Here is a 43,783-nt window from a genome sequence, read left to right as displayed (position 1 = left end):
TCGCCGGCAAGCCGGGTTCCTACAGGGGATTGTGTTGATAAATCAGCGCGGGACCAGGTCCAGGCACACCGAGTTGATGCAGTAACGCAGGCCGGTCGGCGGCGGGCCGTCCGGGAACACGTGACCCAGGTGGGCGTCGCATTTGGCGCAGGTCACTTCGGTGCGGATCATGCCGTGGCTGACGTCACGAATCTCGATCATGGCGCTCTCGGCAATCGGCTCGTAGAAGCTGGGCCAGCCGCAACCTGCATCGAACTTGGTCCTGGAGTCGAACAGTGGCTCGTTGCAGCAAATGCAGTGGTAAACGCCATCGGTGGTGGTGGCATTGTATTTGCCGGAGAACGGGCGCTCGGTGCCTTTGAGGCGACACACCTGGTACTGCGCCGGGTCGAGCATTTCCCGCCATTCTTCGAGCGTTTTTTCCAACTTATCCATCGGTACACCTCGGCAACTGAAAAACCCTGATCTGTGTCTTTTCCATGGATCGGGCGGCACGTATGATTGCGCCTCTTCAAAACGCCAGTCTGGCACCCGCGCTACCGGCATTCAAACGTATTTATGGGTGCAGACCTCGCAGGATTCGCAGTACGGTCGTGCCCACACCGTCTGGATCGTTCATTTTCAGGATCACATCGCCATGCAGGTCAGCAAATCGAACAAGCTCGCCAACGTCTGCTATGACATTCGCGGCCCGGTGCTCAAGCACGCCAAACGCCTGGAAGAGGAAGGCCATCGCATCCTCAAGCTGAACATCGGCAACCCGGCGCCGTTTGGGTTCGAAGCGCCGGACGAAATCCTCCAGGACGTGATCCGCAACCTGCCGACCGCACAGGGCTACAGTGACTCCAAGGGCCTGTTCAGCGCGCGCAAGGCGGTGATGCAGTACTACCAGCAGAAACAGGTGGAAGGTGTCGGCATCGAAGACATCTACCTGGGCAACGGCGTGTCCGAACTGATCGTGATGTCCATGCAGGCCCTGCTCAACAACGGCGACGAAGTGCTGGTACCGGCGCCGGACTACCCGCTGTGGACAGCCGCCGTGACCCTGGCCGGTGGCCACCCGGTGCACTATCTGTGTGACGAAGGCGCCGACTGGTTCCCGGACCTGGCCGACATCAAGGCCAGGATCACTCCGAACACCAAGGCTCTGGTGATCATCAACCCGAACAACCCCACCGGCGCGGTGTATTCCAAAGAAGTGCTGCTGGGCATGCTCGAACTGGCACGCCAGCACAACCTGGTGGTGTTCTCCGACGAGATCTACGACAAGATCCTCTACGATGACGCCGTGCATATCTGCACCGCCTCCCTGGCCCCGGACCTGCTCTGCCTGACGTTCAACGGCCTGTCCAAGTCCTACCGCGTGGCGGGTTTTCGCTCTGGCTGGATCGCCATTTCCGGGCCCAAGCACAATGCCCAGAGCTACATCGAAGGCATCGACATGCTGGCCAACATGCGCCTGTGTGCCAACGTGCCGAGCCAGCACGCCATCCAGACCGCCCTGGGCGGCTACCAGAGCATCAACGACCTGGTCTTGCCGCCGGGCCGATTGCTGGAACAGCGCAACCGCACCTGGGAACTGCTCAACGCAATCCCCGGTGTCAGCTGCGTGAAGCCCATGGGCGCGCTGTACGCCTTCCCGCGGATCGACCCGAAAGTCTGTCCGATCCTCAACGACGAGAAGTTCGTGCTTGACCTGCTGCTCTCGGAAAAGCTGCTGGTGGTCCAGGGCACCGCGTTCAACTGGCCATGGCCGGACCACTTCCGCGTGGTCACGTTGCCCCGTGTGGATGACCTTGAGATGGCCATTGGTCGTATCGGCAACTTCCTCAAGTCCTATCGTCAGTAACGGACAGACCGCTGTACGGCCGGCATTCGGTCGTACAGCGAGTATCTGGCAACACTTCTCTGCCCGGCACTGGCCTCCTGCACCCCACCACCCTGCCCGACTGCATCCCCCCCTATAATCAAAGGGCTGCAAGACGACAACAGGCTGATATTGATGGCCCTTCCAGGCCGGAAAATCCCTTCAAGGCTCTACATTCAGGCTGTAGGACACAGTTTGAAATAGTCGCTCAGTTGAATCACCCAATGGCGCACCTTATATACCCCGCAGTACGCGACATATTAAGCATGAGGAGAACCTTACAACCATGATGCGCATCCTGCTGTTCTTGGCCACTAACCTGGCGGTCGTGCTGATTGCCAGCATCACCCTGAGCCTGTTCGGCTTCAACGGGTTCATGGCGGCCAACGGGGTTGACCTGAACCTCAATCAGCTGCTGGTTTTCTGTGCGGTCTTTGGTTTTGCCGGTTCGCTGTTCTCGCTGTTCATCTCCAAGTGGATGGCGAAGATGAGCACCAGCACCCAGGTCATCACCCAGCCACGCACCCGACATGAGCAATGGTTGCTGCAAACCGTAGAGCAATTGTCCCGCGAGGCCGGTATCAAGATGCCCGAGGTCGGGATCTTCCCGGCCTACGAGGCCAACGCCTTCGCCACTGGCTGGAACAAGAACGACGCCCTCGTGGCCGTCAGCCAGGGCATGCTGGAACGCTTTTCCTACGATGAAGTAAAGGCCGTACTGGCCCACGAGATCGGCCACGTGGCCAACGGTGACATGGTCACCCTGGCGCTGGTACAAGGCGTGGTGAACACCTTCGTGATGTTCTTCGCACGGATCATCGGCAACTTTGTCGACAAGGTGATCTTCAAGAACGAAGAAGGCCGTGGCATCGCCTACTACGTGGCAACCATCTTCGCCGAAGTGGTACTGGGCTTCCTGGCCAGCGCCATCACCATGTGGTTCTCGCGCAAACGGGAATTCCGTGCCGATGAAGCCGGTGCCCGCCTGGCCGGTACCGGGGCGATGATCGCAGCGCTGCAACACCTGCGCTCCGAACAAGGCCTGCCGGTGCACATGCCGGACAGCCTGACCGCGTTCGGCATCAACGGCGGCATCAAGCAGGGCATGGCTCGCTTGTTCATGAGCCACCCGCCGCTGGAAGAGCGGATCGACGCGCTGCGTCGTCGGGGCTGACAGGCAACAGAGGACAAAAAGGGGCGATCTGATCGCCCCTTTTTTTGCCTGCGAATTGTGTGGATAGACTTCTACCGCATTGCTGGCAAGCCAGCTCCCACAGGGGATTGGCAATGGTTGGAAAGGTTTTGCCAGCAGAGCCATCGCGCCGAACGCTTTCTCGCCATCAATAGAGATCTCCTGTGGGAGCTGGCTTGCCCGCGATAGCTATTGCAGGTTCAACGCTTCTCCAACTGATAGACATGCTCTTCCAGACGCGTGACGCCATCCTGCACGAACTTCCAGCTTGCCCCCAGAATGTCCTGTTCTTCCAGCGCGTCCAGGGCCCAGCGCTCGCCCAAGAGCATGCGGACCTCCTCATCCGTCACCGCAAACGGCGGGCCGGCCTTCTGAGTCTGGTCATAGTCGAGGGTGACCAGGAGGCCCTGGCAACCCGCTGGCAGGTGGGTGTTCAAGTGCCCAACGTATTGCGCACGCATCAACGGTGGCAAGGCGATCAGCGCCGCACGGTCGTAGAGTGCCGTGCAATCGCTCAGAGCCGCGGCGTCCAGCGCGAAGAAATCGCCGCACCACACTTCGATCGAATCGGCCTGATAGACCTTGAACGCGCCCGTGAGGCTGACCTTCGGCACCAGCCCTTGTTCATTGAAGAACGCATCGACTGCCGACTCCGACAGCTCAACGCCCATTACGCGGTGCCCCTGACTGGCCAACCAGACCAGGTCCAGGCTTTTACCACACAACGGCACCAGCACTTTCGCCCCCATCGCGAGTGCCATCTGCGGCCAGTGCCGCTGCAAATACGGATTGACCTCGGGCAAGTGAAAACCGATCTGATTGCGCGCCCAGCGCTCATGCCAAAACTTAGGCTCCATTAATCACTCCGAAAATTCGATCAAAAGGCGCTAAAACTTATATTAGATTTAGATCAATGATCTGATTGAAGATGGCACCATCTTAACGCTCAGGACCCTCTTCATGCTCCCCAGTCTGTTTATCTCCCACGGCTCCCCCATGCTGGCCCTGCAACCCGGCGCCAGCGGCCCAGCCCTGCAACGCCTGGCTGCCGAACTGCCACGCCCCAAGGCGATCGTGGTGGTATCGGCCCACTGGGAAAGTCCCGAATTACTGGTGGGTGCCCACCCGGCCCCGGAAACCTGGCACGACTTTGGTGGCTTCCCACGTGAACTCTTTGCGGTGCAATACCCGGCACCGGGCGATCCACAATTGGCGAACGAAATCGTTGCGCTGCTTCACGCCGACGGCCTGAACGCTCGACTCGATGACCATCGCCCCTTCGATCACGGCACCTGGGTGCCCTTGTCGCTGATGTATCCGGCGGCCGATATCCCGGTGGTGCAAGTTTCGTTACCCAGCCGCATGGGTCCTGCCCTGCAGACCCGGGTGGGCCACGCCCTCGCCAGCCTGCGCAACCAAGGTGTGCTATTGGTCGGCTCCGGCAGCATCACCCACAATCTGGGCGAACTGAACTGGCACGCAGGCCCCGAAAGCATCGAGCCCTGGGCACGGGACTTTCGCGACTGGGTGGTGGACAAGCTGGCTGCCAACGATGAAGCCGCGCTGCATGACTATCGCCACCAGGCGCCTCACGCAGTGCGCAGCCACCCCAGCGACGAACACCTGTTGCCGCTGTACTTTGCGCGCGGCGCGGGCGGTGATTTCAGCGTGGCGCATCAGGGGTTCACGATGGGGGCGTTGGGGATGGATATCTATCGCTTCGGCTGAGGACGCGGAGCGCCCTGGGCGGCATTCCCACGCGGAGTGCGGGAACGATCAGCCATGTGAAATGCCAGACAAAAAAATCCCCGAACCAGTCGGGGATTTTTTATGTGCGATCAATCAGCCCAAAAGCCGATCAATCTTCGCGGTAGCGACGCAGCTTCAATTGCTTGCCGGCAACGCGAGTGTCTTTCAGCTTGGTCAGCAGTTTTTCCAGACCGTCTTCCGGCAGTTCCACCAGGGAGAAACTGTCACGAACCTGGATACGACCAATGGCTTCACGCGCCAGGCCACCTTCGTTGAGGATAGCGCCCAGCAGGTTCTTCGCCGCGATACCGTCACGCGCACCCAGCGCGGTACGGCAACGGGCACGGCCTTCGGCCAATGGGATCGGAGCGCGACGCTCACGGTCACCACGGTCCGGACGGTCGCCGGAACGCTCTGGACGATCACCGCGTGGCGCGCTGTTCGGCACCAGTGGGCGCTCTTTCTCGATAGCGGCCAGGTTCAACGCCTGACCATTGGTGGCCTTGCGCAGCAGAGCTGCTGCCAGGGCGCGTGGCGTGCAGCCAATATCGGCGGTCAGACGGTCCAGCAGGTCGCCGTGGGTCGACTCGGCGTCAGCCACCAGTGGCGACAGGCTGTTGGTCAGTTTCTTGATGCGCGCATCCAGAACCGCCTGGGCATCCGGCAGACGCACTTCAGCGACTTTCTGACCGGTCACACGCTCGATCACTTGCAGCATGCGGCGCTCACGCGGCGTCACGAGCAGCAATGCACGGCCTTCGCGACCGGCACGGCCAGTACGGCCGATACGGTGCACGTAGGACTCCGGGTCGTACGGCATGTCGACGTTGAACACGTGGGTGATACGCGGAACATCAAGACCACGTGCCGCCACGTCGGTCGCCACAACGATGTCCAGACGGCCATCCTTGAGGGAGTCGATCACGCGCTCACGCTGGTTCTGGGCAATGTCGCCGTTCAGCGCAGCGGCTTTGTAGCCTTTGGCTTCCAGGGCGCTGGCCAGGTCCAGGGTCGCTTGCTTGGTGCGCACGAACATGATCAGGGCGTCGAAGTCTTCGACTTCCAGCAGGCTCAGAACAGCCGAGGTCTTCTGGTCAGCGTGAACCAACAGGTGAGCCTGTTCGATCGCGGTGACGGTCTGAGTCTTGGTCTGGATCTTCACGTGCTCCGGATCGCGCAGGTGGCGTTCGGCAATGGCACGGATCGATTGCGGCAGGGTTGCCGAGAACAATACGGTCTGGCGGGTCGGTGGCAGCGCCTTGAAGATGACTTCCAGGTCGTCCATGAAGCCCAGCTTGAGCATTTCGTCAGCTTCGTCGAGTACCAGGTGGTTCACGGTCGACAGGACTTTCTCGTCACGACGCAGGTGGTCGCACAGACGGCCAGGGGTGGCGACGACAATTTGCGCGCCATTACGGATGGCTTTCAGTTGTGGGCCCATGGGCGCGCCGCCGTAAACGGCCACAACGGTAACGCCAGGCATCAGCTTGGCGTAGGTTTCGAAAGCGGTTGCTACTTGCAGCGCCAACTCACGGGTTGGCGCCAGGATCAGGGCTTGCGGTTCGCGCTTGGCAGGATCGATGCACTGCAGGATCGGCAAAGCGAACGCGGCGGTTTTGCCGGTACCGGTTTGCGCCTGGCCAATCATGTCCTTGCCGGCCATGATGATCGGGATCGATTGCTGCTGAATCGCCGAAGGCTCTTCGTAGCCGGTCGCTTTGACGGCTTCGAGAATATTCGGGTTGAGATTAAAAGCGGCGAAGCCGCCGGTTTCCTGGGTCATGGGTCTGCCTCTGAGTGCATCCGCAAAGACCCATGCTCCAAAGCTGCACATGCCGTGTTGAGACTCAAGAGTCGCCCTGGCTGCTTTGTCGGCGGGGATTTGCGAAAACGAATGAATGAAAAAGATTCGTCAAGGGGGAGTCCGCTGGGCGGACGTGCAGCCGAAGCTGGCTTCGGGGAATTGCACTACCTAAACGCGACCCGGTTAAAGGCCGGCGCGCACTATACCGGAATTACCTGAAAAAGGGAGCTTTTTTTATCGGAAAACACCGATAAACCGCGCTGCGTCACCGCCTTTGCACATCGGTGTGGCAGGGTCTATTTTTCAAAGGCCCGGCCCTGCTGGGCAGAAAAGCTTAAACGTTTCACCCGATGATAGAACTCCACTGGTCCGAAACCCTCTTCCAAGCCCGAGGCACACCCGATGAGTCAACCCAGCAGCAGCCGCGTCAGCCGTGAACTCCAGGGCCATGTCCTGCTGTTGGGGCTGGACCGGGTCGCCAAACGCAACGCCTTCGACCTGGATCTGCTCAATGAACTGAGCCTGGCCTATGGTGAATTTGATCGAAACGACGACGCACGGGTGGCCGTGGTGTTTGCCCATGGCGACCACTTTACCGCCGGGCTGGACCTGGCCAACGTCAGCGCGGTGATGGCCGGCGGCTGGCAGGCGCCCCTAGGCGGCTGCGACCCCTGGGGGGTATTCGCAGGGCCGCGGGTCAGCAAACCGGTGATCGTTGCCGTGCAGGGCTACTGCCTGACCATCGGTATCGAATTGATGCTGGCGGCGGATATCAACCTGTGTGCGAGCAATACCCGCTTTGCGCAGATGGAGGTCCAGCGTGGGATCTTTCCCTTTGGCGGCGCGACATTGCGCTTTCACCAGATTGCCGGTTGGGGCAATGCCATGCGCTGGCTGCTCACCGGCGATGAATTCGACGCCCATGAGGCCTTGCGGCTGGGCTTGGTACAGGAAGTGATGGCCAGCGAAGACCTGCTGCCCCGCGCCCTCGAACTGGCCAACCGGATTGCCCGTCAGGCCCCGCTGGGGGTGCAGGCTACGCTGATGTCGGCGCGTCAGGCGCGAATGGAAGGCGAAACCGTCGCGGCGGCGGCGCTGCCACCGATGGTGGATAAGCTGCTTAACAGCGAGGATGCCAAGGAGGGAGTGCGGGCGATGGTCGAGAAGCGGCCGGGGGTGTTCAAGGGGATTTAGTCGCCGGCAGTGATGGCCTCTTCGCGGGCAAGCCCACTCCCACATTCGACCGCATTCCAAAGGATGTACATTTATAAATGTGGGAGCGGGCTTGCCCGCGAAGGCGTCGGAACAGGCACCACTAGGTCGCAGGTCGAATCGCCTTGATCAACGACTGCAACGAATACCCCAACCGCGGCGCCAAGGCCTCGGCCCGGGCCGAAAGCCCTTCAAAGTCCACCTCCTGGTCCAACTCGGAAGGCACCAGCAGAATCACATTGCCCTCCTTCACCGGCAGTTCCCAGTAATGCCGGTGATACAACCCGCGCAACAATGCCGCCCCCAACGGTTTGCCATCATCGGTGGCCCACTGGTTGATCACCAGCCAGCCGCCGGGGTTGAGCTTTTTCTGGCAGTTTTCCAGGAAAGTCCAGGCCAGGTGCCCGACACCCGGGCCGACATCGGTATAAAGGTCGACGAAAATCAGGTCGGCCGATTCGGCGCTGTCGAGCAGTTGCAGGGCATCGCCGATGCGAATGTACAGGCGCGGGTCATCGTCGAGTCCGAGGTATTCGATGGCCAGGCGTGGCACGTCGGGGCGCAGCTCGATGGCTTCCACATCGTCCAGGGGCAGGAACTTCAGGCAGGCCTGGGTCAGCGTGCCCGCGCCCAGGCCAAGAAACAGCGCGCTTTCCGGCTGTTCATGGCACAACGCACCGATCAGCATCGCACGGGTGTAGTCGTACTCCAGCCAGCTCGGGTCGGCGGTGAACACACAGCTTTGCTCGATGGCGTCGCCAAACTCGAGGAACCGGTAATCGTCCACTTCGAGCACACGGATCATGCCGAAGTCATCATGGACCTCAGCCAGCAGGCGCTCGACACGCTCCTCTGTCATCACTACTCCTAACGGGTTGGCTGCACGGCAAAGGCGCGATTGTCGGCCAACCGGCGGCAACAGGTCACGCACTAATTGCTGATAACATTGGCGCCCGACCGTCAATCAGCCAATCGAGTTCATGATGAGCCAACCCTGGAGCCCCGACAGCTGGCGCGCCCTGCCGATCCAGCAACAACCCCAGTACCCGGACGCTGCACACTTGCTGCAAGTGGAGCAGAGCCTGGCCAGCTACCCACCGCTGGTGTTTGCCGGGGAAGCCCGTGAGTTGCGTCGTCAGTTCGCCGAAGTGACCCAAGGCCGCGCCTTTTTGCTGCAGGGTGGCGATTGCGCCGAGAGCTTTGCCGAGTTTTCCGCCGCAAAGATCCGTGACACCTTCAAGGTGCTGCTGCAAATGGCCATTGTGATGACCTTCGCCGCTGGCTGCCCGGTGGTAAAAGTTGGGCGCATGGCCGGCCAGTTCGCCAAGCCGCGTTCGGCCAACGATGAGACCATCGACGGTATTACCCTGCCCGCTTACCGCGGCGACATTGTCAACGGTATCGGTTTCGACGAGAAAAGCCGCGTACCCGATCCGGACCGGCTGCTGCAGTCATATCACCAGTCCACCGCCACCCTGAACCTGCTGCGCGCCTTTGCCCAGGGCGGTTTCGCCGACCTGCACCAAGTGCACAAGTGGAACCTGGACTTCATCGCCAACTCCGCCCTGGCCGAGAAGTACAGCCAACTGGCCGACCGCATCGACGAGACCCTGGCCTTCATGCGCGCCTGCGGCATGGACGATTCGCCGCAGTTGCGCGAAACCAGCTTCTTCACCGCCCACGAAGCGCTGCTGCTCAACTACGAGCAAGCCTTCGTGCGCCGTGACAGCCTGACCAACGATTACTACGATTGCTCGGCGCACATGCTGTGGATCGGTGATCGCACCCGCCAGCTGGACGGAGCCCACGTCGAATTCCTGCGCGGGGTGAACAACCCGATCGGCGTGAAAGTCGGCCCGAGCATGAACCCCGATGACCTGATCCGCTTGATCGACATCCTCAACCCGGAAAACGACCCCGGGCGCCTGAACCTGATCGCGCGCATGGGCGCCGGCAAGGTTGGCGACCACCTGCCCAACCTGATCCGTGCGGTGCAGCGTGAGGGCAAGCAGGTCCTCTGGAGTTCGGACCCGATGCATGGCAACACCATCAAGGCCAGCAGCGGCTACAAGACCCGTGACTTTGCACAGATCCTCAGCGAAGTGAAGGCGTTCTTCCAGGTGCATCAGGCCGAAGGCAGCTATGCCGGCGGGATTCACATCGAGATGACCGGGCAGAACGTCACCGAATGCATCGGGGGCGCGCGGCCGATCACCGAAGATGGTTTGTCGGACCGCTACCACACCCACTGCGATCCGCGGATGAATGCCGATCAGTCATTGGAATTGGCGTTTCTGATTGCCGAGACCTTGAAACAGGTCAAACGCTGAGACCTTTAATCGCCTGCTCTGACGCCATCGTGGGCAAGCCCGGCTCCCAACATTTGATCGCGTACTCCTGTGGGAGCCGGGCTTGCCCGCGATGAGGCCCTAAAAAACACTATCTCTATTGATCATCGCCGCCCTCAACCGGCCGGCACTTGGCCGCTGGCAATTGAGCCGGACCTGTTCCAGCCCGAGCCAGTCGGCCATTTGCCGCAGGTTCAAGGCCAGCGCAGCCACCCCCTCATCATCCAAGCCAGGCTCTTCCTCATGCACCGCATGCACCGCCAAGCGCCCATTGGCACGTTCGGCACGCAGGTCGACACGTGCGGCAATACGCTCGTTGTGCAAAAACGGCAACACGTAGTAGCCGTACACCCGCTTGTCTTGCGGGGTATAGATCTCCAGCCGGTAACGGAAATCGAACAAGCGCTCGGTGCGGCTGCGCTCCCAGATCAGCGAATCGAACGGCGACAGCAACGCACTGGCCGGCACTTTGCGCGGCACCCTGGGCTCGGGCAGGCAGTACGCAAGTTGCTTCCAGCCTTGCACCTGGCAGGCCAGCAACTGCCCATCCTCGACCAACTCGGCCAGCCTCAAACGACTGTCGGCGGGGTCCAGACGAAAATAGTCACGCAGATCTTTTTCAGTGGCTACGCCCAATGCCGTGGCACTGTGCAGCAACAAGCCCCGCTGGGCATCGGCCTCACTTACCACGGACTGAAGGCATTCGTCGGGGATGACCCGCTCCGGCAAATCGTAGAGACGCTCAAAGCCACGCCGCCCCGCCACCGTGACCAGGCCCGCAGCAAACAACCACTCCAGCGCGTGCTTCTCATCGCTCCAGTCCCACCAGGGCCCGGCGCGCTCTTCACGGGTCGATAGGCTGCCGGCTCCCACTGCGCCTTGTTGTTCGACCGTTTGTAAAACGCGCCGAATCGTCGCCTGTTGCTCACGCCCGAAACGCGCCATCTGCGAATAGATACCCCGCCCCTGTTGCGCCCGCTCCATGCGCCAACGCATCAGCGGGTAAAGCGCCATGGGCAACAACGAAGCCTCATGCCCCCAGTACTCGAACAGCGAACGACGTCGACCCTGGCTCCAGGCAGCCTGTTCGAGGATCAGCGGAGAATAGTGACCCAGGCGCGAAAACAACGGCAGGTAGTGGGAACGCACCACGGCATTGACCGAGTCGATCTGCAACACGCCCAGGCGTTCGATCATGCGGTTGAGGTGCGCGGCCTTGATCTGTGCCGGCGCCTGGCGCCCGGAAAAACCCTGGGCCGCCAGCGCCATGCGTCGAGCTTGCTTGAGGGAAAAGGACAAGTCGGCGGGCATGGTTTTCTCCATAGGGGCTCGCCGACTACCCTACTGCATTCCGGCTCATTTGCGCAGCGGGTCTTCCCAGAAATGCCGATGGCTTTCCTGTTCGACATCGGCGCGATTGAGGCCGATGTCCTTGAGGGCATCGTCGCTCAACGTCGCCAGCAACTGGCGCTCGTGGTGCAGCGCCTGCCAGCGCGCGATCACTTGGAACAACCCGGAAAACGGCCGTTTCGTCGTTAACACATAACCTTTCTGACCTTTCATCTTCTCGCCCTCCCGTGGGGATGACGAAAGTGTGTGCCTGGCACTATGATCAATCCAACGAATGTTTTTTATGCAATACATCTCGGAGATTGATCAATTGTCCGGCTACCCGAGCATCGACACCGAAGTGCTGCGCACCTTCGTCGCCATCGCCGACCAGGGTGGTTTTACCCGTGCCGGCGAACAGGTCAACCGCACGCAGTCGGCGGTGAGCATGCAGATGAAACGCCTGGAGGAAGACGTGCTGCAGCGCAAGCTGTTCGAGCGCGATGGCCGGCAAGTGCGGCTCACGCCCGAAGGCCAGGTATTGCTGGGTTATGCACGGCGCATCCTGAAACTTCACAGCGAAGTGTTCAACACTCTGCGAGAGCCGCACATGGTGGGCCTGGTACGCATCGGCACGCCGGACGACTACGTGATGCGCTTTCTACCGGGGATTCTCAAACGGTTTTCCAAAGCCTACCCGCTGATCCAGATCGAGATGCACTGCGAGTCTTCACTGGTACTGATGCAGCGCAAGGACCTGGCGCTGACCGTGATCAGCCGCCAGCCAGGCGACGACATCGGCGAACTGCTGCGCAACGAAAGGATGGTCTGGGTCGCCTCGCCCGGCTTTTGCCTGGACGAACATGCCTCACTGCCCGTGGCCATCTCCGGCGTCGACATGAACAGCTTCTGCACCCAGTGGATGCGCACGGCACTGGAGGCCAGCGGCCGCGATTACCGCTTTGCCTATCACAGCACCAACTGTGCGGCGATCCAGGCGGTGGTCAGTTCCGGCCTGGCGATCACCGCCAGCATGGAAAGCCTGGTGACCGACGACCTGCGGATCCTCGACAGCGCCGAAGGTTTCCCGCCGCTGCCTTCGGTCAATCTGCGGCTGTTGCGCAACCCCGGGATGACTTCGCCGATTACCGACTGCCTGGCGGAGTACATCCTCGAAGGCTTCAAACTTTAAAGGTCAGCATCACCGCGCAGATCACCAGGAACCCGCAAAACAGCCCGCGCAACACACGCTCCGGCAGTGCGTGGGCCACTTTCACGCCCCAACTGATGCTGAGCAGGCCACCGACTGCCAGGGGCAGGCCGATGGTCCAGCTCACTTCGTGGTGCCAGGCGTAGGTCACCAACGTCACCCCGGTGCTGGGCAGCGCCAACGCCAGCGATAACCCCTGTGCCACCACCTGGGTGGTGCCGAACAGGCTGGTGAGCACCGGCGTGGCGATCACCGCCCCACCCACTCCGAACAAGCCGCCCATGGAGCCGGACGCCGCCCCCAGCACGCCCAGCCATGGCCAGGAGTAGCGCATCTGCGCCGTAGGCGGTGCGTTGCGTGTGAACATGCGCAAGAGGTTGTAGGCCGACAGTGCCAGGAGAAAGGCGATAAAGCCCACGCGCATCGCCCCGGCATCCAGCCCCACGGCCCAGATCGACCCCAGCCAGGCAAAGGTGAACCCCATGATGCCCAGCGGCAGCGCATGGTGCAGGTGAATCCGGTTGCGCTGGTGGTAGCGCCACAGGGCGAGCATCACATTGGGCACGACCATCACCAGCGCCGTGCCTTGGGCCAGTTGTTGATCGAGCCCGAACAAGACGCCCAGCACCGGGATGGCAATCAGCCCGCCACCAATGCCAAACAGCCCACCGACAGTGCCCAACACACCGCCCAGCACCACATACATGACGACATCCAACACAACCGCGCTCCTCCACTATCCCAAGGCTTGCATGCTACGCAGTCGGCTATGGCGCGGAAACGCACAGCAACGCACAATGGCTGTGCCAATCTCGCATAAGCGCGTCTATGAACCCGAATACCTTGACCGATCAGTTGGGCCTGTTCCTCGATGTACTGGAAACGGGGAGCTTTTCCGCCGCCGCACGACGCCATCCACTGACACCCTCGGCGGTGGCCCGACGCATCGACAGCCTCGAAAGCTCGGTCGGCAGCCGCCTGTTCCAACGCAGCACCCACGCGGTGGTGCCGACCCCGGCGGGCCTGGCGTTTGCCGAGCGGGCGCGCAGGATCGTCAGCGAGTTGCAACTGGCCAGGGCCGAGGCAGTGTCCTTGAGCCATGCGCCAGAGGGCCTGATCCGCGTGGACGCGCCGGCAGCCTTTGGTCGCCGACACCTGGCGCCGGTAATTGCGGACTTTTTGAATGTGTACCCCGGCCTGGATGTGCACCTGCACCTGATCGACAGTTTTGTCGACATGCAGGGTGCGCATCTGGGCAAGGTCGACCTGGTACTGCGCGCCGGGCATATCGTCGACACCCGGCTGATTGCCACACCGCTGGCCAGTATCGTACGTATCGCCTGCGCGAGCCCGACCTACCTGAAAAATCGGGGCACACCGACCCATCCCGCAGAACTGAGCGAGCACGACGGCCTCGACTGGGATGGCCTGGCGCCGACATTCGCCTGGCGCTTCGAGATGGATGGGCGCCGCGTCACCTATCGCCCGCAACGCATACGCCTGAGCGCCAATAACGCAGAAGCCTTGTTGTCCGGCGCATTGGCCGGTCTGGGTGTGGCCCACCTGCCCACGTGGCTGGCGAGTGAATACCTGGTGCGCGGCGAACTGCTGCCACTGTTCTGCGAAAACGGCCTGCCCAGTCCAGAAACCAGCGGCATCTACGCATTGCGCCTGGAACAACAACCCAACGCGCGCAGCCGGTTGCTGCTGGAATACTTGAAGTCACGTTTCAGCCCCATTCCGCCCTGGGATCTGGCGCTGCAAAGCGGCTTGGGCTGACCGCCCGGACAGAATTATCTGGCGCATTAAAGATTTGACCGCTAGATTCAGGGCAGACACGCTTTTTGAGGCACCACCATGAGCAAGAACCCCGCCCCCTGCGAATCCCTGATGCTGGACAACCAGCTGTGCTTCGCCCTGCACTCTACGTCATTGCTGATGACCAAGGTCTACAAGCCCTTGCTCCAAGCGCTCGGGCTGACCTATCCGCAATACCTGGCCATGATGGTGCTATGGGAAGAAGATGGCCTGACCGTAGGAGAAATCAGCAACCGCCTGCTGACCGACCCCGGCTCCCTCACACCGCTGCTCAAGCGACTCGAGAGCGAAGGCCTGCTCAGCCGTACCCGCAGCCGCGAAGATGAACGGGTGGTGGTGGTGGAACTGACCGACGCCGGCCGAGCCCTGCAAGACAAGGCCACCACCATTCCCCAGTGCATCCTCGGCGCCAGCGGCATGGAGCTGGAGCAGTTGATCAAGCTGCAAGGCGAACTGATTGCGCTGCGCACCAGCCTGCAAGCCAGCATCTGATACGTAAGACCAGATACTGAGTCACTAAATCGTGGGAGCTGGCTTGTCGGGTCGCCGCATCGCTGCGAAGACGGCGGCACTGATAACACAGATGCCGCCTGATCCACTGCCCTTGATTGTTCCCACGCTCCGCGTGGGAATGCCGCCCTGGACGCTCCGCGTCCGCTTTTGAAGTCGTGACGCGGAGCGTCACAGGATGCGTTTCCACGCAGAGCGTGGGAACGATCGGTCATACCGCAATCGCGGGCAAGCCAGCTCCCACTTTTGGTTCTGCGACGGCCTCGAGATTCAAGGCTGCAAAAAAATTTGAAAATTTATCTTGCGCACAAAACATTAGCGCTATACATTCACCTCACCAACTACTTAGCGCACAAAACTTTAGCGCTACAACCAAGAGGAAGTCACCATGCAAGCTCTCTATACCGCAGTAGCCACCGCCACCGGCGGCCGTGATGGTCGTGCTGTTTCCAGCGACAACATCCTCGACGTCAAACTCACCACTCCCAAGGAGTTGGGCGGTGCCGGTGGCCAAGCCACCAACCCTGAGCAACTGTTCGCCGCCGGTTACTCGGCCTGCTTCATCGGCGCCCTGAAATTCGTGGCCAGCCAGACCAAACGCAAAATCCCGGATGACGCTTCGATCACCGCCCACGTTGGCATCGGTCAGATCCCCGGTGGTTTCGGCCTGGACATCGACCTGCACATCAGCCTGCCGGGCCTGGCCCAGGACGACGCGCAGAGTCTGGTCGACGCCGCTCACCAAGTCTGCCCGTACTCCAACGCCACCCGTGGCAACGTCGATGTACGCCTGCACGTGACTGTGTAATGAACCTCGCCGCCCTTGGAGAACACAATGAACACAATTGGTAAAGCACTCACCGGTACCCTGCTCGCCTTGTCGGTCACCCACGCCTTTGCCGCCCCTGGCGACGTTGAACACAACACCCAGGCGTTTCTGGATGTGTTGAACGCCGGCACCGGCAAGCCGCTGGAACAACTGGCACCCAAGGACGCCCGCGCCGTACTGACGGGCGCCCAGGCCGGCGTGAAGCTGAACTTGCCCAAGGCCGATGTGAGCCAGAAGACCATTCAGGTCGATGGCAAGCCACTGGACCTGACCATCGTGCGTCCGGCCGGGGTCAAAGGCACATTGCCTGTGTTCATGTTCTTCCACGGCGGCGGCTGGGTGCTGGGGGATTACCCGACCCATGAACGCCTGGTGCGGGATTTGGTAGTGGGCTCGGGGGCGGCGGCGGTATTCGTCAACTACACGCCGTCACCGGAAGCGCACTACCCGGTAGCGATCAACCAGGCCTACGGCGCCACCCGCTGGGTGGCCGAACATGGCAAGGAGATCAACCTCGACGGCACACGTCTGGCGGTTGCAGGCAACAGTGTCGGCGGCAATATGGCGGCAGTGGTCAGCCTGATGGCCAAGGACAAGGGCACACCGGCAATCAAGTTCCAACTGCTGTTATGGCCGGTGACTGACGCCAACTTCGACACGGCTTCGTACAACCAATACGCCGAAGGGCACTTCCTCACCCGAAACATGATGAAGTGGTTCTGGGACAGCTACACCACCGATGCCAAGCAGCGTGCCGAGATTTACGCCTCGCCGCTGCGGGCTACCACGGACCAGCTCAAGGGCTTGCCGCCCGCGCTGATCCAGACCGCCAGCGCCGACGTGCTGCGTGACGAAGGCGAAGCCTACGCCCGCAAGCTGGATGCTGCCGGTGTGCCGGTGACGGCGGTGCGCTACAACGGCATGATCCACGACTACGGTTTGCTCAATGTGGTCAGCCAGGTACCGGCGGTGCGTTCGGCACTGTTGCAGGCTGCGGATGAATTGAAACAACACCTGAAGTAAAAGCAGCGCCCACGAAAAAGCCCGCTTGCAAAAGCGGGCTTTTTTTCGTCTCGGCGCAGCCAGAATTACTTCTTGGCGCGGCCTTTGTACGAACCACCTTCGCGGGTGTCGATCTCGATCAGGTCGTCGATTTCGATGAAATCGGCAACTTGCAGCTCGGTACCGTTGCTCAGTTTGGCAGGCTTCATCACCTTGCCCGAAGTGTCGCCGCGAGCGGAACCTTCGGTGTAGGTCACTTTACGCACGATGGTGGTCGGCAGCTCTACGGATACCAGGCGGCCTTCGAAGAACACGGCTTCGCAGATGTCTTCCATGCCTTCTTCGATGAACGGCAGAACGGCTTCGATATCTTCGGCGTTCAGTTCGTACATGGTGTAGTCAGTGGTGTCCATGAACGTGTAGGTGTCACCGCTGATGAACGACAGGGTGGCTTCCTTACGGTCCAGGATCACGTCATCCAGCTTGTCGTCTGCGCCGTATACGGTTTCAGTCTTGTAACCGGTCAGCAGGTTTTTCAGCTTGGTTTTCATGATCGCGCTGTTACGGCCCGACTTGGTGAATTCAGCTTTCTGAACCAACCATGGGTCGTTGTCGATACGCAGCACGGTACCGGGTTTCAGTTCTTTACCAGTTTTCATTGCATATATCCGAAATTTGGATGGGATTTACAAAATTCAAGGTGGCGTATCATATCCAACTTTCATAAAACTGTACCAGCGCCGTCGCAAGATCAGCCTGCAAGCCCTGTTCCAGACACCACGCCTCGGCGTGCCGGTTCACTTCAGGCCAGTGCTCCAGCAGCATTTTCCAGCAATGGGCCATATCCCCCTCGGTGTTCCACGCTTGCCACAGCGCGATCAATGCCGCACGGGCAGCCGGCGACAAGGCCGCCGTGTAGAGCGCCAGAAAAGCATCGAGCTTGTCGAGATGAATGTCCTCGTCCTGGCGATAGATGTGCCACAGCAAAGGCCGTCCGGCCCACTGGGCCCGCACGAACGAATCTTCGCCGCGCACCGCATTGAAGTCGCAGCACCACAGCAGACGGTCATACTGCGCCTGGCGCACGAACGGCAGTACCTGCACGGTCAGGGTGTTGCGTGCATGAACATCCCCCGCCAACAGCCCTTCCACGCCAAGCCAACGCTGTACATCGCCGAGGATCCGCCCTTCGGGCACCAGTAGATGAGTGGCATGCCCGTCCGTCGACAACACGTCCAGCCACCGGGCCAGACCCGGGCTTTCATAGGCGAACAGCGATATCAGGCGAGCGCCTGTCGCCGGGAACACACCGAGCGACTGCAAAAACTGCTGTTGCGCTGCGGCGTCCTGCTGGAAGGCGCGACGCTGCTCCAGCAGCCCGGCCTCGCGCAGCAAGCCACCGGTGCCGTCACGAAAGCCGGGGAAGAAAAAGTACTTCTGCACCCCCTTGAACTTCACCGAAGGCAAGCGATGGCAACCCACGACCCAGTCCTCGGCACTGAGGTAATCCAGGTTCATCCACAACGGCGCACGCTCACGCTCGGCCATCGCCTCCATGTACTCGGGCGGCAACTGGCAGGCGAAGGCGGCCACCACCACATCGGCGGACGAGGTCTGTGCCCACTCGACCGGCCAATGGCGCACTTCAACGCCCTCTTGCCATTGCTGACTCGCCTGCACATTGACTTCGGGGCACATGCGTTCGAACGCGCGCAGGTCATCGACCCACAGGCGCACCTCACAAGCGTGCTCCGCGACCAATTGCCGGGCCAGGCGCCAGGTCACGCCGATGTCGCCATAGTTGTCGACGACACTGCAAAAAATATCCCAGCGGGCTTTCATTCCGGGCTCCAACGTTCAAAGGCTCGATTGTCCGCATAAATGCACGGATGCAGAAGGCTTGATCGCGATTATTCTGCACAGCGGCTGTGCGACAATCGCCGCCACACCGCCCATGCCTGCCAGGAGGCCGCTATGCCCGATCGTCCGTTGTCACTGCTCAAGCTCAGTGTCGCCATCGCGTTTGGCGTGTGGCTGGGATTTATCGCCATCGTGCTGAGCACCTGGCTGGCGTCACGCTACCTGTTCCCGCAGAGCCTGGCGCCGGTGACCCAGGCGGTGGAGCAATTGGGCAAACCGACCGTCGTGGCGCCTGAAGCGCCGAACCGCATGTTCGAGCAGTATCAGGAAAACCTGCGCAAACAGGCGCAACAGCAAAGCCTGGAACAAGCCCGCAGCAACGCGCGCAACCTGTCCAACCCCAAATGCCAGTTCTGGCTGCAACAGGACCAGAACGCCCCCAACGAAAAGACCCGCGCCAATGTCCTGCAATTCTGCGATTGATCATCATGAATAAACATGCCGTCCACCGCCTGATTCTGGAAAAGCTCAGCGTCGACCTTGAGATCGCACAACGCGCTGCGCAGACCGCCTATGAAGCGGCGACCCACGAAGAAAACATCGCGGAAAACAAGTACGACACCCTGGGGCTGGAGGCATCCTACCTGGCAACAGGACAAGCCAGGCGCGTCGAGGAAATCAGGCTGGCGCTGACGCTGTGCCAGAACATGGCGCTGCGTGCCTACGATGATCAACGGGGTATAGAAATCGGTGCGCTATTGGGCCTGGCCGACGAAAACGATCGCCAGCAATGGCTGTTCCTGGCGCCGGATGGGGCGGGTTTGAAGGTAGAGGTCGTGGGACAACCGGTGACCGTCATCACCCCACGCTCGCCCTTGGGCAAAAGCCTGCTGGGCAAGTTCGAGGGTGATGAGGTGGAGATTCAGGTCGCAGGCGCCCGGCAACACTTTACGGTTACCGAGGCCAGGTAACCGGCTTAATGAACGGGCAGTTCCACGCCGTCGAACAACTCTTCCAATTCCTGCTTGTTGTGACACTGGATCGCTTTGGCCATGACTTCGCGGGTCAGGTGCGGCGCAAACTTCTCGATGAAGTCACACATGAAACCGCGCAGGAAAGTGCCGCGACGGAAACCGATCTTGGTCACGCTGGACTCGAACAGTTCGCTGGCATCGAGCACCACCAGGTCTTTGTCGAGGGCGGTATCGACGGCCATCTTGGCGACGATGCCCACACCCAGGCCCAGGCGCACGTAAGTCTTGATCACGTCGGCGTCGGCGGCGGTGAACACCACTTTCGGTGTGAGACCACGGTGGCTGAACGCTTCGTCAAGCTTGGAACGGCCGGTGAAACCGAATACGTACGTCACGATCGGGTATTCAGCCAGCGCCTCGAGCGTCAGCTTCGGCAACTTGGCCAACGGGTGGCCTTGAGGCACGACCACGCAACGGTTCCAGCGGTAGCACGGCATCATCACCAGATCGCCGAACAGCTCAAGGGCTTCGGTGGCAATGGCGAAGTCGACGGTGCCGTCAGCGGCCATCTCGGCGATTTGCATCGGTGACCCCTGATGCATATGCAGGGCCACGTCCGGGTACTGCTTGATGAAGTCGCGGATCACCGGCGGCAAGGCATAACGCGCTTGGGTGTGGGTAGTCGCGATCGACAGGGTGCCTTTCTTCTCGTTGGAGAATTCCTGGGCGATCTGCTTGATGCTTTCGACTTTGCGCAGGATCTCGCCGGCGGTGGTGATGATGCGCTCACCGGCCGGAGTCACCCGGGTCAAGTGCTTGCCGCTGCGTGCGAACACTTCCACACCCAGCTCGTCTTCGAGCAGGCGGATCTGCTTGCTGATACCGGGTTGCGAGGTGTAAAGGCTTTGAGCGGTAGCGGAAACGTTGAGGTCGTGGTGCGCCACTTCCCAGATGTAGCGCAGTTGTTGAAGCTTCATATGTGTCCCTCAAAGCAGATAGACGCCACGGGTATCAGCGACGGTATATAACTATATTAAAGGTGTGACGGATAAATCTAGAACTTTTTATCGTTTTTACCGATCACACGTCATCACTGCGTCGACGTTGTAACGAGGGCACCAGGTAAATCGGCACGGTAGACAATTGCAACACTCGCGCAGCCGTGCGTCCAAGCGGGGTCGCCGCTGCGGTGGCATGGCTGTGGCTGCCGACAATCAGCAGGTCCACGGAAAGTTTGCGCAACTGGTCGAGAATCACCTCGCACGGGTCCCCCTGGATCACGCGCACCGAGCGAATCAACTTCAGGTCCTGCTCCCCCTCCCCCAACTCTTCGCGAAAACTGTCCAGCACCCGCTGTTCGATCGTTGCCATCACCGTATTCACCCCCTGGCTCTGCCACTCGCTCAGCGCCTTCTCATCAAGGTAGCTCTGTAACACCGATTCGGCGAACAGGCCGATGGGCTCCACCACGTGAATCACGTACAGATCGGCCTTGAACGTTCGCGCCAGCGCCAGCGCATGTTGCATCACATAAGGCGCATACAGACCCAGGTCCGTGGCGTACAGCATCGAACGAATCATAGAACCTCCTGGTCTGCCAGGATGGCGGGGATTGCCTCAGCTTAGCAGTGCCACGGACACTTCGGCTGACTCAACTCTCAGACGGCGCCCTTACCTCGTTGCTGATGCCGTGGGGCACGTGCCCGGTGGCCACCACCTCCCTGGCTTTCTCGCAATGCCCGGCCTGATCATCGAAAAACACATCGGCGGCGAAGGCTTCCAGAAATGCCGACTTCTCCAGCCCGCCCAGGAACAGCGACTCATCCAGCCGGATGTCCCATTCGCGCAACGTACGAATCACCCGTTCATGGGAAGGCGCCGACCGTGCAGTGACCAACGCGGTGCGGATGGGGCACGCCTCGTCCGCAAACTCACGCTGCAACAGATTGAGCGCCGCCAGAAACCCCTTGAAGGGTCCACCGTGCAGAGGTTGGCGCGCCGACTCCCGTTCACTGGCCTGGAACGCTTCCAACCCCCCTGCCTGATACACCCGCTCGGATTCGTCGGAAAACAGCACCGCATCACCGTCGAAGGCGATTCGCAGTTCCTCGCTGGACGCGCGTCGCGAGCCACCCGACAGAATCGTCGCCGCAGCGAAGCCTGCATCGAGGGCGCTGCGTACATCTTCGGCATGGGTGGACAGGAACAGGTGACACCCAAAAGCGGCCAGGTACGGATAGGGACTACGCCCACCCACAAAAGCGGCACGGGAAATATCCAGGCCGTAATGCTGGATCGAATTGAACACGCGCAGCCCCGTGTCGGCGCTGTTGCGCGACACCAGCACCACCTCGACCCGGGCGCGCCCAAGGCTGGCGTTGAGACTCAGCAGTTTCTTCACCAAGGGGAAGGCGTCGCCGGGCTCGAGGGTTTCTTCCTCATGGTCGATCTGGTACTTGCGGTAGGCCTCCACCCCTTGAGCCAGGTAGACCTTGTGGCTTTCACTCAGGTCGAACAGCGCCCGCGACGAAATCGCCAGCACCAGTTTGTCGCCCAATCCCTTTGCCATGATTTGCCCCCCCGGACTCAGCGGTTATGCCGGTCAATAAAACTCAAGGCTTGATACAGCGCCTGCATGCGTGGCAGCTCGCAACCCGCGGCCCTGGCAGCCGCCAGGGGGCGCGCGTAGATCGCCGCCAGCTCCAGCGGACGTTTATGCACGTGGTCGTGATACATGCTGGGCAGATAGTCATCCATGCTTTCAGTCATGGTGAACATCTGCTCGGCGTAACTCGCAGGAATCTCATGGCCGCACGCGTGAGCGCCCTGTACCACCTCAGCCATCAATGCCTGGATCAGTTCACGACTGGACTCGTCGGCCATCATCGCGGCAGTGCCAGTCCCCAACAGTACGGAAAGTCCGTTGTAGGGCACGTTCCACACCAGTTTATGCCAGCGGGCCAGATGTACATTGGCCATACCTTGAGACTCGATACCCGCTTTGTGGAACAACGCCGCGCCGGCGTCGACAATCGCCTGCTGAAGCGCCTCGTCGCCCGCCGCGCTACCACTGTGATAACCCAGGTTGACCCGACCCAGCGCCTGATGCTCGACCACACCGGGCGCTGAACGGTGCACACCGATGTAGCACAACCCTCCCAGCAGATGCAGCGACGGCGGCAAGTGTTCGCGCAGGCTGTCTTCCACATCCAGGCCATTTTGCAACAACACCACCTTGGCATCCGGCGCGGCCACCTGGGCGAGGGTTGGCGCCAGCTCGACGTTTCCCGTGGACTTGGTGCCCACGAGCAGCCAGTCACAGGGCGGCATATCGGCGGCACGGGCATAGGCCTGTACCGGATGCAGGTGCAAACGGCCATGCAACGTACTATTGAGCTGCAAACCGAGCTCGCGGACGGCCGCGTATTCACTGCGCAACAGGAAGTGCACATCGAAGCCGGCGCGTGCCAGCATCACGCCGTAGAAACCACCGATGGCGCCTGTGCCGATGATACCGATGCGGGGTGATTGTGCAGTCATGGCAGATCCTCTGGGGTGCGGGCAAGCGCTTGTTGGATGGCGTCAGCGAGATCAGACGGTGTAAGGCGTGTCTGTAATTGTCCGAGAAATTGACCCTCGCACACCACGAACAGCGCCGGCAAATGAAAGATCTGGTAGCGTTCGACCGCACCGCCGTTGTGCCCGGCATCCACCCAGCACACGCGGCTCACCGGCAACTGCCAGCCGGGCACCTGCTGGCGCGCCCAACGACAGCTGGAACACCCGACGCTGGTGAATATCACCAGCGAAATACCTGGCAATCCCAGCAATTGCTGGTCAATATCCAGATCGGTCAATTCCAGTTCCTTCACTATACTGCTGCCACCGCCGTCAACTGGACGGTGCTCGGAGTCCGTGTACATGGGTCGTTTTTTACCTCACCCTGATGATGTCGCTGTCGAGTTAATCCAACGTCCCTCTCCCGCCATCCCCCGCCAACGCCTGCTCACTATCGGCCTGGGCGGCATTGCCTGCAATTGCCCGCGCGCCTGGCGCCAGGGCACGGCCATCGACCTGCACATCCCTTCCCTGGGTGCCAGCGCCCGCTATCCGGGCTATGTAGCGTGGTGCCGCAAGGTAGAAAACGGTTATCGCATCGGCATCTTGTTTACCGAGGAACATGCCCTGTTCGGTGCTCGCATGGGGGAGCAAGCATGCAGGATAGAGCGTTACTGCCGCCAGCACGAAGACGCCGAGCCCACCCCCCAGCAACTTGACGCCCTGGCCCGCGAGTGGGTAGCACGCCATGCCAACGAGTTCTCCCATGAAGCCTTTGTGGCGCCGGCGCTGGATTAAAGGGCTTTGCCCATTGTCGCGGGCCCGTGATACGCGCTAAGGTTCCTCCCCCCTGCATTCAAATCATGCTGTGCTCCGCCGCACGGGGATGGCTGGCGGCCGGCACCCGTGACCCTGACGAGTAACACGATGGCTGATTTACCGATCAATGACCTTAACGTCGAATCCAACGAGACCCTGATCACGCCCGATCAGCTCAAGCGCGATATCCCCCTGAGCGACACTGCCCTGCAGACCGTCACCAAGGGCCGCGAAGTCATCCGCAATATTCTCGACGGTGTCGACCACCGCCTCTTTGTCGTAATCGGGCCCTGCTCGATCCACGACCTCAAGGCTGCCCACGAATACGCCGAGCGCCTCAAGGTGCTGGCGGCGGAAGTGTCCGACACCCTGTACCTGGTGATGCGCGTCTACTTCGAGAAACCTCGCACCACCGTCGGCTGGAAAGGCTTGATCAACGACCCGTACCTGGACGACTCGTTCAAGATCCAGGATGGCTTGCACATCGGTCGTCAGTTGTTGCTGGACCTTGCCGAAATGGGCCTGCCCACCGCCACCGAAGCCCTCGACCCGATCTCCCCGCAGTATCTGCAGGACCTGATCAGTTGGTCGGCCATCGGCGCGCGCACCACCGAATCCCAGACCCACCGCGAAATGGCGTCCGGCCTGTCTTCGGCCGTGGGCTTCAAGAACGGCACCGACGGCGGCCTGACCGTGGCGATCAACGCCCTGCAATCGGTCTCCAGCCCTCACCGCTTCCTGGGTATCAATCCGGAAGGCGGCGTTTCCATCGTCACCACCAAAGGCAACGCCTACGGTCACGTGGTGCTGCGCGGCGGCAACGGCAAGCCCAACTATGATTCGGTCAGCGTGGCCCTCTGCGAGCAGGCGCTGGACAAGGCCAAGATCAAGCCAAACATCATGGTCGACTGCAGTCACGCCAACTCCAACAAGGACCCGGCCCTGCAACCGCTGGTGATGGAAAACGTCGCCAACCAGATCCTTGAAGGCAACCAGTCGATCATCGGCCTGATGGTCGAGAGCCACCTGAACTGGGGTTGCCAGGCCATTCCAAAAGACCTGGCCGACTTGCAATACGGCGTGTCGATCACCGATGCCTGCATCGACTGGTCCGCAACCGAGAACACCCTGCGCAGCATGCACGCCAAGCTCAAGGATGTTTTGCCGAAACGCAAACGCAGCTGAACCCAGGCCGCACACACAAAAACGCCGGGCTGAGCCCGGCGTTTTTGTGTGTGCGATTTAACCTTTACAGCTTCGCAGCATGGCGCTGGTGACGCTCCATGTAGCGCTCCACGTAGGAGCAGGACGGGATCACCGTGTAACCCGCCTCTTCTGCGAACTTCAAGGCTTCCTCGGTCAACGCAGCAGCGATGCCACGGCCTCGCAGGGCATTGGGTACGAAGGTGCGATAGATATCCAGGGTCTGCTTTCCGAGATCCATATAGGTCAGATAGGCACGATGACCGTCCACATTGGTCTCGAACTGATGACCAGCCTGGTCATGGTGGATGGACAACGCCTCGCTCATCACTACTCCTCGCGGGTCTTGGTTTCTGACCCCTACCTTACCGATGTTTTTCCGGCGAAGGAACATCTACGCCACCCCGTGCCAGTCCGACAACGAGAAAACCCTTGGCGCTCACCACCAGCACGTAGGGAATAGTAGGCACCAATCCTGCAATTGCTCAAGGCGCACTCGTCATCCCCTGCCGCTGGCGGACATAGAAAGAGCCCCGATCACCCCGCGATCGAAAGCCTGAACATTGCCGGCAGTTGAACCTTGAGACGAACAGACGCTCTTAAAGTCACTCTACATGGGTGAAAGATGCCCGACGACGCAAAGGCACACTGCACGAAAGTGTTCCTCTGGATATATAAAATTTCATCTATTTACAAGGCTTAACACATACGGGCCGGCCCTTTCAGCCTGGATCCAATGTGTACGGACATGCAAAAAACTGGATGCTTTTTATACAAATTTCCAAAAGGTTAGCCAAAATAGATTCGGCGCAAGAATTTTTTTTGCTTCTTGCGCTACGTCAGTTTACTTACTACAAGTAATGGGTAGTATGTACGCCGGCTATTAGCTCACGCTGAGCAAGTAGTCATTTAATAGAAAGTCCTTGAAGGGGAACACGATGAACAACGTTCTGAAATTCTCTGCTCTGGCTCTGGCCGCAGTTCTGGCTACCGGTTGCAGCAGCGTCTCCAAAGAAACCGAAGCTCGTCTGACTGCAACTGAAGACGCAGCAGCTCGCTCCCAGGCCCGTGCAGACGAAGCCTACCGTAAAGCTGATGAAGCACTGGCTGCTGCTCAAAAAGCACAACAGACTGCTGACGAAGCTAACGAGCGCGCTCTGCGCATGCTTGAAAAAGCTAGCCGCAAGTAATAATCCCTCGGGATTGTTATCAAGCCGATCCATTTATGGGTCGGCTTTTTTATTGCCTGCGCTCGGGCTCCGAATCCCGGGCAATAAAAAGCCCGCCACAGCACAACGCCATGGCGGGCCAGCGATCAAGCAGACTTACTGCTGCAGATCGACCGGTGTACTGGACGCCACCGGCGCACCGCCCGGTACGCCGATTTCGGTGGGCAGACCATCTTCCGCCGCTACCACATCACGCACCTGATCCCAGTTCACCCGCAGGTTATTGGCCAAGTCTTCGCGCTTGAGCAAGGCGTTGATGACCGCTGTGTGCTTGTCCACCACCGAAGGTGTGCCATCGTCATTCAAGGGCGTATGCGCTTCGAGGTAAACCTTGCCGCCGCTGCTACCGAACTTGTAGGCATCGTTGATGATGCGCACCGACGTTCCGACCGGCACCATGCTCGACATTTCCAGCACGTTGTTGTTGAACATGCGGAAACAGCCGTGGCTTGTACGCGTGCCGATACCAAATTTCATGTTGGAGCCGTGGATCAGATAGCCCGGCGTCCCAAGGGTGAACTTGAACGGCCCCAGGGGATTGTCCGGCCCGGCCGGCACCACGTTGGGCAGCGGATCGCCATTGGCAGCATGCTCGGCCTTGATCGACGCCGGCGGCGTCCAGGTCGGGTTGGGCGTCTTGGCGATGATGCTGGTATGGGCGATCGGCGACCCCCAACCCTCACGCCCGATCCCGAGCGGGAAGGTGTAGACCACGTTCTGGCCTTTGGGGAAATAGTAGAGCCGGTATTCGGCCAGATTGATCACGATGCCTTCCCTCGGCCCCGGCGGCAGAATGAAGCGCGTCGGCAGCACGATCTCGGTGCCCGCACCCGGCAACCAGGCATCGACGCCCGGGTTGGCCGCGACCATTTCCGAATAACCCAGGTCATAGGTGGTGCCCAGGTCGGCAAAGGTGTCTTCGTACTTGGCCTTGATCACCTGGACCTGGCCCACGATGTCTTCACCGGGCGGTGGCAAGGGCAACTGCAAGGCGGCTGCGGAACCGGCTGCGCAAAGCGCGGCAAGAGACAGGCAGCAGGTGACGACGGAGAGGCGCGACAACATCCGGAAAATCCTTCGCAGAAACGACGGGTAGGAAAAAATCGATTGTATACGTGATGCGGGTCGCAAGCTTCAAGCTTTAAGCGACAAACCCTACAGCTCGAAGCGCAATTCCGGCCAGATCGGCGGTGTGCCGCGCTTCTGTGACTCGAGGATCGCCCGGCACAGGGGGCACAATCGCTGATCCTGGAAGATAGAACGGTCCACCGACGACCAGCGCGGTTGAGCGGGCAGCAGCGTCCCGCACAGCGTACGGTCGATCGAGCCACCCAACTCCAGTTGACGCGTCACCAGATGCACTCGGACTTCCTGGCAGGCGAACAGATCCAGCTGCTCGTCAGGCTCGATCAGTTGGTAGGCAAACAGGGACCAGGCAGGGCGCGACATCTGGGGCTCCGAATCAGGGGGGCGCCACATTAGCCGAAAGGCCGCGCCTAGAAAAGCGTCACAGCAACGGTTTTAGCGTCGGCCAGACATTTTCCAGCAACTTGCCCTGGGCACTGACCGCCGGGTGCAATTGATCCGCCTGCATCAACTCCGGATGGCCGCCTACGCCCTCGAGGAAAAACGGCACCAGGGGAATGTTTTTCTCCTTGGCCAGCACGCCATAGACTTCGGCAAACGCCGTGGTGTATCGCGGGCCGTAGTTGGGTGGCAACTGCATGCCCAGCAGCAGCACCTTGGCGCCCCCCGCCCTGGACTGGTCGATCATCGACGCAAGATTTTGTTGCAATTGCGCTGGCGGCTGCCCGCGCAAGCCATCATTACCTCCAAGCTCGATGACCACCACGTCCGGCTTATGCTCTGCAAGCGCCGCCGGCAGCCGCGCCAGGCCTCCGGCACTGGTGTCGCCGCTGATGGAGGCATTGACCACCTTGTCGTCGAAACCCTCCTGCTTAAGCCGTTGTTCCAGCAGTGCGACCCACCCTTTGCTGGTATCCAGGCCGAAACCGGCACTGATACTATCGCCAACGATCAGGACTGTACCCGCCGCTGCGTTCTGGGCCATGCACATCAGGGCCAGACCAGCACTCAAAAACCACATTCGCATCGGATTCTCCATGGGCGCACGCATTCTCACCGCGCGGAACCTTAGCAAAGTGGTTCCCAGCGCGGAAGGTGAACTGACTATCCTGCACGAACTGAGCCTGGAACTGAACAAGGGCGATAGCCTGGCTATCGTCGGCAGTTCCGGCTCCGGCAAATCCACCCTCCTGGGCCTGCTGGCCGGCCTCGACCTGCCCAGCAGCGGCGAGGTCACCCTCGCCGGACAAGCCCTGAGCAGCCTCGACGAAGACCAGCGCGCGCGTATCCGCGCCGAGCATGTGGGCTTCGTCTTCCAGTCCTTCCAGTTGCTCGACAGCCTCAACGCCTTGGAGAACGTCATGCTTCCCCTGGAACTGGACGGTCGTAAAGATGCGCGCGAACGGGCCAGGCACCTGCTGGAACGCGTCGGCCTGGGCCAGCGCCTGACCCACTCTCCCCGCCAGCTGTCCGGTGGCGAACAACAGCGGGTGGCGATTGCCCGAGCGTTTGCCGCCGAGCCTGACGTGCTGTTTGCCGACGAACCCACCGGCAATCTCGACAGCCACACTGGCGAACGCATCAGCGACTTGCTGTTCGAGCTCAATAAAGAGAGCGGCACCACCCTGGTGCTGGTTACCCACGACGAGCGCCTGGCCCATCGCTGCCGACGCCTGATCCGCCTTGAAGCCGGCCTGATGGTCGCGCCCCTGGAGCCTTGATGGCACGCCTGCCGCTGTTGCGCCTGTTCAGCCTTGCCATGCGCCAATTACTGCGCGATGCCCGCGCCGGCGAATTGCGCGTGTTGTTCTTTGCCCTGCTGGTGGCGGTGGCCGCCAGCACCGCCATCGGTTATTTCGGTGCGCGCCTCAACGGCGCCATGCTGCTGCGCGCCACCGAATTTCTCGGCGCCGACCTGGTACTCGAAGGCAGCTCGCCGGCCCGTCCCGAGCAGATCAAATCCGGGCTCGAACTGAGCCTGGATCACGCGCGTATCGTGGAGTTTTCCAGCGTCATCGCCACCGATAACGGGATCCAGCTTTCCAGTATCAAGGCGGTCAACGAGCAATACCCGTTGCGCGGCGAATTGAAGAGCGCCGCAGCACCATTTGGCGAGGAAACCCCAGGCGGAGGCCCGAAACCCGGTGAAGCCTGGGTAGAGGCACGCTTGCTGACGGCGCTGGACCTCAAAGTCGGCGACAGCATCGATGTGGGCATGAAGACCCTGCGCCTGGCCCGCGTCCTGACCTACGAGCCCGACCGTGCCGGCAACTTCTATAGCCTTACGCCCAGGGTGATGATCAACCTCGCGGACCTGGATGCCACCGGCGTGGTCCAGCCCGGCAGCCGCGTCAGTTACCGGGAACTGTGGCGCGCGCCACAGGGCAGCACGGCACTGCAGACCTATCGCGACCTGGTCAAACCCGGGCTCGCCGCCAACCAGCGCCTGCAAGATTCGCGTGACGGCAACCAGCAGATCGGCGGTGCCCTGGGCAAGGCCGAGCGTTACCTGAACATGGCCAGCCTGGTTGCGGTGCTGCTGGCCGGTGTTGCTGTCGCGCTGTCGGCGAACCGTTTCGCCACGCGGCGTTTCGACGCCAGTGCGTTGTTACGCTGCCTGGGCTTGTCGCGCCGAGAAGCGATGCTGCTGTTCAGTCTGCAACTGAGTGTACTGGGCCTGCTGGCCAGCCTGACCGGGGCCCTGCTCGGTTGGCTGGCGCAATTCGGTCTGTTCTATTTTCTGCACGATCTGTTGCCGGCCGATGTACCGCCCGGCGGCCTGCTTCCGGCCATAGCCGGGATCGGCACCGGGCTGGTCGCCCTCGCCGGCTTTGCCTTGCCGCCCTTGGCCGCACTGGGTCGGGTCCCTCCCCTGCGGGTGCTGCGGCGAGACTTGCTGCCCATTCCGTCCAGCACCTGGATGGTCTACGGCGCGGCGTTGTTCGCCCTGGGCCTGATCATGTGGCGCCTGAGTCTCGACCTGGTGCTGACTTTCGCCCTGCTCGGCGGCGGTGTGCTTGCTGCGTTGATCCTCGGTGGCTTGCTGTTGTTGTTGCTGCAAAGCCTGCGACGGCTGCTGGCACGGGCCTCGCTGCCCTGGCGGCTGGGCCTGGGCCAACTGCTGCGCCACCCGCTGGCGGCAGCGGGCCAATCCCTGGCATTCGGCCTGATCCTGCTGTCGATGGGTTTGATCGCCCTGCTTCGCGGTGAACTGCTCGACACCTGGCAAAACCAGTTGCCCAAGGACGCGCCTAACTATTTCGCGCTGAACATCCTGCCTGCCGACAAGGACGCCTTCGGCGCACGGCTGCTGGAAGTGCAAGCGCAATCCGCGCCCCTGTACCCGGTGGTACCGGGCCGGCTGATCAGCATCAACGGCGAACCGGTGCAGGAAATTGTGAGCAAGGACTCCAGTGGAGATCGCGCCGTACAGCGCGACCTGAGTTTGACCTGGGCTGCCGACCTGCCGCCGGGCAATGCCCTGGTCGCCGGTGCGTGGTGGTCGCAGCAACCTGCGGATGACGTCCCCGGTGTGTCGGTGGAAGCCAAGGTTGCCGAAAGCCTCAAGCTCAAGCTGAACGACCATCTGGTGTTCACTGTAGGCGGGGAGAACCGCGAAGCCCGTGTCACCAGCCTGCGCACGATCAACTGGGATAACTTCCAGCCCAACTTCTTCATGATCTTCCAGCCCGGCACCTTGAAGGACCTGCCGGCCACCTACCTGACGAGCTTCTACCTGGCGCCCGGCCACGACCAGCAGATCGTCGACCTCTCCCGGGCCTTCCCGGCAGTGACCATCCTGCAGGTCGAAGCGTTGCTCGAACAATTGCGCAGTATCCTGGCCCAAGTGACGCTGGCGGTGGAGTACGTGCTGCTGTTCGTCCTGGCGGCAGGGATGGCGGTGTTGTTCTCCGGGCTGCAAGCCACCCTTGATGAGCGAATCCGCCAGGGTGCGCTGCTGCGAGCACTGGGGGCCGAGCGCAAGCTGCTGGTCAAGGCCCGGCGCATCGAGTTCGGTTTGCTCGGTGCGGTCAGCGGCCTGCTCGCCGCATTGGGAACGGAACTGGTGACCTGGGTCCTGTACCGCTACGCCTTCGACCTGGCCTGGCACCCTCATCCGTGGCTATTGCTGTTGCCAGTGATCGGCGCGGTGCTGATCGGCGGTGCGGGGGTATTTGGTACTCGCCGAGCCTTGAACGCCAGCCCGCTGACCGTACTGCGCGAAGGTTGAGATGCCGATGGCCCGCGCTCTTCACAGAGGGCGGGCCATCATCCCTTACTTCACGTATTCAATCGCGGTGATCCACCAGCACACTTCGCCGCCCGGGGTCTGCACGATGGCTTCATCATCCACCTCTTTGCGCAGCAGGGCTCGCGCCATTGGCGAATCGATGGAGATGTAATCCATCCGCTCATAAATCTCGTCATAACCGACAATACGAAAGCGCTTGGTATCACCCTGCTCGTTTTCGATCTCCACCCAGGCGCCGAAAAACACCTTGCCTTCCTGCTCGGGCATGTACTCCACCACGCGCATGTCTTCGAGGCGTTTGCGCAGGTAGCGCACGCGACGATCAATCTCGCGCAGCAGTTTCTTGTTGTACTGGTAATCGGCATTTTCGCTGCGATCCCCCAGGGAAGCCGCCCACGTCACTTTGCGCGTGGTGTCCGGGCGCTTTTCCCGCCACAGGTAATCCAGCTCTTTCTTCAGCGCCTCATGACCTTCTTTGGTAATCAGCTTGGTACTCAAACGCTTGCATCCCCAAACACGGTTCATTGATGCCCAAACGCCATAACCTCATGCTCTGGCGTCGACAAACGACATCGATGATAAAGGAACCGCAGAAAGTAGCCAGAACCTGTGAACCTGCTCAGGCTAACCGTCCAGGGCCTGATCCAGTTCAGGCAGAACGCCCCGCAGGCTTTGGCGCAGCCCTGACAGATGCGTCATGGCCGATGCCAGCTGTTCCTCCTTGCGGCTGACGTCCCGCACCTGCTCTTGCAACTGTGCCCGTCGCAGCTCAAGCGCTTGCGCCTTCTCATCCATCTGCCGTTGCTCCTGTTGCAATCGCGCCTGCCATTGTTCCAGCCTGGTTTCCTGCGTAGTGACAGCCAGCTGTTGCTGGGTCAGGTCATGGGCAACCCGGGCAAGACTCGCCAGCGTGTTGTCCACTTCGAACAAAGGCGTCGACTCCGGAGGAGCATTGATTGCAGGCTCAGGCGAGGCAACGACCGAACCCGCCTCGGCAGCTAACGGCAGAGCAACCGTAGACCGGTGTTCACGTTCAACGGCGCGTTGAGGCTCAGGCGGCAGCGTGGGCTCGGATGAACTCACAATCCTGGGTGGCGCAACCATTTGGGAGGAAAAACGAATGGACGGCACGATCAGCGAAGCGCTCTCGATCGCAGGCAACGCGGGTGCTGACATCCCCAGCGTAATGACCTTCATGACCAAAGCTTTCTTGATGATCACCGAATGATGATCCTCGGGTCTGGCCGGCGGCAGCTTGCAGCCCTTCAGGTCAATGAAATGAAAGGGCACCTCTGGCTCCCCGGGGCTCAGGGTCCGGGTGCCCGAGGCGGACGCCACCATCAGAATCTGTTTGAAGGCCTGCATGGCCACGTGCAGGTCGTCTTTGGATTCAATGCCTCCCAGAAAGTAGCGTTCAAGTTTCTTTCGCAATGTCGCGATGTAAACCCTGGAACTACCGGGCTCAGTCTCTTCATCAAGGCTATAGACAAGAAAATTGGAGGCTGCCTGGGCAACAGCAAACCCACAGAGCAGCGCACCGTTGACCGGCGCATTATCCCCCCCGCGTTCAAGTACTAAAGTACGTAGAAGCATCATCGTAATCAGGCCTCACTCCAAAAACAGCAACCTTACATAAACGTCGGATAAACACCCAACCGTTGATAACACTCTAAGCACACCAATTGTTTCAGCGCGCGCCCGACGCTCACGTAAGAATTTCCTTATTAACGGAAGCCTGCATATTCAAGTTCTGCAATAGAACGTACCCTTTTTAAAAATCTACCCTTGCACCCGCCTGAATACACATGCCGGCCTTGCATAAATCTTCGGTAAACAGATGATCGAAATAACTAACCTGACAAAGTACCAGGGTAAAAAAAGTGTTATCTGTAACTTTTCTCTCACTGTACAGCGAAAGGAATGTGTAGGAATTTTTGGACGGCAAGGCGCAGGCAAATCCACATTGCTGAACTTGATAGCCGGCTTGATCAAACCCTCAAGCGGGTACGTCATGGTTCAAGGGTTCAACACTCTGACCCAATCCCATCAAGTCAAATCCGTAGTGGGTTATCAGCTTGCAGGCGGGCTCAATCACCACACTCTGTCGGTCAAAGGTTTTCTGAACTTCGTCGCGGGCGCTCACGGATACACCGGGATAGAAAAACGCCAGAAAGTCGACCGAGCAGCCACTCTGCTTGAGCTGCTGCCCCTGCTCGACCACCCCATCGACACGTTGCCACCAGGCCTAAAACGGCAACTCGCCATTGCCGGGGCCGTCCTGCATGGCCCCGGCCTGTTGTTACTGGACGAACCTGGCGAAGGCTTGAGCCCCGACCAGGCGAGCGCGCTCAAGACACTCATCCAGTCCTTGGCAGAGGAAATGACCCTCGTCATTGCCTGCCGTCAATGCGAAGAGCTGTCCAGCCTGTGCACACGAGCACTGGTGATTGCCGATGGGCAGCTGGCGGCAGACAGCTCGCCCCAAGAGCTGAAAAGCCGTTCTCGGCATTTCCAGGCAGTGACCCTGACAGCCCAGCCCCCTTTGGATCTGCTAGCGCTGGCAGTGCTACCCGGCGTTGCGGGTATCGAAGAAGACCTGCATTCCCCGGGAACCGTGACCGTGCTCGCCATGCCGGGACAGACCATTTACCCCGCAGTCAATGCATTGATAGCCAGTCGTGGCTGGAACATCACCTCCATGGCGCTGGAACCCGGTCGTATCAACGACGTCGTTCGTCATCTGAGCCAGGAGAACACCCTTTGAAACGGATGCCGGTGGTTTTCACCCGCCAACTTGTCAGTTATATCAGCGCACCGAGTATTTACCTGACCGTTGCCGCGTTCCTGGGACTGTCCGCCGCACTGGGCGTGCAAATGAGCCAATGGATGGAGCATGACAACAGTGACTTGGATGCTTTCTTTCAATGGCATCCCTGGCTGTATCTGCTATTGATTCCCGTGCTGTCAGCCCAACTATGGTCGGATGAACGCAATGCCGGTTTTTTTAACGTCATACACACATTACCCATCGCATCGTCCGAGTTGGTTGTCGGAAAATTCCTGGCGGCCTGGACAGTCTGTGCGTTTACCCTGGCCCTCACTTTTCCTATTGTCATCGCCGTCAATTATTTGGGCACTGCAGACAATGCAGTGATTGCCTCGCAATACCTGGCCAGCTGGTTATTGGCCGGCAGTTATTTATCGATCGGCTGTTTTATTTACACATTCACACACCAACGCGTGATTATCTTTACCGTAACACTGAGTTTGCTTTTTATCGCGAGCGCTCTTTATTACGTGTCAGATGCACTGGAGCACCAAGCCCCTATCTGGGTGATTGACAGCCTGATTGCACTCAGCCCGGTGTTGCACTTCGAGGCAATCGACAGCGGGAAGCTGACACTTCATGACGGCCTTTACTTCATCAGTATGATCCTGGCTTTTCTCGTTGCGACGACCGTTGCACTCAACGCCAAGCGCAGCTGAGAGGAATGTCCTTTATGCGACCCGTGCTGCGCACAGGCATGACACTGGTAGTCATCCTGCTGGTTTTCCTCGCGTTCAATCTGGTCTGGATAAACCGGCTGCCCAATGCCCAATGGGATATTTCGCACCTCAAAGTGCATACCTTGTCCGCTGCGGTGCAGAGGTCGCTGACAACCCTGGAAAGCCCGATAGAACTGTACTATTTCAACTCGCACACCGACCCGAACACCCACCGCGTATTGAGACGTTACAGTCAACAGGTCGAAGATCTGCTCAGAGAGTACGAAAAGGCGGCCCAGGGCCTGATCAACCTGCACGTTATCAATCCTGCCCCCTTCTCCGAAGAATCGTACAAAGCGGAGCTATTCGGGCTTGATGTCAAACAGGGCGTATTCGGCCTGATCGGTACGCGCGCCGGTCAAGGTCCACAACGTATCGCCTCATTCGATCGTGATCGTGCCCCTCTTCTCGAATATGAAATCAGCCATTTGCTCCACAAGCTGACGAAGCCCGAGCGTGCCACCGTCGGTCTGCTGTCGGGACTGCCCATCAAGACTGCCACCGAACAACGGCTGGCGCAGCAGTTCAATCTGGTCACTGTAACGCCCAACGTCGAGCGTCTGCCCCAAACCGTCCAGACGCTGATGGTGATGCACCCACACAAACTGCCTGATCGTGCACTGTACGCTATCGATCAATTTGTTCTGGAGGGCGGAAAACTGCTGATGTTTATCGGGCCGAAAGAAGGAAAGGCCTCCTCCCCCTCGCGGCTGGACGGAATGCTTGCGAGCTGGGGGCTGGAGGTGTCGACTGACAAGTTACTGGCCGACAGCTTCTACGCAACACCGATCACACTGACCGCCGGGATGCCCACGGTGCGTCATCCGGCCAGATTGACCCTGCCACGCCAGGCGATGAACGCGCACGATATCAGCAGTTGGAAATTGGCTTCGGTGGTCGTGTCCAAAAGCGCAGCACTGACCCCCCTCAAGAACGGCAGGACCCGTTTCACGCCGCTGCTGCAAAGCTCTGCACACGCGGCATTGATGGACGCCAAGCGGTTTGCCTCCCCGGACACCTTCAATACATTGATCGAAGAAGCGAGTGCTGAAGGGCAGCACCATGTCATTGCAGCACGCATCGAAGGGCCAGGTTATTCAGCATTTCCCGACGGCATTGAAGGCCAGCCACCAGGCTTGCAGAAAGCATCACAGATCCAGGTCGTGGTGGTCGCTGTCCCAGACATGCTCGCCAACACTACGCCTGACAACGGGTTATTTGTCTTGAATGTCCTGGATAACCTCGCGGCGCCCGAGCCCCTTGCGAGCATTCGCCCTCGCGCCATGGGAGGTCTGCCCCTGCAGGTATTGGCAGACCTGCGCGAAGCCGCAGCGCGCTCTTATCGGCAAAACGCAGTTGAACTGGAGCAGCGTCTGGAGCGCACGGAACAGGAGTGGCAATTACTGAACTCGCCCGCTCAGATGGTCGGTGCCCAAGCGGTCGAAACGAACATGCTGTTGCAAGCGCTCAATAAGGAACGCCTGCGATTGCCCATGGAGTTGCACATGTTGAAAAGCCAGGCGTATGCATCGGTCGATCGTCTTAAGCTCATCATCAAGTCACTCTTGATCGTTCCGATACCCCTGCTGCTATGCCTGATTGCAATGGGGCTGTCACTGCGCCGTCGCCGCCACTGGCCACTACCCGCCGCGGTGTCTCAGTGAGCGCTCAACGGCGGGCAATCAGACCCTGACGGGCAATGCGCGTCAGATGACCGATCACTTCGCCTGCATCACTGGCGCTGGGCGCCTGGATCACCGCCAGATCAAAGCTGTTATTGGCAAAGCGGGCCAGGGAGTCGCCATCTTCGACAAACTGAATCAGAAAAGCCGAAGGCCGCCCGGTGCGACGCGGCCAGCCATCCAGATAACGCAATAGCGTCGGCTGGTGCTTGCCACCCAGGAGAATTTTAGGATTACGTTGAGTCAAGTCCGCAGTGATCGGGGCCAGGCGTATGAGGGGGCGTAGTGCATTCATCGTGTCGTGTCTCTGCCTCAAAAGTCTGCGGGCAGGTGAGAGGCAACACCGAACCAGCGCTTTAGCGGAATTTCGAAGCCTGGATCAGGCTTCTGTCGGGACCGATAACGATCACCCCTGGCGCCCCGCAATTAGCTGTTTAAATCGGCGCATAAGCGGCATCCTAGAGAAGCCCGTGGTGCGATGTCAAGAATCCCGGACAGCAAAAGGCCCGCACAGGGCGGGCCTTATCAGGACGCTATCGGATCATCAATTGGCGATGGCGCGGTCAGCCGACCATTTGCCCGCGCCCTCCAGCAGCACCGCCAAAGCGCCACCCAGCAAAGCCAGTGCAAACTCATAACCGTTGTTGGCCATGAACAGGCCGTTATGGATATGCACCGAAAAGATCGCCACCAGCGACAGAATGGTCAGCCCCAATGCCGCCGGGCGCGCCAGCAAGCCGATGATCAGGGCCAGCCCGGCGAAAAACTCGGTACCGCCCGACAGAACCGCCATCAGGGTGCCCGGCGCCAGGCCAATGCTTTCCATCCATTGCGCAGTACCCGCCAGGCCGTAGCCGCCATACCAGCCGAAAAGTTTTTGCGAACCATGGGCCGCAAAGATGATGCCGACAAAAATGCGCAGAATGGTCAGGCCATAACCGGCGTGGGTGGACAGAATGCGGTTGATCAATGGGCTCATGGGAACAATCCTTTTCAAAGTAAGGTGGGGTTGGCCGCTATATTAATCAGTTTAAACAATGATAAAAGCCGAAAAATTGCCACATAGATATCGATAAAGTAGATTATTTACGTGAGGCAATTTTTGGCGCCGCCGGCTCCAGGGACTCGCGCTCCCGATCGAATGCCAGGAAGTATTTGTTCACGCTATTAACATAGCTGACGCCGCCCATCCCCACTTGCTCCATGGCTATGCGTTCAACCTGAAAAAACCACTGATTGGGGTTCAGCCCCCGCCGCCTGGCCTCGGTGCGCATGCCCTGCACACGCTCTGGCCCCATGTTGTAAGCCGCCAGCACAAACGCCATGCGCTCGCGTTCATTGAGCTTGGGGCTGGCGAAAAACTTGCGACGGATCATCGCCAGGTAGCGGGCGCCCGCCTGCACATTACTGTCGAGGTTCTCGATATTGTTGACGCCCACCCGCTGTGCTGCCGACGGTGTGATCTGCATCAGCCCCGTGGGGCCGCCACTGTTGCGCGCGCCCGGATCGAAAGCGGACTCCTTGAACGCCAGCGCAGCCAGGTTCAACCAGTCGATCCCCTGCTCGCGTGCATGCTTCTGCAGCACTGGGCGCAGCTTCTCCAGGCGCTGGCGGTCCGCTCGGGCCAGTGGATTACGCACTTGGTAAAGGCGTCGGTAGATACGCTGGAACGCCACGTCCTGATCGGATGGCGTGCGGTAGGTCTTGAGAAAACGATCAATGCTGGCGCGCAGCATCGAGGCATCCTGGCGCACAAACCAGTACTCGTCGCCCGGCTCGCTGATCGCCACCTGTTTATCGAAGCGCAACTTGGGCAGGATTTTCGACCAGCGCTCGGCGATGGGCTTTTCGACGATGGTCAGGTGAAAAATGCCGGCCTGGACCATCTCCAGCACATCCTCCACAGCCAGGGTCGGATCGACCCACTCCACCTTCACCGGCGGCTGCTTGTGCAGCGCCAGTTTCTGGTTGACCTGGCTGATGGCGTCCGCCGCTGCACTGCCGGTGGTCAATGCCAGGGTGCGCCCGGACAATTGCTCCAGCCTGGTAAAGCGCCGCTCTCCCTTCACACCCACCAGCCACAACGGTACATCGCTGACAATCGGGTCACTGGTGCTGATCTTGTGCGCGGCCTTTACATCCAGCAATTCACCGGGGGCCACCAGGTCGCCTTCGCCACGGGCCAGTGCCCCCAGCAGCTGGTCCTTGGCCTTGGGAATGATCTTGAGGTTGATCTCCTGGCCATCACGGGCGTGACCATTGAGGTACTGCTCGAAGGCGCGCAGGCGATGGTATTCCACACCAATGGCTTGCCCCTGGACTTCGCCGGAACTGTTACGGCTCTGGTTCACCAGCACACGCAGGGTACGACTGGAACGAATCTCCGCCAGGTCGCGGACCTTGCCGGGCCGGGTCACTTCCAGCGGCCCGTCCAGACGCGCCACCGCCGCCATGGGCAGCAGCAACGTCAGGCACAACACTAGCAACGCCGAGGGTCGGATCATCCGCTCTCCGGAAAGAATACTGGCCAGCGCCTTCGCGAAGAACGAGGCGGTGGGGGTCAGAAACAGAGCGCTTTAAGCGCTGGCAAGGCGCGCAACGGTGGCACAACGGCAGGTGTTCGGCCAACCACAATGTCACTTGCGACGTTCAAAGACAGCTTTAACTCGTTGTAGTTCTTCGTTTTTCTTATAAATCTACAGCTCTGATATGCTTTCCGGCCGCAGGCGGAGATAGCACCATGCAACTCATTGATATCGGCGTCAACCTGACCAACCCCAGTTTCGACGAGAAGCACCAGGCTGTTCTCGACCGAGCCTATGCCGCCGGCGTACAACAGCTGGTCCTGACCGGCACGAGTGTCGACGGCAGCGAACAGGCCCTGGAACTGTGCACCCAATTGGACGAAAGCGGTCAACGCCTGTTCAGTACCGCCGGTATCCACCCCCACTCCGCCAGTGACTGGAACAGCGACAGCGCCCGCCGTCTACGCAGCCTGCTCAGCGAAAACCGCGTGCGAGCGGTGGGGGAATGCGGACTGGATTTCAACCGGGACTTTTCACCGCGCCCGCAGCAGGAAAAGGTGCTGGAAGAACATCTGGCGCTGGCCGTCGAATTGAAGCTGCCGGTGTTTCTGCACGAGCGCGATGCCAACCAGCGCCTGCTGGCTATCCTCAAGGACTACCGCGATCACCTCACCGCCGCCGTGGTGCATTGCTTTACGGGCGAGCAGCAGGCGCTGTTCAGCTACCTCGACCTCGACTTGCACATCGGCGTCACTGGCTGGATCTGCGACGAGCGCCGTGGGACACACCTGCATCCTCTGGTCAGGGAAATTCCCCGGGGCCGTCTGATGCTGGAAAGTGATGCGCCCTACCTGCTGCCGCGCACCTTGCGACCCAAGCCGAAAAACGGTCGGAACGAACCGGCGTATCTGCCGGAAGTGCTGCGCGAAGTCGCCCTGCACCGCAACGAAAGTGTGGAAGACCTCGCCCAACACAGCACCGCCAGCGCACGGGCGTTTTTCGACCTGCCTGCATTGGACTGATGCGGCGCATTGACCCATGTCAAAACCGGCTTCCTGAATAGCAGCACAATAATGGCACCTTGCCAATGCTGTTTCCGCTATCAGAGAAGACCTTCCATGGGTGCCTGGCTTAGCAATATCTCGCTGAAGTACAAATTCTGGGCCGTCAACGCGGTCGCCTTTATCACCACCCTGCTGCTGGTGCTCTATGCCGTGCAGCTTGAACAACAGGCTCGCAGCGAGGCTTCTCGAACCTCGGCGCAAGCACAGGGGCAACTGCTCGGCGCCTGGCCGGCCAGCCAGACACTGCCGAGCGACGAGCACTGGCTGACGTTCCAGCGCGGCCAAATCCCACAGCTGGCCGGTCAGGATCTGTCGGCCCTGGGCAGTGCCATTGGCTGGGTCGAACTCAATCACCTGCCCCTGTTCGGCGAAAACCCGCTGATGGGGGCTGAAGTCGTCGCCCGCACCGACGGTGAGTACGTCGCCGTACTCGCCTACGCACCCAGTCTGAGCCAAGTGTTCGAAGAGCGCTTCGCCAACTATGCCGTGGCGGTCCTGATCCTGATGCTGGCGATGCTCGGCGCCTCGCAATTGCTGATCCGCTTCCTGCTCAGCCAGCTCAATACTCTCAAAGATGTGATGCTCCATGTGGAGAAGACCGGCGACCTGTCCGCCCGGGTGCCCTTGGCGTGCAAGGATGAAGTCGGCCAGATGGCCAGCGCGTTCAACGCGATGCAGGCCGGTTACCAGAGAGTCGTGGGTACCGTGGCGCGCACCGCACGGCAACTGGACGATGGCGCCGCACGACTGGCCAGCAGCATGAACGACGTGCAGCACGGTATGTTCGGCCAGCAAAGCGAAACCGACCAGGCCGCCACGGCCATCAACGAGATGACGGCCACGGTCTACCACATCGCCCAGCACGCGGGGGCGACCCGGGACCTGTCCCAAACCGCCGACACCCTCGCCGGCAGCGGCCAGGCCGTGGTGACTCGCGTACAACGCTCCATCGCCGGGCTGTCCAGTGGTGTGCAGCAGACCGCTGAAATGATCCAGAAACTGGCCGAGGACAGCCAGAAAATCAACGGCGTGGTCGGGGTGATCCACAGCATCGCCGAACAGACCAACCTGCTCGCGCTCAATGCCGCCATCGAAGCCGCACGTGCGGGAGAAATGGGCCGCGGTTTCGCCGTGGTCGCCGACGAAGTGCGCAACCTCGCCAAGCGGGTGCAAAGCTCCACCGACGAAATCACCCAGATGGTCTCGGCCCTGCAAGCCGGAACCCGGGACGCAGTGGACTTCATGCAGGAAAGCTCGTTCAAGGCCGACGACTGCGTACAACAAGCCCAGGAAGCCGGCGCGGCTCTCGCAGAAATCACCGGCGCCGTGGCACAGATGCGCGAAAGCAACACCCAGATCGCCGTCGCCGCCGAACAGCAGAGCCATGTCGCCGAAGAGATGAACCGCGCCGTGATGAGCATCCGCGACGTGACCGAAAACACGGTGCAGCAAACCGTGGATTCGGCCACCACCAGCAACGAACTGGCGACCCTGGCGGGTGAACTGAGCAAGGCGATTGGGCAACTAAAGCTGTAGGAGCTTTCAACCTGTAATCCCGCGCCTACATCCAAGCCTCGGTTTACCCGAGGTTTTGGCGAAACGTCCTAACCTTACTGGCGAATAACGCCGACTTCTTTTTCCTGCCCACCTCTCCAAAGTCTCTCGCCTGCTCAATCAGCGCGAGGGACCGCCGATGCACCTTTCTATCCATGCCCCACTCCATGGGGCCGCTTCATGACTCCGGTGATTGCCAGGTTCGTCCTGTCACCCATGGATGCCAAACGGCCGGACGTCGACGCTGTCCTGCATGACTTTCGCGGCTGCCTGAACACCTTTGATGAGTGGGCGGAACGTTTCTGGAGCTTTTCAGCGCTCGAAGTCGAGCAGGTGTTCAAGGTAGGAAATGAGGTCGCGCTGGTCGCGCCTGCCTCCTCGAAAAAACTCAGTCCTGTCGTCGCCCTGTGCGAGGCCCAAGGCTCCATGACCTTGGTGCACATGTTCGAGAGCACGCAGTTCGTGCCCATCGGCAATACGCCGGTGAGGGTCCAGGCGATTGCAGCCGATGGCAGCCCGATTGGTCCACCAATTCATCAAACCATCGGTCCCACCGGCATTCTCGACGTCAAAGGTTGTAACCGTAACCAGCGCTACCAAATCACCTTCTACCCCACTGTTTCGAAAGATCACGTCAAGGCGCTGTACGCGTCTTATCAGACAGTGATCGCAGGGCTTGAAGACCAGCTTCGAGAGGAATGGACAAAGACCTTCAAGGCGCAATGGCACGACTTCGCCAACGCGCCACCCTACGCGCGCAGTGCGATGCAGGGTGCCGCGCTTGCCAGCGGGATAGCCAAGGCGCTGTACAACTTGTGGGACAACATCGCGCAACTCTATGACCTGTTGGCCCACATCAAGCCCAACAGCGAAAAGTTGCTGAAGTACGTCTCCGAGGCCGAACTCGATCAGTTGTTGAAGCTGAGCCGCGATGCAATCGCCCACGGCCTGCTCGTGCTCAGTGATGAGCCGCTGCTGTTCATCTACCTGTCAGCCATGGTCGGCTGGATGTGCATGCTACCGCCGCCGCAGATGTACGAACTGCTGGGCGAGATCACCGGCGAAGTGTTGATCAATCTGTTCCTGATCTGGGCGACCCGGGGCATGGGCGTGCAGATTCGCCTGGGTGCGCAGGTGCTGAGCCAGATCACGTCCGGGCGGGCGCGCAAGTGGCTGGAGAGGCTGGCGGATCAATTGGTGGGTCCCCACCTGGAAGCCCATGTCGAAGCGGCCAAGCCCCTGGTGCTTGGCAGCGCTGCAACACCGATCAAGGTGATTCCGGATGTCCCGCTGAAAGCCGGGGACGAGCTGCTTGCCAACCCGGTGCCGGCGGTTCGGAAAAAGACCGTGCAGCGCACGGTGCTGGTCCGGCAGGAGCACGTGGACGATGCGCCTGCTGTGGGAAAAAACCCGGCAGGTGACGCGGCGGCGCCTTCGGACAAGACCGCTAAGGATGGCTGCCCGGTGTCGATGGTCACCGGGGAGGAGCTGCTCACCCTGACCGATGGTGCGCTGGACGGCGTATTGCCCTTCGAATGGACACGGCTGTATCGCACCAGTG

46 protein-coding genes are annotated in these 43,783 nt (G+C 60.4%); 23 read left to right on the top strand and 23 right to left on the bottom strand.

All coding sequences use genetic code 11. The features are described from left to right. Window positions 1–42 precede the first annotated feature (42 nt). Window positions 43–435 (bottom strand): peptide-methionine (R)-S-oxide reductase MsrB, encoded by a 393-nt coding sequence (gene msrB, locus ACW9IB_RS22460; RefSeq protein WP_457415578.1) that lies wholly within the window; start codon window positions 433–435, stop codon window positions 43–45. 202 nt (window positions 436–637) lie between these two features. Here msrB and ACW9IB_RS22455 point away from each other — a divergent pair, with 202 nt between their 5' ends. Both ACW9IB_RS22455 and htpX read left to right on the top strand, forming a co-directional pair. Beyond that, window positions 638–1,849, top strand: a complete 1,212-nt coding sequence (locus ACW9IB_RS22455) for a pyridoxal phosphate-dependent aminotransferase (RefSeq protein ID WP_457415577.1) — start codon at window positions 638–640, stop codon at window positions 1,847–1,849. Window positions 1,850–2,153: 304 nt separating this feature from the next. After that, window positions 2,154–3,041: a protease HtpX gene (htpX, locus tag ACW9IB_RS22450; RefSeq protein WP_457367661.1), complete on the top strand. Its 888-nt coding sequence runs from the start codon at window positions 2,154–2,156 to the stop codon at window positions 3,039–3,041. A gap of 218 nt (window positions 3,042–3,259) precedes the next feature. Here htpX and ACW9IB_RS22445 read toward each other — a convergent pair whose 3' ends face one another. Beyond that, on the bottom strand, window positions 3,260–3,916 hold the full coding sequence (locus tag ACW9IB_RS22445; RefSeq protein WP_457415576.1) for a thiopurine S-methyltransferase: 657 nt from the start codon (window positions 3,914–3,916) through the stop codon (window positions 3,260–3,262). A 103-nt stretch (window positions 3,917–4,019) separates the two neighbouring features. Between ACW9IB_RS22445 and ACW9IB_RS22440 the strand changes: the two genes are divergently transcribed. Next, complete coding sequence (locus ACW9IB_RS22440; RefSeq protein ID WP_457415575.1) at window positions 4,020–4,787, top strand: DODA-type extradiol aromatic ring-opening family dioxygenase; 768 nt, start codon at window positions 4,020–4,022, stop codon at window positions 4,785–4,787. Window positions 4,788–4,917: 130 nt separating this feature from the next. Here ACW9IB_RS22440 and ACW9IB_RS22435 read toward each other — a convergent pair whose 3' ends face one another. After that, a complete protein-coding gene (locus tag ACW9IB_RS22435) occupies window positions 4,918–6,591 on the bottom strand; it encodes a DEAD/DEAH box helicase (RefSeq protein ID WP_457367664.1) in 1,674 nt (557 codons plus the stop codon). 423 nt (window positions 6,592–7,014) lie between these two features. Here ACW9IB_RS22435 and ACW9IB_RS22430 point away from each other — a divergent pair, with 423 nt between their 5' ends. Then, entirely contained in the window at window positions 7,015–7,806 is a 792-nt protein-coding gene (locus ACW9IB_RS22430; protein WP_457367665.1) for a crotonase/enoyl-CoA hydratase family protein, read from the top strand. A gap of 121 nt (window positions 7,807–7,927) precedes the next feature. Here ACW9IB_RS22430 and ACW9IB_RS22425 read toward each other — a convergent pair whose 3' ends face one another. Then, the gene (locus ACW9IB_RS22425) at window positions 7,928–8,683 is read right to left on the bottom strand and encodes a spermidine synthase (protein WP_457415574.1); all 756 of its coding nucleotides are present in this window, start codon (window positions 8,681–8,683) and stop codon (window positions 7,928–7,930) included. Window positions 8,684–8,807: 124 nt separating this feature from the next. On the opposite strand from ACW9IB_RS22425, the gene ACW9IB_RS22420 reads away from it, so the two are divergent. Beyond that, entirely contained in the window at window positions 8,808–10,154 is a 1,347-nt protein-coding gene (locus ACW9IB_RS22420) for a class II 3-deoxy-7-phosphoheptulonate synthase (protein ID WP_457367667.1), read from the top strand. A gap of 99 nt (window positions 10,155–10,253) precedes the next feature. Here the strand turns inward: ACW9IB_RS22420 and ACW9IB_RS22415 are convergent, their stop codons facing one another. Continuing rightward, on the bottom strand, window positions 10,254–11,483 hold the full coding sequence (locus ACW9IB_RS22415; protein ID WP_457415573.1) for a winged helix-turn-helix domain-containing protein: 1,230 nt from the start codon (window positions 11,481–11,483) through the stop codon (window positions 10,254–10,256). Window positions 11,484–11,528: 45 nt separating this feature from the next. Then, window positions 11,529–11,735, bottom strand: a complete 207-nt coding sequence (locus ACW9IB_RS22410) for a DUF1127 domain-containing protein (RefSeq protein WP_457368549.1) — start codon at window positions 11,733–11,735, stop codon at window positions 11,529–11,531. A 70-nt stretch (window positions 11,736–11,805) separates the two neighbouring features. Between ACW9IB_RS22410 and ACW9IB_RS22405 the strand changes: the two genes are divergently transcribed. Further along, entirely contained in the window at window positions 11,806–12,693 is an 888-nt protein-coding gene (locus tag ACW9IB_RS22405; protein WP_457368550.1) for a LysR family transcriptional regulator, read from the top strand. On the opposite strand, the gene ACW9IB_RS22400 is transcribed toward ACW9IB_RS22405, so the two are convergent. Continuing rightward, on the bottom strand, window positions 12,683–13,432 hold the full coding sequence (locus tag ACW9IB_RS22400) for a sulfite exporter TauE/SafE family protein (protein ID WP_457415572.1): 750 nt from the start codon (window positions 13,430–13,432) through the stop codon (window positions 12,683–12,685). The two genes, ACW9IB_RS22405 and ACW9IB_RS22400, sit on opposite strands and share 11 nt — an antisense overlap. A gap of 107 nt (window positions 13,433–13,539) precedes the next feature. Between ACW9IB_RS22400 and ACW9IB_RS22395 the strand changes: the two genes are divergently transcribed. The 4 genes from ACW9IB_RS22395 (at window position 13,540) to ACW9IB_RS22380 (ending at window position 16,891) form a co-directional block, all read left to right on the top strand. Continuing rightward, the gene (locus tag ACW9IB_RS22395) at window positions 13,540–14,490 is read left to right on the top strand and encodes a LysR family transcriptional regulator (RefSeq protein WP_457415571.1); all 951 of its coding nucleotides are present in this window, start codon (window positions 13,540–13,542) and stop codon (window positions 14,488–14,490) included. A gap of 78 nt (window positions 14,491–14,568) precedes the next feature. Continuing rightward, on the top strand, window positions 14,569–15,021 hold the full coding sequence (locus ACW9IB_RS22390; protein ID WP_457368553.1) for a MarR family winged helix-turn-helix transcriptional regulator: 453 nt from the start codon (window positions 14,569–14,571) through the stop codon (window positions 15,019–15,021). Between the two features lie 406 nt (window positions 15,022–15,427). Further along, complete coding sequence (locus ACW9IB_RS22385; RefSeq protein ID WP_457368554.1) at window positions 15,428–15,847, top strand: organic hydroperoxide resistance protein; 420 nt, start codon at window positions 15,428–15,430, stop codon at window positions 15,845–15,847. A gap of 27 nt (window positions 15,848–15,874) precedes the next feature. Then, window positions 15,875–16,891 carry an alpha/beta hydrolase fold domain-containing protein gene (locus ACW9IB_RS22380; protein WP_457415570.1) on the top strand — a complete coding sequence of 339 codons (1,017 nt, stop codon included), beginning with the start codon at window positions 15,875–15,877 and terminating at the stop codon, window positions 16,889–16,891. A gap of 65 nt (window positions 16,892–16,956) precedes the next feature. Here the strand turns inward: ACW9IB_RS22380 and ACW9IB_RS22375 are convergent, their stop codons facing one another. Together ACW9IB_RS22375 and earP are read right to left on the bottom strand one after the other, a co-directional pair. Then, on the bottom strand, window positions 16,957–17,529 hold the full coding sequence (locus tag ACW9IB_RS22375) for an elongation factor P (protein ID WP_457368563.1): 573 nt from the start codon (window positions 17,527–17,529) through the stop codon (window positions 16,957–16,959). Between the two features lie 49 nt (window positions 17,530–17,578). Next, window positions 17,579–18,712 (bottom strand): elongation factor P maturation arginine rhamnosyltransferase EarP, encoded by a 1,134-nt coding sequence (gene earP, locus ACW9IB_RS22370; RefSeq protein ID WP_457415569.1) that lies wholly within the window; start codon window positions 18,710–18,712, stop codon window positions 17,579–17,581. Window positions 18,713–18,844: 132 nt separating this feature from the next. On the opposite strand from earP, the gene ACW9IB_RS22365 reads away from it, so the two are divergent. Together ACW9IB_RS22365 and ACW9IB_RS22360 are read left to right on the top strand one after the other, a co-directional pair. Beyond that, window positions 18,845–19,213, top strand: a complete 369-nt coding sequence (locus ACW9IB_RS22365; protein ID WP_457368565.1) for a hypothetical protein — start codon at window positions 18,845–18,847, stop codon at window positions 19,211–19,213. 5 nt (window positions 19,214–19,218) lie between these two features. Further along, window positions 19,219–19,701: a GreA/GreB family elongation factor gene (locus tag ACW9IB_RS22360; protein WP_457368566.1), complete on the top strand. Its 483-nt coding sequence runs from the start codon at window positions 19,219–19,221 to the stop codon at window positions 19,699–19,701. 5 nt (window positions 19,702–19,706) lie between these two features. On the opposite strand, the gene cysB is transcribed toward ACW9IB_RS22360, so the two are convergent. From cysB to ACW9IB_RS22335, 5 genes are all read right to left on the bottom strand, one after another. Next, complete coding sequence (cysB, locus tag ACW9IB_RS22355) at window positions 19,707–20,681, bottom strand: HTH-type transcriptional regulator CysB (RefSeq protein WP_012722988.1); 975 nt, start codon at window positions 20,679–20,681, stop codon at window positions 19,707–19,709. A gap of 103 nt (window positions 20,682–20,784) precedes the next feature. After that, window positions 20,785–21,285 (bottom strand): universal stress protein, encoded by a 501-nt coding sequence (locus tag ACW9IB_RS22350; RefSeq protein WP_457368567.1) that lies wholly within the window; start codon window positions 21,283–21,285, stop codon window positions 20,785–20,787. Between the two features lie 70 nt (window positions 21,286–21,355). Then, window positions 21,356–22,273, bottom strand: a complete 918-nt coding sequence (locus tag ACW9IB_RS22345; protein ID WP_457368568.1) for a 5'-nucleotidase — start codon at window positions 22,271–22,273, stop codon at window positions 21,356–21,358. Between the two features lie 17 nt (window positions 22,274–22,290). Then, a complete protein-coding gene (locus ACW9IB_RS22340) occupies window positions 22,291–23,244 on the bottom strand; it encodes a putative 2-dehydropantoate 2-reductase (RefSeq protein ID WP_457415568.1) in 954 nt (317 codons plus the stop codon). Then, window positions 23,241–23,627, bottom strand: a complete 387-nt coding sequence (locus ACW9IB_RS22335; protein ID WP_457368570.1) for a thioredoxin family protein — start codon at window positions 23,625–23,627, stop codon at window positions 23,241–23,243. Before ACW9IB_RS22335 ends, ACW9IB_RS22340 begins: the two co-directional genes overlap by 4 nt. Here ACW9IB_RS22335 and ACW9IB_RS22330 point away from each other — a divergent pair. Together ACW9IB_RS22330 and ACW9IB_RS22325 are read left to right on the top strand one after the other, a co-directional pair. After that, window positions 23,626–24,060: a PilZ domain-containing protein gene (locus ACW9IB_RS22330; protein ID WP_457368571.1), complete on the top strand. Its 435-nt coding sequence runs from the start codon at window positions 23,626–23,628 to the stop codon at window positions 24,058–24,060. The two genes, ACW9IB_RS22335 and ACW9IB_RS22330, sit on opposite strands and share 2 nt — an antisense overlap. Before the next feature lie 129 nt (window positions 24,061–24,189). Then, the gene (locus ACW9IB_RS22325) at window positions 24,190–25,266 is read left to right on the top strand and encodes a 3-deoxy-7-phosphoheptulonate synthase (RefSeq protein ID WP_457415567.1); all 1,077 of its coding nucleotides are present in this window, start codon (window positions 24,190–24,192) and stop codon (window positions 25,264–25,266) included. A 64-nt stretch (window positions 25,267–25,330) separates the two neighbouring features. On the opposite strand, the gene ACW9IB_RS22320 is transcribed toward ACW9IB_RS22325, so the two are convergent. Then, a complete protein-coding gene (locus ACW9IB_RS22320; protein ID WP_003189869.1) occupies window positions 25,331–25,612 on the bottom strand; it encodes a GNAT family N-acetyltransferase in 282 nt (93 codons plus the stop codon). A gap of 610 nt (window positions 25,613–26,222) precedes the next feature. Between ACW9IB_RS22320 and oprI the strand changes: the two genes are divergently transcribed. Then, entirely contained in the window at window positions 26,223–26,474 is a 252-nt protein-coding gene (gene oprI, locus ACW9IB_RS22315) for an outer membrane lipoprotei OprI (RefSeq protein ID WP_003172710.1), read from the top strand. 135 nt (window positions 26,475–26,609) lie between these two features. Here the strand turns inward: oprI and ACW9IB_RS22310 are convergent, their stop codons facing one another. From ACW9IB_RS22310 to ACW9IB_RS22300, 3 genes are all read right to left on the bottom strand, one after another. Further along, window positions 26,610–27,578 carry a L,D-transpeptidase family protein gene (locus ACW9IB_RS22310; RefSeq protein WP_457415566.1) on the bottom strand — a complete coding sequence of 323 codons (969 nt, stop codon included), beginning with the start codon at window positions 27,576–27,578 and terminating at the stop codon, window positions 26,610–26,612. A 90-nt stretch (window positions 27,579–27,668) separates the two neighbouring features. Continuing rightward, a complete protein-coding gene (locus tag ACW9IB_RS22305; protein WP_003218723.1) occupies window positions 27,669–27,962 on the bottom strand; it encodes a hypothetical protein in 294 nt (97 codons plus the stop codon). 58 nt (window positions 27,963–28,020) lie between these two features. After that, window positions 28,021–28,626 (bottom strand): arylesterase, encoded by a 606-nt coding sequence (locus tag ACW9IB_RS22300; RefSeq protein ID WP_457368574.1) that lies wholly within the window; start codon window positions 28,624–28,626, stop codon window positions 28,021–28,023. A gap of 10 nt (window positions 28,627–28,636) precedes the next feature. Between ACW9IB_RS22300 and ACW9IB_RS22295 the strand changes: the two genes are divergently transcribed. After that, complete coding sequence (locus ACW9IB_RS22295; protein WP_457368575.1) at window positions 28,637–29,320, top strand: ABC transporter ATP-binding protein; 684 nt, start codon at window positions 28,637–28,639, stop codon at window positions 29,318–29,320. Continuing rightward, a complete protein-coding gene (locus ACW9IB_RS22290) occupies window positions 29,320–31,830 on the top strand; it encodes an ABC transporter permease (RefSeq protein WP_457368576.1) in 2,511 nt (836 codons plus the stop codon). Before ACW9IB_RS22295 ends, ACW9IB_RS22290 begins: the two co-directional genes overlap by 1 nt. A gap of 45 nt (window positions 31,831–31,875) precedes the next feature. On the opposite strand, the gene greB is transcribed toward ACW9IB_RS22290, so the two are convergent. Together greB and ACW9IB_RS22280 are read right to left on the bottom strand one after the other, a co-directional pair. Further along, window positions 31,876–32,349, bottom strand: coding sequence for a transcription elongation factor GreB (gene greB, locus ACW9IB_RS22285; protein WP_457368577.1), 474 nt, complete (start codon window positions 32,347–32,349; stop codon window positions 31,876–31,878). A gap of 126 nt (window positions 32,350–32,475) precedes the next feature. Further along, entirely contained in the window at window positions 32,476–33,447 is a 972-nt protein-coding gene (locus ACW9IB_RS22280) for a hypothetical protein (RefSeq protein ID WP_457415565.1), read from the bottom strand. Window positions 33,448–33,688: 241 nt separating this feature from the next. Between ACW9IB_RS22280 and ACW9IB_RS22275 the strand changes: the two genes are divergently transcribed. From ACW9IB_RS22275 to ACW9IB_RS22265, 3 genes are read left to right on the top strand one after another with little or no spacing between them, the layout of a single operon-like run. Continuing rightward, window positions 33,689–34,615 carry an ATP-binding cassette domain-containing protein gene (locus ACW9IB_RS22275; RefSeq protein WP_457415564.1) on the top strand — a complete coding sequence of 309 codons (927 nt, stop codon included), beginning with the start codon at window positions 33,689–33,691 and terminating at the stop codon, window positions 34,613–34,615. Then, complete coding sequence (locus ACW9IB_RS22270) at window positions 34,612–35,337, top strand: ABC transporter permease (RefSeq protein WP_457415563.1); 726 nt, start codon at window positions 34,612–34,614, stop codon at window positions 35,335–35,337. The genes ACW9IB_RS22275 and ACW9IB_RS22270 overlap by 4 nt, the downstream gene beginning before the upstream one ends. Before the next feature lie 14 nt (window positions 35,338–35,351). Continuing rightward, window positions 35,352–37,061 (top strand): Gldg family protein, encoded by a 1,710-nt coding sequence (locus ACW9IB_RS22265; RefSeq protein WP_457415562.1) that lies wholly within the window; start codon window positions 35,352–35,354, stop codon window positions 37,059–37,061. A 4-nt stretch (window positions 37,062–37,065) separates the two neighbouring features. On the opposite strand, the gene ACW9IB_RS22260 is transcribed toward ACW9IB_RS22265, so the two are convergent. The 3 genes from ACW9IB_RS22260 to ACW9IB_RS22250 form a co-directional block, all read right to left on the bottom strand. Then, on the bottom strand, window positions 37,066–37,374 hold the full coding sequence (locus ACW9IB_RS22260) for a class I SAM-dependent methyltransferase (RefSeq protein ID WP_457368582.1): 309 nt from the start codon (window positions 37,372–37,374) through the stop codon (window positions 37,066–37,068). Window positions 37,375–37,623: 249 nt separating this feature from the next. Then, window positions 37,624–38,058, bottom strand: coding sequence for a DoxX family protein (locus ACW9IB_RS22255; protein ID WP_457415561.1), 435 nt, complete (start codon window positions 38,056–38,058; stop codon window positions 37,624–37,626). A gap of 103 nt (window positions 38,059–38,161) precedes the next feature. Further along, window positions 38,162–39,583, bottom strand: coding sequence for a transglycosylase SLT domain-containing protein (locus ACW9IB_RS22250; protein ID WP_457415560.1), 1,422 nt, complete (start codon window positions 39,581–39,583; stop codon window positions 38,162–38,164). Between the two features lie 236 nt (window positions 39,584–39,819). Here ACW9IB_RS22250 and ACW9IB_RS22245 point away from each other — a divergent pair, with 236 nt between their 5' ends. From ACW9IB_RS22245 to ACW9IB_RS22235, 3 genes are all read left to right on the top strand, one after another. Then, window positions 39,820–40,626 carry a TatD family hydrolase gene (locus ACW9IB_RS22245; protein WP_457368585.1) on the top strand — a complete coding sequence of 269 codons (807 nt, stop codon included), beginning with the start codon at window positions 39,820–39,822 and terminating at the stop codon, window positions 40,624–40,626. Window positions 40,627–40,722: 96 nt separating this feature from the next. After that, window positions 40,723–42,204 (top strand): methyl-accepting chemotaxis protein, encoded by a 1,482-nt coding sequence (locus tag ACW9IB_RS22240; protein ID WP_457415559.1) that lies wholly within the window; start codon window positions 40,723–40,725, stop codon window positions 42,202–42,204. A 198-nt stretch (window positions 42,205–42,402) separates the two neighbouring features. Beyond that, a partial coding sequence (locus ACW9IB_RS22235; RefSeq protein ID WP_457415558.1) for a DUF6531 domain-containing protein occupies window positions 42,403–43,783 on the top strand: 1,381 nt, incomplete at its 3' end.

It is taken from the genome of Pseudomonas sp. SDO524_S393 (assembly GCF_054071875.1).
This window is presented reverse-complemented; position numbering and strand designations above follow the sequence as displayed.

Bases quoted from the DNA above. Each gene is read 5' to 3' on its own strand.
- msrB (WP_457415578.1), bottom strand. From the start codon at position 435: ATGGATAAGTTGGAAAAAACGCTCGAAGAATGGCGGGAAATGCTCGAC.
- ACW9IB_RS22455 (WP_457415577.1), top strand. From the start codon at position 638: ATGCAGGTCAGCAAATCGAACAAGCTCGCCAACGTCTGCTATGACATT.
- htpX (WP_457367661.1), top strand. From the start codon at position 2,154: ATGATGCGCATCCTGCTGTTCTTGGCCACTAACCTGGCGGTCGTGCTG.
- ACW9IB_RS22445 (WP_457415576.1), bottom strand. From the start codon at position 3,916: ATGGAGCCTAAGTTTTGGCATGAGCGCTGGGCGCGCAATCAGATCGGT.
- ACW9IB_RS22440 (WP_457415575.1), top strand. From the start codon at position 4,020: ATGCTCCCCAGTCTGTTTATCTCCCACGGCTCCCCCATGCTGGCCCTG.
- ACW9IB_RS22435 (WP_457367664.1), bottom strand. From the start codon at position 6,591: ATGACCCAGGAAACCGGCGGCTTCGCCGCTTTTAATCTCAACCCGAAT.
- ACW9IB_RS22430 (WP_457367665.1), top strand. From the start codon at position 7,015: ATGAGTCAACCCAGCAGCAGCCGCGTCAGCCGTGAACTCCAGGGCCAT.
- ACW9IB_RS22425 (WP_457415574.1), bottom strand. From the start codon at position 8,683: ATGACAGAGGAGCGTGTCGAGCGCCTGCTGGCTGAGGTCCATGATGAC.
- ACW9IB_RS22420 (WP_457367667.1), top strand. From the start codon at position 8,808: ATGAGCCAACCCTGGAGCCCCGACAGCTGGCGCGCCCTGCCGATCCAG.
- ACW9IB_RS22415 (WP_457415573.1), bottom strand. From the start codon at position 11,483: ATGCCCGCCGACTTGTCCTTTTCCCTCAAGCAAGCTCGACGCATGGCG.
- ACW9IB_RS22410 (WP_457368549.1), bottom strand. From the start codon at position 11,735: ATGAAAGGTCAGAAAGGTTATGTGTTAACGACGAAACGGCCGTTTTCC.
- ACW9IB_RS22405 (WP_457368550.1), top strand. From the start codon at position 11,806: ATGCAATACATCTCGGAGATTGATCAATTGTCCGGCTACCCGAGCATC.
- ACW9IB_RS22395 (WP_457415571.1), top strand. From the start codon at position 13,540: ATGAACCCGAATACCTTGACCGATCAGTTGGGCCTGTTCCTCGATGTA.
- ACW9IB_RS22390 (WP_457368553.1), top strand. From the start codon at position 14,569: ATGAGCAAGAACCCCGCCCCCTGCGAATCCCTGATGCTGGACAACCAG.
- ACW9IB_RS22385 (WP_457368554.1), top strand. From the start codon at position 15,428: ATGCAAGCTCTCTATACCGCAGTAGCCACCGCCACCGGCGGCCGTGAT.
- ACW9IB_RS22380 (WP_457415570.1), top strand. From the start codon at position 15,875: ATGAACACAATTGGTAAAGCACTCACCGGTACCCTGCTCGCCTTGTCG.
- ACW9IB_RS22375 (WP_457368563.1), bottom strand. From the start codon at position 17,529: ATGAAAACTGGTAAAGAACTGAAACCCGGTACCGTGCTGCGTATCGAC.
- earP (WP_457415569.1), bottom strand. From the start codon at position 18,712: ATGAAAGCCCGCTGGGATATTTTTTGCAGTGTCGTCGACAACTATGGC.
- ACW9IB_RS22365 (WP_457368565.1), top strand. From the start codon at position 18,845: ATGCCCGATCGTCCGTTGTCACTGCTCAAGCTCAGTGTCGCCATCGCG.
- ACW9IB_RS22360 (WP_457368566.1), top strand. From the start codon at position 19,219: ATGAATAAACATGCCGTCCACCGCCTGATTCTGGAAAAGCTCAGCGTC.
- cysB (WP_012722988.1), bottom strand. From the start codon at position 20,681: ATGAAGCTTCAACAACTGCGCTACATCTGGGAAGTGGCGCACCACGAC.
- ACW9IB_RS22350 (WP_457368567.1), bottom strand. From the start codon at position 21,285: ATGATTCGTTCGATGCTGTACGCCACGGACCTGGGTCTGTATGCGCCT.
- ACW9IB_RS22345 (WP_457368568.1), bottom strand. From the start codon at position 22,273: ATGGCAAAGGGATTGGGCGACAAACTGGTGCTGGCGATTTCGTCGCGG.
- ACW9IB_RS22340 (WP_457415568.1), bottom strand. From the start codon at position 23,244: ATGACTGCACAATCACCCCGCATCGGTATCATCGGCACAGGCGCCATC.
- ACW9IB_RS22330 (WP_457368571.1), top strand. From the start codon at position 23,626: ATGGGTCGTTTTTTACCTCACCCTGATGATGTCGCTGTCGAGTTAATC.
- ACW9IB_RS22335 (WP_457368570.1), bottom strand. From the start codon at position 23,627: ATGTACACGGACTCCGAGCACCGTCCAGTTGACGGCGGTGGCAGCAGT.
- ACW9IB_RS22325 (WP_457415567.1), top strand. From the start codon at position 24,190: ATGGCTGATTTACCGATCAATGACCTTAACGTCGAATCCAACGAGACC.
- ACW9IB_RS22320 (WP_003189869.1), bottom strand. From the start codon at position 25,612: ATGAGCGAGGCGTTGTCCATCCACCATGACCAGGCTGGTCATCAGTTC.
- oprI (WP_003172710.1), top strand. From the start codon at position 26,223: ATGAACAACGTTCTGAAATTCTCTGCTCTGGCTCTGGCCGCAGTTCTG.
- ACW9IB_RS22310 (WP_457415566.1), bottom strand. From the start codon at position 27,578: ATGTTGTCGCGCCTCTCCGTCGTCACCTGCTGCCTGTCTCTTGCCGCG.
- ACW9IB_RS22305 (WP_003218723.1), bottom strand. From the start codon at position 27,962: ATGTCGCGCCCTGCCTGGTCCCTGTTTGCCTACCAACTGATCGAGCCT.
- ACW9IB_RS22300 (WP_457368574.1), bottom strand. From the start codon at position 28,626: ATGCGAATGTGGTTTTTGAGTGCTGGTCTGGCCCTGATGTGCATGGCC.
- ACW9IB_RS22295 (WP_457368575.1), top strand. From the start codon at position 28,637: ATGGGCGCACGCATTCTCACCGCGCGGAACCTTAGCAAAGTGGTTCCC.
- ACW9IB_RS22290 (WP_457368576.1), top strand. From the start codon at position 29,320: ATGGCACGCCTGCCGCTGTTGCGCCTGTTCAGCCTTGCCATGCGCCAA.
- ACW9IB_RS22280 (WP_457415565.1), bottom strand. From the start codon at position 33,447: ATGATGCTTCTACGTACTTTAGTACTTGAACGCGGGGGGGATAATGCG.
- ACW9IB_RS22275 (WP_457415564.1), top strand. From the start codon at position 33,689: ATGATCGAAATAACTAACCTGACAAAGTACCAGGGTAAAAAAAGTGTT.
- ACW9IB_RS22265 (WP_457415562.1), top strand. From the start codon at position 35,352: ATGCGACCCGTGCTGCGCACAGGCATGACACTGGTAGTCATCCTGCTG.
- ACW9IB_RS22260 (WP_457368582.1), bottom strand. From the start codon at position 37,374: ATGAATGCACTACGCCCCCTCATACGCCTGGCCCCGATCACTGCGGAC.
- ACW9IB_RS22255 (WP_457415561.1), bottom strand. From the start codon at position 38,058: ATGAGCCCATTGATCAACCGCATTCTGTCCACCCACGCCGGTTATGGC.
- ACW9IB_RS22250 (WP_457415560.1), bottom strand. From the start codon at position 39,583: ATGATCCGACCCTCGGCGTTGCTAGTGTTGTGCCTGACGTTGCTGCTG.
- ACW9IB_RS22245 (WP_457368585.1), top strand. From the start codon at position 39,820: ATGCAACTCATTGATATCGGCGTCAACCTGACCAACCCCAGTTTCGAC.
- ACW9IB_RS22240 (WP_457415559.1), top strand. From the start codon at position 40,723: ATGGGTGCCTGGCTTAGCAATATCTCGCTGAAGTACAAATTCTGGGCC.